Raw genomic sequence first — 57671 nt, 5'->3', positions numbered from 1 at the left:
TTAAGGTCGATGCCAGTGATTATTACTGTCACAGTGTACGTTCTTCAGAAGCTTTCGTTGATTTGGCCAAAAAAGGAGTCGCTTATTGCTTGATCCCGACCTTGCAAATTGAAGATGAGTTAGCGCGGGGCGAACTAATAAACTTATGTCCCGATAAACGGTTAATTGATATTTTATATTGGCATAGTTGGATCTTGGTGAGTGGCATTAATAAAACCTTGTCGCAAGAAATCGTCCGTTATGGCCAGCAAGTGTTAATGAACTAACCCTTTAACTTGCTAACAATAGCAGCTTACCTGTCAGGACATTCGCCAGCCAAAGCTGTTTGTTGAGGCTGGCGACTTTACTTAAAACTTACAGCTTAAAGCGGGCAACCTGAGTATTGAGATCACTGGCCAATGCCAACAGCTGTTGACTTATCTGCTCGCCGCGCAAGGTATCATCGCTTGATTGCTCTGCGACATTGCGAATGTCGATTACATTGTAGTTAATTTCTTCTGCCGCAATATTTTGCTGAGTAGCGGCATTAGATATTTGGGCATTTAACTGATCTAACTCTTTTATTTGGTCGGTTATGCTTGTTAACAGCTTGGCGACATCGGCGACATTGTGGGCCTTTTGGTTAGCTTGAGCGCTGACACTATGCATTGAAGCGACAGCTTTGACCGCGGTTTGCTGTAAATTAGTAATGGTCAGTTGAATCTCCTTGATTGAATCGCGAGTTCGGGTTGCCAGCAACCTTACTTCGTCGGCTACCACCGCAAAACCGCGCCCTTGCTCGCCAGCTCTGGCCGCTTCAATTGCCGCATTTAATGCCAGTAAGTTGGTTTGCTCGGCAATTTTAGTTATCACCTCCAAAATACTGCCGACTTCATTGGTTTTAGTGCTTAGGTCTTCAATTAATTGGCTATTGATTTGAATTTCGGATGCAAGATCATTTATGCCATCACGTGCCAGTAACGCCAACGATTGGCCTTGGCTAGCGTCATTATTAGCGGCAATCGATTTTTCAGCGGCGTATTTGGTATGTTGTTCAACTTCACTGGCTGAAGCGTCTAGCTCGTTGATCGCCGCTGCCACCGATTCTGTCGCGGTTTTTTGAGTTAACACGGCTTGCTTAGTTAGTTGTGCCATCTCGCTCACCTCTTGGGCTGTTTGAGTTAACGCAAGTGTGGCTTGGGCGACATGGCTAAAACTGTGTTTAAATTTTGCCATCATTGAATTTAATGCTTGGCTCACGGCGCCAAGTTCATCGGGATGGTGGACAGTAATTATTTTATTCAGGTCGAGATTTTGTTCAATATCGCTAATGGTTGCCCGTAATCGGCGCAGACGATTGAAAATTAAGCGTTGCAAAATAATCGCTAATAATACGAAACCAATCATAATAATGGCCAACTGTAGCAGGCTGCTTTTAATTAACGCATGCACAATCTCTTGATCGCTGTCTGACATATCATAGCTAACTTTTACCGCCCCTAAAATTTCACCTTCGGTTGCTTGATGGCAACCAAGGCAGTTGGTGCCAAGATAGTCTGCACTGGCTTTCATCGGCAAGATTATTTGCATCACTCGATGGCCATCTTGTTCAATAATTTCGATTGATCGGGTACCTGATAATCCGAGGCGGTCAAAGTCGCTCTGTGCTTTTTGATCTTCAAAACCAGGGCCGTATAACTCAATGACTTTGTCGGCTCGAATAATTTTTGCCCCGGTAATGTTGTCGTGACTTTGGACTTTTTGTTGGTAAATCTTGCGGTTGGCCATCGAGCCAGACAACATCATGGTGTTGACCGAGTCAAAATAATTTTTGGCCAAACTTTCGATATTGGCTTCGACAAACTTTTCGGCCATTTGTCGCTGCTGCTGATAAAAAAACAACACACTGGAAACTAAAATGCTCAAGCCGATCAGTGTCAGCGCTAATTTAATTTTGATCGACAGACTTGCCATTATTTTATTCATTGCTTAATCCATTGTTATGGTCAAAATTGCAGAAACTAGCTCTTTTGTACCATAGAAATAAAGCTGACTTTTTGACTTAAAATAAGAGAATGAGCAATAAAACTATCGAGTGAGTTGATGGGAAATCGTTTAAATATTGGGGAGGGTTCGGAATAGGGCATAAGCAAAGACATCCGTGTCCGTGCTTTTGTTTAGGGAAATGCTTCTTCACCAAATAGTTATTGACCAAATAATGGCGCACCAAAATATATTTGGGCGACAGTGTTAAGGAAAATAGCTAATAAGACCACCGGAATAAAGGTGCTAAGTGAAAAGTTAATATATTTTTGGGTCAGTGACCCCTGATATTTATCATTACCGATACTGAGCTCTTGGTTTAACGAATGCTTTTTCCAGCGGAAGCTGACAAATAAACACAGTAACAAACCGTTTAGCGGTAAAATGGTATCGTAGAACAGATCATAAACAAGATCGAAGAACGATTTAACATTGCCACCGTAGTTGGTTACTTCTGTTAACCAGCTCACCATGCCAAATGAAGCCGCGCACAATAACGTTAGCAAACCACCAAACACCGCAATGCTCGACAGCGCTTTTTTACGTGTTTGCTGCTTTTCATCGATAAGGTAAGCAACGGGCACTTCAATTAGCGACACCAACGAAGTGATCGCGGCAAAAAATACTAACAAGAAAAACAGCGTCGCAATTGCACTTGCTCCAACAAAGCCAATGCTGACTTGCAGCGTCAGGAAGATCTTTGGCAGCAATACAAAAATAAGACTAATCGATGAGTTGCTTAGTTCAGCGGTATTAACGTTAGGATCAAACGAGAAAATAGCCGGTAAAATCAGTAAACCTGCAATAAATGCGACGCTAGTATCAGCCAGCGCAACAAATTTTGCTGAGTTAACGATATTGGTGGTTTTGCTCAGGTATGAACCATAGGTAATTAACACACCCATGCCTAATGACAATGAAAAGAACGCCTGCGATAGGGCATTATTAATGACCGACGCGGTGATCTTGCTCATGTCAGGGATAACATAAAAAGCGACGCCAGCTAGTGCATTGTCTAGTGTTAAGACAAAGGCCACTAAAGCCAGTAGCATGATAAGTAATGCCGGCATCATTATTTTTGATACCTTCTCAATGCCTTGCTGAACCCCAAGTTTTAAAATGATATAAACAATCAACGCAACTAAGGCTAATGATATAAACACATAAGGGCTATTAACGAACGCGCCAAAGCTGCCATCGGCGGCTAAGTATTCAAGTTGGCCAAATATAGCCATCAGTAAATACCCTAAAATCCAGACACTGATTACGGTATAGAAAACGGCAATCATAAAGGGTGTAATTACCCCAATAACTCCGGTGATGCGCCATAACGGGTTTTGGTTTGACAATTGACCAAAGGCGCCAACCGGACCTTTATTGGTTTGGCGACCCATCGCCAGTTCTGCAGCCATAATTGGCAAGCAAATAGCGACCACGAAAATCGCATATATAATTAAAAATGCGCCACCACCATTTTTAGCGGCGTTGACAGGGAAACCGACCAAATTTCCAATCCCGACAGCTGATCCTGCAGCTGCTAAGATAAAACCTAATCGAGAACTAAAATGTTCTCTTTCTTTACTCATTTGTAACAGACCTTTTTGCTGGGTTAAATTTTTTGCGGCGCGATGCTAGCAAGCTTTTAAGCCGATGTCGCTCGTTAGATTGGTTAAGCACCTACCGATGTTTATATTTGTAAGCCAGCATACGTAATTGATTGAATTGTGCTTATTTTATATGCTGACAACGCCAGCGCTAGCCCGTAAAATAGCGCACTAATAATTAACAATAACGGCCAAACTATGCGCAGCATGCAACATGACGAGGTTCCCGAGACCATAAACTGGTCGGTTTTTAAAACCTTAGTACCTTATTTGACTGAATATAAAGGTCGGATGTTTTTAGCGTTACTGTGTTTAGTTTTTGCTAAAATAGCGACCGTTGGTTTGCCCTTTATTCTCAAGCATATTGTTGATTCTCTCGACGGTGATAAGTTGCAAGTTATGGTTGCCCCGGTGATGCTGGTGGTCGCTTATGGTGTGCTTAGATTAGCGCTGGTATTGTTTGGTGAATTGCGTGATACCCTCTTTGGCCGGGTTACCGAACGGGCGATGCGCCGACTTGGGCTTAGAGTGTTTAACCATTTACATCAGCTTGATCTCGATTTTCATTTAAACCGCCAAACCGGTGGTTTATCGCGCGACATGGATCGCGGCGTCTCGGGCATCAACTTTGTAATGCGTTTTATGATCTTTAATATTATCCCGACCCTAATCGAGTTTATATTTGTGGTGGCGATTTTATTATTCAATTACGGCATTAGTTTTGCGTTGGTGATCGTGCTGGCGGTAGTCAGTTACGCGATGTATTCAGTTAAGGCGACACAGTGGCGCACCCAGTATATTCGTGAGGCGAATTTGGCTGATTCGAGCAGTAATAGCCGGGCGATTGACAGCTTACTTAATTATGAAACGGTTAAATATTTCGGAAACGAGACTTATGAGGCCAATCGTTACGACGCCGAGCTGGCTAAGTGGGAGCTCGCCAAGCGCAAGAATCGGCTGTCGTTATTCACCCTTAATGGCGGACAGGCTTTTATTATTGCGCTCGCGATGACCGCCATGATGAGTTTGGCTGCTTTTGAAGTCGCGGCGGGCACAATGACTCTCGGCGATTTTGTGCTGATTAACGCCTTTACGATGCAAATTTTTATGCCGCTTAACTTCCTTGGTTTTGTCTACCGAGAAATTCGTGGTTCGCTGGCCAGTATCGAACAAATGTTCTTATTATTAGCCAAACAACCGCAAGTACAAGACAGCCCCAATGCCCAAGCATTAGTAACAACCCGTGGTGAAATTCGGTTTGAGCAGGTTGATTTTCATTACCAAGCGCAGCGACCCATCTTAAAGAACATCTCATTTTACATTGGCGCCGGCCAGAAAGTTGCGGTGGTTGGTGCAAGTGGCGGTGGTAAATCGACCCTAGTTAAATTACTATTCCGCTTTTACGATGTCTGTGGTGGAAAAATATTAATTGATGGCGTCAATATTAGCGAAGTGACCCAGCAATCACTGCGCCAAGCGATTGGCATTGTGCCACAAGATACGGTGTTATTTAATGACACTATTTTTGAAAATATTCGCTACGGTCGTCCCGCTGCCAGCAAGCAACAAATTAATGATGCGATTGATCTTGCTCATTTACGAGGTTTTATTGACAGCTTGCCTGATGGCGATTGCACCTTAGTCGGAGAGCGTGGCTTAAAACTCTCAGGTGGTGAAAAACAACGAGTGGCGATTGCGCGTACTATTTTGAAAAATCCGGCGATTTTAGTGTTCGACGAAGCAACGTCATCATTGGACAGCTACAGTGAGCAGCAGATTACAAATGCGATTAATGGTATTGCTAAAACCACCACCAGTTTAGTGATTGCCCATAGGTTGTCGACTATTGTCGATGCCGATACTATTTTAGTGATGAAAGCCGGCGAAATTGTCGAACAAGGCAATCATCATCAATTATTACAACAAGATGGAGAATATGCCGCTTTATGGCGACTTCAACAAAACAAAGAGTTAAGTTAATGAATATTTCAGCAATCCAAACCTATTCACGGCAGCTAAAAAACAACAAAGTATTTGAGCTGTTTGTGATTATGATTATTGTATTGTCCGCCTTATTAATCGGCGCTAAAACCTACGATATTCCGGCATATGCCCTCGGTGCCCTTAAATTGATGGACTGGTTTATTACTGGGATCTTCTTATTTGAAATTTTGATCCGTTTTATTGCTGATGAAGACAAAAAACGCTTTTTTACTAAGGGCTGGAATATTTTTGATAGCCTAGTGGTAATTGTCAGCTTAATCCCGGTCGAAGACAGTGAATTGGCGCTGGTGGGGCGACTTATCCGCATTTTCCGAGTGATGCGAATGGTTTCATTTGTGCCAGAACTTCGGTTGTTGCTTAACTCGTTATTAAGAGCCTTGCCGCAACTGGGTTATGTGGTGTTGTTAATGTTTATTATTTTTTATATTTACGCCGCGGTTGGCAGCAGTTTCTTTGGCGTGATTAACCCTGATTTGTGGGCTGATATTTCTATTTCAATGCTAACGTTGTTCCGGGTCATGACCTTTGAAGATTGGACCGACGTAATGTATGAAGTCATGGCGGTATATTCAATTGGTTGGGTCTACTTTTTGTCTTTCATTTTCTTAACGACTTTTGCTTTCCTTAATATGGTGATTGGCATTGTGGTTAACGTGCTTGAAGATGAACATGCCAAAGAACAAGCGATTCAAGACAAGATAGATGGCAAGTTAACGATTGACGATTTGTCGCGCCAAATTGAAGAACTTAAACAGTTAATTTCGGCAAAAAACTAGGGTTAATTAGTTTGGGCTAAATCCTCTTATCCGGTGCTCGGATTATTTGGCCCAAACTAAAAATAATACTTAATCTCAAGACTAATAAAGTCATCCTGACGTAGCATATACAACGTTGAGTCTTGGGGTTTGCTGTTAAAAGACCAAGCAGCTAGCGACAGTTTGAAATTTTCACCGACCCGTGTACTGGCTTCAACCAAAATGCTGTGGTTGCCGTTGGCCAAGTCAATATTAATGCCCGCCAAAACTTCAGACGAACTAAAATCATTAAAGGCTAAGCGAGCCGCGACAAACGTGGTGTCACTAAAGGCAGAATAGGGATGTTGATCGTAGTTATACTCCAGCAATAAGCCCAAATCGCTATTGCCCTGATTAAACCCGACCAATGTATACTCCAGCCCTGCTGTAACCGCGGCGTAGCTATCACTGGCTAAAATTCTGCCCGAGTTACGTAGCGCTGTTGGTAAAGACTTTTGCTTGAAATACCTTGCCTCAAACTTCCATAAAAAGTCGTCGATAGCCGCCTGCGCGTCGATGCTTACTTGGCTGATTTGACGATGGTACGGGGTGATATCTGTTGGGCTGGTTACAATATAGTCGGGTTCTCTAGAGGTGCCCTTAAAAGCGCTAAGAGCGACGTCCCAATCGCCGATGGTTTGGTTTAACCTTAACGCAAAGTCATGGTGATTTTGACCCGCTGACGACTGATATAATACTTGGTCGCTTACCGCAAGTTGCGTTCGTAGCCGGCCTTTGACACCAGCATACAAAGGCTGGCGAAAGTAAGGCAGTAGAAATAGATCAAGACTGCCCCAATCTTGAATCCAGCTCAATTGCGCCATCGGTTGACCCAGTTTGTCTTCACCATCGGGTGATTCGATTAAGTCGGTTTGGTTAATGATATCGACTAAATGACGCGACTCAGTAACGCCCCAAAATACTATTTTCGAACCCAGTGACAGCTCGAAGTCAGCGGTGAGGTGCTGCCAGTATGCTTGTTTTAATTCAAGATGGCTGCGCTGATCATCACTAAAATCTTTGCGGCCAAAGGTGGTGACAGTTAAACTATCGTTGCCCTGGGGCGCTTGCCAGTAAAGCTCAATGTCGCCAGTGATACTGGTTTGATTATTGGTTTGCCTGGGATCGAGCGCAGTTTGCCAAAAGTAACGCTGCTCAAGGCCAACCGAGCCACTAACACTTATTTCTGCTTGTGCCTCTGATAACACGGTTATGCTACTAACTATTAACACCAAGCTAGTAATAGCCAAAAATCGTTGCTTTATGGTCATTAACGCGCTCGCTTTAAGGTGTTTTTGTTAAAATCTTTGGCGGTTAAACCGGTATCAAACCTAATGTTCGAGCTGATTATTTCGGTAGTTTTTCCAGTTAAATGATTGGTCATCGTGGCTTGGTGAGCACGCCAAAACTGATCATTATATAATTTGAAATCACTGGCGATTAGAGTTTTTAAGTGCGATTTTTTACGATCATAAAATTCGACTTTATGAACCCGGTAATGAGCTTGGTCGATCCAGCTGATTAACTTGCTATAACCCGAATATTTGTCGGTGGGAATGCTTTGCACCACATAACAGGTTTGATCGCTGCAGGCTTGGTCTTTAAGGTATGTGAAACTAAACTTTTCAATTTCAAATGAGGCCATATCTTCATACGAAAACTCGCTGCCCATAAAGGGCCCCGATTTGTTGCGCGACGAAATACGTTTAACCCGTTTTAACGCCGGCAAATAAAGCCACTGATCATCGTTTTTACTGTTGTGTGAAAAACTTAAAAATGCGGTGCCCTTAATGTCTCTGGGCGTATCAAAAATGGTCAAGGCTTTGTCACCATCATCGCTGACTTCTAATGACTTGTTGCGCAGTTTTCGTTTGCTTTGGTCGCCTTGCTTGTTGCGTAAAATCATCAGTGAATCTGATTGTGAGCTAACCCAGCCACGATCGGCGGCTTTTCTGGCATTGGCTATTTCTAACCCTTGTTCAGCGGGTGTTTGGGCCCATAATGCTGCTGACAATGGCAGTGTGACGATCAATAGTGTGCTAAATTTAATGCTCATGTTGCACCTCCTTGGGATCGGTGGGCGAGATAGGATTATCAGAGGTTGTTTGGTTGTCAAAAATCAACAACATTGCCGGTAATAAAATGAAATCTACCAGTAACGCAATGACAATAATGATTGCTGTAAGCAAACCCATGTCGCTATTCAAGGTGAAATTAGACAGGGTTAAAATGGAAAAACCAATGGCCAGCACAATAGTCGTGATCAGCAATGCGCGACCAACCAATGAGAAAGAAGAACGAATGGCATCGCTGGTACTAAGGCCGCTATTTTTGGCGAGCTGATACTTACTGAGGAAGTGAATGGTGTCATCTACTACGATGCCAAGGGTAATGCTGGTGACGACTGACAGCGCTAAATTAATTTGGCCATCGAGCATACCCCAAATACCAAACCCAAGGGCGGCCGGCGCAATATTGGGCACCAGACTAATCAAGCCCAAGCGCACCGACTTTAATGATAAACCCACTAAGAATGAAATAAGTACTAATGCGACCGCCGAACCTATTAACATGCTAACCATGTTGCGATCGCCAATGTAGGCAAAAATCAGATTGGTGCTGGCAATGCTGACCGACAGTTGCGGCGCAAACTTGGCAAACCACGCGTAGCTGCGTTGCTCGATGGAAATAACCTCACTGCTGCCTAAGTTAGTAAAATTAGCACTGACTCTAGTGGCTGATTTGGAGACATTAAGCATATTGTTTAGATCTAAGCCATAAGGCAGGCTCATTTCATACATTAATAGATATTGAGCTGATAATTCACGAGACTCGGGCAGTTGGTAATACGTGGGGTCGTCGCCATGCATATTTTTATTAAGGCGTTTAACGATGGTGGTAATGGCTGATACATGATCTGTTTCTGGTTGGGACAATAACCATTGCTCAAACGCAGCAATGGTTTTAAGAAATTCGGGCTCATTGATGCCATTTTCCTCGCCGCTATCAATGGCGTAATCGAGCTGGGATAAACCGGAGAGGTGATCTGACATGTAATCGGTTGACTGTCTAAATTCGGTTTTAGTTGAAAAATAATCAATCGCGACATCGTTGATCACGTTGTTAAATAATTGCGAACTAATCGCGACAACTGCCAGGGTGGCAAGCAGGGCGACTTGTCGGTAACGACTAATGATGAAATTAGCTAAGCTGACAAATCCGCGGTTACTGCTTGATTGGTCTACTACCTTTAATGGAATTAGCGCTAGCAGCGCTGGGAATAGCGTGACCGAAAAAGCAAAAGCTAACATCACACCAATGGCGACTAAGTTGCCCAAGTCGTTCATCGCTGGCGAGTAAGAAAAATTAAGGGTTAAAAAACCAATGCTGGTGGTTATGCTAGTGAGTAAAATGGGGCTAAAGTTAAGCTGATAACTGTTAATAATACTCTGATACTTGGTTTGCCCTTGCGCAAGAAAATAAAGTACCCCTGCTACAATGTGCACACAGTCGGCGACAGCCAAGGTCATGACAATAGTCGGCACATTAACCGTGGTGGTGGTTATATCCATGCCAAGCCAACCGGCTAGGCCCATCGTACTGACAATGCTGGTAATAATAATGACTAAGGTCGCTAATGTTGCATTTAACGAGCGCAACAACAAGCCTAGTACGATGACAACCGTGGCAAACATCGCGGGGATTAAAGTGCTGGCGTCATGTTGTGCTTCAGATGCAAAGGCTCGATTCATTTCAATAACCCCTGAGGTGAAAATATCTATCTCGGGATACAGCAAACGATATTGTGCCACTAAGCTGTCAACGTAATCACCGGTTTGTGGCAGTTCCTTTATTAAATCTTGGCCGGGCAATTGAATAGTGACGTTAACGACGGTTGAGTCGCCGTTGGCGGCAACTAATTTGTGCAGCAACAGTGGCTCATTAAGGGCCACGGCTTTAATGTTCGCAATTTTTTCAGAATTAAGATCTTCAACCTCCAATAACAAGTCCTCGACTAACAAGTCATCATCTTCAGATTGGGTATGCTGATAGTTGCTAATAGAGTCGACTCGCAGCGAGTGCGGAATTTGCCAGGCTTGATCGGTCAGTTGCCACACTAGTGTTAGGGCTTTGGCGGTAAAAACAGTGCCGTTTTTGGGTGCGATAATAATCGCGACATTATCGCTTTTATTATACGTTGCCTGCATTTGATCAAAAGCAATCAATTTAGGATCTTCGGGACCAAAAAATACTCGGTGATTACCATTAAATTGTAATTGAGCTAAGCCAATCGCAGCGACAATTATCAGACACAGGCAACCAAGTACGATTAGCCATCTTGAAGTAATTAACCGTTGGGCAAACTGCGTGACCATTGTTTGGCTCCTATTTAAACCGTGTGCGTGCGTTGTTTAATTAACAACTGGACGGATATTTTGAAATTATAGTCGAGTTCACGCTAACTGATTTTTATTTTTAGCAATGAACACAAGCTTACTTGTAATAAATGCAACATATCTCGGGTTGTTTTGCTTGATATTGGTTCTTTTGTTAGGTAATGTTGTAATTAAACTACATTTGGTAGCTTGGACATAGCAACGGAGTTTCAATTATGGCGATTAGAATAGCAATAAACGGGTTTGGTCGAATTGGCCGCAATATCTTGCGTGCAATTTATGAAAGCAATCAACAGACTGAATTTAAGCTGGTCGCGATAAATGACTTAGCGGACACTGCAACCAATGTTCATTTAACTAAATATGACTCAGTTCATGGCACCTTTAATGCGCAAGTTAGCCACGAAGCTGATGTAATGACGGTTAATGGTGATAAAATTGCAATGTATAGTGAACGTAACCCTGGGCATTTACCTTGGGCTAAATTAGGCGTTGATATTGTTTTTGAATGCAGTGGTATTTTTACATCAAAAGAAGCTGTTCAGCCGCACTTAACTGCGGGCGCGAAGAAAGTAATTATTTCTGCCCCTGCTAAAAATGTTGATGCGACCGTGGTTTACGGCGTTAATCATGACACTTTAACCAGCGACATGACCGTAATCTCTAATGCCTCTTGTACCACCAACTGCTTGGCACCTTTTGCCAAAGTACTTAATGACGAAATTGGTATTGAGTCAGGTCTAATGACCACCATTCATGCTTATACTAATGATCAGGCATTGTCTGACAGTTGTCATAGTGATTTACGCCGTGCTCGAGCTGCGACCTTGTCGATGATCCCAACAAAAACCGGCGCTGCTGCCGCAGTTGGTCTAGTTGTTCCTGAACTTAAGGGCAAATTTGATGGCCTGGCCGTTCGTGTGCCAACATCGAATGTGTCATTGGTTGATTTAAACTTTATTGCTGCGCGTGAAACGAGTGTAGAAGAAATTAATCAATTAATTGAAACCGCAGCGAGTAGCGCTCCTTTATCTAAAGTACTGGGTGTTAACCACTTACCTTTAGTTTCTGTCGATTTTAATCATAATCCACTGTCGTCAATATTCGATGCAACGCAAACCCGCGTATCTGGTCGCTTAGTTAAAGTGATGGCTTGGTACGATAACGAGTGGGCCTTTAGTAACCGGATGCTCGACAATGCCAAAGCATTAATGGCGGCGCCTGCGGCCAAAGAAGTGAGCGCGAGCAACGAAGCGACGTTAATTAGTTAAGCAAACTGAAATTTAGGCTATTAGCATAAATTACGGTAATATCTAATGACTTAACATCAACTCGGCAATGTTCATGACTGAAAAATGGCTGCAAATTATTGCCGTGGTTAAACTAATTCCTGCGGGGAAAGTTGCCAGTTATGGTCAAGTTGCAGACTTGGCTGGTTTGCCACGGCGAGCTCGTTTAGTTAGCACTGCCTTAAAAGCGAATGATAACCCCGAGGTGCCTTGGCATCGAGTGGTTAACAGTCAAGGTAAAATAGCGATCCCAGCGAGTGAACCTAGCCATCAATTGCAATTGAGCTTATTACGTAGTGACGGTGTTATAGTGAGTGGTAGCCGAGTTGATTTTAAAAAGTATCGTTGGCAACCAAGCTTGGCCGCTTTGCTGTTTGAATTAAATTTTTGAAGACATTTTAGATGTGAGTAATATGAGACACAATAAAGAAACAGATCTCGTTATTTTTGGTTGCTTAGGTGACCTATCCCGCCGTAAATTATTACCTGCGTTATATCAATTGGAGTTGGCCGGTCTACTGGCACCAAGCAGTCGCATTGTTGGTGTTTCACGACAAGAGCATAGCCAACAAGAATTCCAACTGTTGGTCGAGCAAAGCTTAACAGAATTTGTCGGCCCAGCATTAAACCAAGATGTAGTGGCCCGCTTCGTCAGTAAAATTGACTATGTGAAATTAGACAGCCGCAACAGTGAAAATTTTGAATCTTTAGCGCAAACCTTAGGTTTCAAAGACCAGAAAACACCACGGATAGTGATTAACTATTTTGCGGTGCCCGCATCGATTTATGGCGAAATATGTCATGGTCTGGCTAGCGTTGGCCTAAACCATCCGCAATCACGCGTAGTCTTAGAAAAACCTATTGGTTCTAGTTTGTTTACTTCTAATGAAGTAAACGATCAGGTTGCTCAATACTTTACCGAACAACAGATTTACCGAATTGATCACTATCTTGGCAAAGAAACCGTGCTTAACTTGCTCGATTTACGCTTTGCCAATTCATTATTTGCCTCGCAATGGGACAACCGCAGCATTGATCATGTGCAAATTACCGTAGCAGAAGAAGTTGGCATTGAAGGGCGCTGGGGTTATTTTGACCAAGCGGGTCAAATGCGCGACATGCTGCAAAATCATTTAATCCAAATATTAAGTTTGGTTGCAATGGATCCGCCATTAAGTCTTGATGCTGATAATATTCGAGATGAAAAAGTTAAAGTACTTAAAGCGCTACGACCAATTAATATTGATAACGTTAATGAAAATACTGTGCGCGGCCAATATAAAAAAGGCTTTATTGATGGTGCTAAAGTACCGGGTTACCTCGAAGAAGAGGGCGCTAACCTGCATAGCACCACCGAATCTTTTGTTGCATTAAAAGTTGAAATTGATAATTGGCGTTGGGCCGGCGTGCCGTTTTATATTAGAACCGGCAAACGCATGACCTCGAAGGTTTCTGAAATAGTGGTTTATTTTAAAAACCCATCACATAATCTATTTAAAGAATATTACAAAGAGTTACCGCCAAACAAACTGACCATTCGACTGCAGCCCGAAGAAGGGGTTGAAGTGCAAATGCTTAATAAAGTACCTGGATTAGAAGAAACCCAGCGCTTGCAAACAACCAAACTCGATTTAAGTTTTAATGAAGCCTTCAAAAACACGCGCATAGCCGATGCATACGAGCGTTTATTACTGGAGATTATTAACGGCAATCAAGCGTTATTTGTGCGTCGTGACGAAGTTGAAGCGTCGTGGCAATGGTGTGACAGTATTCTGTCTGCATGGGCTACTACCGGACAGTCATTAAAACCTTACCCGGCCGGAACTTCTGGCCCCGTTGCATCAGTGGCATTAATTGCCCGTGATGGCCGTGCGTGGGACGAATAAAATGAATATTATTGAATTTGAACACAACGATGATGCGGTAATTCATTTAGCCAACAGCATCGGCCAAGATCTTGCAGCGGCGATAACACGTCAAGGTCATGCCAGCTTATTAGTGTCTGGCGGAAAATCACCCATCGCTTTATTTAACCGTTTAAGCCAGCTACCACTCGATTGGCACAAGGTTACTATATCCTTAGTTGACGATCGCTGGGTTGAGGCTAACCATAGTGATAGTAATGAGCTTTTAGTGTGTACTCACTTACTCATAAACCTAGCCAGTGCTGCGACCTTTATTCCTTTGGTTGGCGAGCAAAGCGATGCCCATGCTGGGCTTGACGATGCAATTTTGCGGGTTAAACCACTCGAAAATGGAGCCGATGTGATGGTGCTAGGCATGGGAGTAGACGGTCATACAGCGTCAATTTTCCCTTGCTCAGCTCAGGTCGCAACCGCGATGGCACCTGATAATAAGCAGCAGCTTATAGTGACCATCCCAACAACAGCACCTTATCAACGCATTAGTGTCACCCTTAATCAAATTATCGCAGCGAAAAAGCTCTATTTACCCTTAGTAGGATCAGCCAAAGTCGCTGTATTTGAACAGGCGTGTGAGATTGAAAATTATCAAACGATGCCGATTGGTGCCGTTATTGCGCAGCACGCAGCACTGGAAGTGTTGATCAGCCGAACGGCGTAAACCGACCAGATTAGAGAGTAGTTATGAATAACGTAATAGAAAAAGTCACTTTAAGAATTATTGAGCGTAGTCGGGCAACTCGACAAGCCTATTTAGAAAAAATTACCGCAGCTCGAAGCGAAGGGCCACTGCGCCAAGTATTATCTTGTGGCAACTTTGCCCACGCAGTTGCCGGCTGTGGTAAAGAAGTAAAAACGGATCTTGGTTCGTTAACCAAATCCAATATTGCGATCGTGTCGGCGTATAACGACATGCTTTCAGCGCATCAGCCTTACGAAGTATATCCACAACAAATCAAAGCAGCGCTAGCCCGCGAAGGCAGTGTTGCCCAGTTTGTGAGTGGCGTACCGGCGATGTGTGATGGCGTTACTCAAGGTCAGCCTGGCATGGAGCTAAGCTTATTAAGTCGCGATGTCATTGCAATGACAACCGCGGTTGGGCTGTCGCACAACATGTTTGATGGCACGTTAATGCTCGGAATTTGTGACAAAATTGTACCAGGATTATTGCTTGGCGCTTTAAGCTTTGGTCATTTACCTACAGTATTTGTACCTGCCGGCCCAATGCCATCTGGTATTCCAAACAAAGAGAAAGCCGCGGTTCGTCAAAGTTATGCCAAGGGCGAAGCTGATGAAAGCCAGTTATTGGCTGTTGAAATGGCGTCATACCACTCACCAGGTACTTGTACCTTTTATGGCACCGCAAACTCTAATCAATTAGTGATCGAAATGATGGGCTTGCAATTGCCGGGATCGTCGTTCGTTGCACCAGACACGGATTTACGTTTAGCCTTAACTGATTTTGCAGCAAAACAGGTTAGCCGGATCACGGACTTGGGTGGTAACTACGCACCGATTGGCGAAGTGATTGACGAAAAATCAATGGTTAATGGCATTGTTGGTTTGTTAGCAACCGGTGGTTCGACTAATTTAACCATGCATTTGGTTGCGGTAGCACTAGCTGCTGGCATTATTATTGACTGGGATGACTTTGCCGAATTGTCGAGTGTTATTCCTCTGTTGACCCGTATTTATCCTAATGGTCAAGCAGACATCAACCACTTCCAACAAGCCGGTGGCATGGCATTTTTGGTCAAGCAACTGCTCGACAATGGTTATTTGCATCCTGATGTTCAAACCATTGTTGGTAAAGGCTTAGATAAGTATACCTTAACTCCGGTAATGATCGATGGCCAACTCGATTGGATCGATGCGCCAGAGAAAAGTGGCGACGAAACGGTATTAACCACAGTAGAAAAGGCATTTCAAACACACGGCGGCTTGCAAGTCATGGCGGGTAACCTAGGACGAGGCGTGATCAAAACGTCATCGCTTGGCGACGAGCAGCTTTTTGTTGAAGCACCAGCGGTAATCTTTGAAAGTCAGCATGACTTAGACGGTGCTTTTAAAGCCGGTGAATTAAATAAAGATTGTGTCGTGGTGGTACGTTTTCAAGGACCACGAGCGATTGGTATGCCCGAGTTACATAAATTAACCCCACCGCTTAGCGTCTTGCAAGGTCAGGGTTATAAAGTGGCATTAGTAACAGACGGACGGATGTCTGGCGCGTCTGGCAATGTGCCTGCGGCTATTCACCTAACCCCAGAAGCGGTCGACGGTAGTCTGTTAGCTAAGGTTGTTGAGGGCGATATGATCCGCCTAGACGCCCGTACTGGCGAATTAACCCTGTTAGTCGATGCTGATGTGTTAGCAAAACGCGAAGCAGTGGTACCGAATCTTGACGCGAGTCGGATCGGCATGGGTCGAGAATTATTTGGCAGCATGCGCAGTCAGCTCTCAGGAGCAGAACAAGGTGCCTGCTCATTATTTGCGCCGGGTTAACGGCTAACTAGCCAATGTATAACAAACTGATTAATTAAGGAACGGTAATATGAGTCGTCAAAACTGGCAACTGACCCCACAACAAATTTTTGCTTCGGCGCCAATCATTCCGGTGATCGTAATAAGTAAAATCGAACAAGCACTTCCGCTAGCGAATGCCTTGTTGGCTGGCGGCATTAAAGTCATGGAAGTTACGTTACGTACAGACTGTGCTGTTGAGGCGATTGCGTTAATTGCTCAAAATTGCCCTGAAGCACTGATTGGTGCTGGCACGGTTATTAACGCTGAGCAGTTAGCACAAGTAGCAGCCGCTGGCGCTAAATTTGCTATTAGCCCTGGTTCAACAACTAGCTTGTTAGCGGCCGCTAATGAGGGAGATATTCCACTTATTCCTGGTGTTGTTAGCGCCTCTGAATTAATGAGTGGTATTGAGCAGGGTTACGATCACTTTAAGTTTTTCCCAGCTGAGTCTAACGGCGGCGCCCCAGCGTTAAAAGCATTAGGTGCACCTTTTGGCGATATTAAGTTTTGCCCAACTGGCGGTATTACTTTAGCCAATGCACCTGATTATTTAGCGCTTAATTCTGTCTGTTGCGTTGGTGGTAGCTGGATAGTACCACCAAAGCTAATTGAAGACGGCCAATGGCAACAAATCACCGACCTATGCACCGACTCTCTCCTCAGTTTGGGACAGGCATAAATTAGCGCCTATTCTGCCTCTCCTCTTTGACTCCTCTATTTTGGGACAGGCAGAATCTTTCAGTAATTTACGCTCGAAATTGGTCATAATTACATTTGTAACCTAAGCTTGGACATGTTTTTCCAAGCTTAGGTAGTGCAAAGATGACTCGAGCGAGAAATAGCCAAATTGACCTAGACTCAACTTCTTATTATCACGTCATTAATCGTTGTATTAAACGCAGTTTTTTGTGTGGTAAAGACCGATATAGCGGTAAAAATTACGAACACCGTCGGCAGTGGCTTATCGATAGAATAAAGAAGTTAGCCACCATCTACTCGATAGACATCGCAGCCTATGCGATTATGAGTAATCATTATCATCTGGTATTACATGTCGATAAAAAGTTGGCTGATAGTTGGACTATGGATCAGGTGATTGAGCGTTGGTACCGACTTTTCAAGGGTAATTTGTTGGTTGATAACTACCTGAACGGCGATAAATTATCGCCAGCTCATCTGCAAGCTGTAATAGATGTCTCACAAGTCTGGCGTAAACGATTACATGATATATCGTGGTTTATGAAATGCTTAAATGAGTACATTGCTAGAGCATCCAACAAAGAAGATAAATGCAGCGGAAAATTCTGGGAAGGCCGCTTTAAATCACAGGCACTGCTCGACGAAGTTGCACTGCTAAGTTGTATGGCCTATGTAGATTTAAATCCAATCAGAGCTGGAGTCTGTGATACTTTACGAACAAGTGAATTCACCTCGATCAGAGAGCGAATTATTCAGTACCATTCTCATCAGCAACACCGAAAAAGCAATAACACTGATGTAAAAGTTCAGGCCCAACCACCTTCGTTGTTACCCTTTGCGAACTCTGGTGGGATTAATGATATACCTTTTAAATTAGATGATTACTTAGAGTTAGTCAGCTGGAGCGGTCGGCATGTTGACCCGAACAAACTTGGCAGTATTGCAGGTTCCGAGCCTATTATTTTAAATAAGCTCGGGATAGAACAAGATACTTGGCTGGAAACCATAAAGAATTTCAGACGGAAATACGGTAGCTTTGCTGGTAGTGCAAATAATTTACGCAGTTGTGCCCATGCTCATGGACACGAGTGGTATAAAGGCGTTGGTTGACGCTCTATAATCAAAAACAAACTGAATTATAGCCTTTCTTGTGGGCATAATCGCTGCTGCATGAAATACGTAAATCAGCAGCCTAAGCCTTGAAATCATAAATTCTCATTGCGACAAACCTAAAGTTGAGCAATTTTAATTACAAAAAAATGCAAGAGACCGCTCAAATTACAGTTATAAATTTATGTCTGTCCTTATTTAAGAATCATAAATTTATGTCTGTCCTTATTTAAGAATCTGTCTGTCCCAATTTAAGAGCCCCAACTCCCGAATCAACAACCAAACCTCATTAGCTAATCGACGTATTCTTTACGTTCGATATGGTATTTTTTTATTTTGTCGTACAAGGTTTTTCTTGGCAACGATAGTTCGTGCATGCAATCTTTAATGCAGCCGTTGTTATTGCTTAATGACTCTTGAATCAGCGATTTTTCGAAAAAACCGACCCGTTGTTGCAGCGTCATGTTTGAGTGGATCGCGTGCTCATTTGCACCTAAATGCTGGTTAAACGCGGCGTCACCACCTAATAATACATATCGCTCAGCCAAATTGCGTAATTCTCGGACATTGCCAGGCCAGCTATGCTGGCGTAATTGCGCTAAATGCTGCTGGGTGATTGGAATTTGTTCTCGCTTGTAACGCGCTGATGCCACACGAGTAAAGTGAGAGAATAATAACGGAATGTCGTCACTGCGATCGCGCAACGCTGGAATATTTACCGCCAGCAGGTTTAGTCGATAATAGAGATCGAGTCGAAATTCGCCACTTTTAGACAGTTGCGGCAAATCAACCTTAGTTGCAGCAATCACTCGAATATCAAGATCAATCGAGTGGTTAGAGCCCAGTCGCACCACTTTGCGCTCTTCTAACACTCGTAACAGTTTTATTTGCAGCGGTAGCGGGGTGCTTTCAATTTCATCTAAAAACAAGGTGCCACCGTTAGCATATTCAAACTTGCCAATTCGGCGCTTATCAACGCCGGTATAGGCACCAGCTTCAGCGCCAAACAGCTCACTTTCAATTAAGTTTTCGGGAATGGCGCCACAATTGATTGCAACAAAATTACCATCACGTCTGTTGCCGTTATCATGCAGGTAACGGGCAACTAATTCTTTGCCTGTCCCAGTTTCACCATGGATTAAGACATCTGCTGGGGTGTCTAATATTTGATGGATCATAAACCGCATTTGTTCCATCACCGCAGAGTCACCTAAAATACGCGGTCCAATAGCCGAGATAGTCGCGAGCTGTACTTTTAAATGACGATTCTCAAGGGTTAAGCGGCGCTTTTCAATGGCACGGCGCACCACGTCGAGCAGCAGGTCGTTATCAAAAGGTTTTTCAATGAAATCGTAAGCGCCATCGCGCATCGCTTGCACCGCCATGGTTATATCGCCAAAACCAGTCAGTAAAATTATTGGCAAGTCGGCATCAATGACCCGTGCTTTGGACAGCAGCGTCAAGCCATCCATAATTGGCATGTTAATGTCCGATAAAATCACGCCAGTCCATTGTGGACTTAACAAAGGCAGCACTTGGCTGGCATCGCTAAAGGTCCGGACCTTGTAACCTTCTAAATCTAATAATTGCTCAATGGCGTGCGTTATATGGCGCTCGTCATCAATAACTACCACTTCGATATCATTTTCGATTGGCAGCGACGAAGGGGTATCAAGGTTTTTGATGTTTGTTGTCATACTTAAGCGTCCTTACAAGGCTGGTGCTCGGGCAAGTTTATGCTAAAAACAGCACCGCCTAGGGGATGATTGGTCACAGTGATCTGACCGTTCATCGATTCAATAATTCGTTTGCAGATAGATAAACCAAGCCCCAATCCTGGGCCTGAATCTGGCCGTTGGCCATCTGACGCACTGCGTCTGTTAGTGTAAAATGGTTCAAACAGTTCGCTAAATTCGGTTTCTAAAATGCCGGGGCCAGAATCTCTTAACTCAATCGTAATTGACGCGTTAACCACGGTCACCGTTAACCACAACGACTTATCGCTGCTGGCAATCATTGCCTCACTGGCGTTGGTAATCAGGTTAACTAATACTTGCTCTAGCCTAATATGATCGCCCACGGCGTAAATAGTGGCACTGGGTAGTTCAAAATTAATATTGATCCGGTGCTGATTAAGCAGCGGCGTCACAATGGTGTGCGCTTGCTCGATACAGTGCTGTATTTCAAGCGCGTTATTAGATTGCACGCTTTTGCGGGTGAAATTTTTAAACTGACCAACAATCGACGCAAGCCGGTCAACCAGCTCTAAAATAATATCAAGGTTTACCGCCGCTTTGTCCGGCATGTTACGATCCAACATGGTTTTAGCATTTTGACTATAACTGCGAATGGCCGTTAAAGGTTGGTTAATTTCATGATTAATACTGGCCGACATTTCGCCAATTAAGGCTAATTTAGCGGCTTGAATCAGCTGCTCTTGAGTGGCTTTTAATTGTTGGCGTGCAAGTTTCTTTTTGTCTATTTCATCGCGCAGCAGTTTATTACTGGCACTTAGCGCACTAGTACGTTCATCAACTCGCTGCTCTAGTTCTGCTCTGGCTTTGCGCAGGTGAATTATATTGCGCCAGCGCTCGAGGCCAAAAAATAGTGCCATCACCACCAGTAAATAAAAGGCAGCGCTGAGCACTATCGTATACAAACTAATTTTTTGAATTTTATCCAGTGGTAACCAAATATGCACTAACCAGTTTGCGTCGTTCATTTTACGTTGTTGCGACAACATTTTATGCGGAGGGTATTGGTCATCTTGTAATTCTATGACCTTGAACTGTGCTTGAGGCGGATAATCGAAAGGGTCTGCCTCTAGCAGGGGTAACTTTGATAAGCGGCGTGTGGCATAGCGCTGTTCACGCTTTATTAGTTGACGCTGCGCTGGCGATATTGGGCCCAGGGTTTTCATCCGCCACTGTGCTTGGTCGCTAACAAAAATAACACCGTCGTCGGCGGTAATTAAAAAGTGGCTATCACTTCCAGCAAATACTTCGCCGTGGTATTGCTCAATTTGCGCAACATCGACCTTTACCACCACTACACCACGAATTTTACCGTCAATGCTTACAGGATAAGAGAAGTAATAACCTCGACGATTCGAACGGGTACCCACTGCAAAATAACGGCCTTGCTTGCCAGCTATAGCTTGGGTGAAGTAGGGCCTAAAACCATAAAAACTATTAACGAATGTATGTGATAGCTGCCAGTTACTCGCGGCTAGTACAAAACCTTGTTCATTAATTAAATAAATATCGGAAGCATGAATAGAACGATTAACCTGTTCTAAATAACGGTTAAGCGCCAAGGTGGCTTGTTGATTATCTGGCTCGGCCAGAGATTTTCGAATACTAATATTTTGCGATAATAATTGCGGCATGCTTTCAAAGCGCTGAAGCATGCCGTCTAAAAAGGTCACTAAGCCACTTAATTGCCGTTGCGATTGTTGCTGCAACTGCTGATAAGCATTGTTAATGACCAGGTAGTGAGTGAATCTTATCGTTAGCAGTAACCCGACAATGACCAAAATAGTTACTTGGATCCTGCGGATTAGCTTAGGCGACATTGCGCTTACTCATAAAACTCACTCACTGTGTTATTTAATATCCGTTTAGTTTATCAATATATTCGGGTAAAAATAACGATATTTGTGGTACATAGGTAATTAACATTAAGAATATCAATAGCAACGACAACCAAGGTAAACAAGCTTTAATAACCCAGCCCATGCTTTTACCCGTTATACCTGCGGTCACAAAGAGATTGAGCCCAACCGGAGGGGTTAACATGCCTATTTCCATATTGACCACCATGATAATGCCAAGGTGAATTGGATCTATGCCTAACTGGGTAGCGATAGGGAACAAGATTGGTGCCATGATAAGCAAAATTGCTGTCGGCTCCATAAAGTTACCAGCCACTAACAGTAAAATGTTAACGATGATCAAGAAGCCCCAAGGCGGTAAGCCCCAGCCCACAATTACTTCCGCAATTTCGTGCGGAATACGCTCAGTAGTTAATACATGCGCAAACAACATCGCGTTAGCAATAATAAATAACAACATGATACTAACTTTGGAGCCGTCTAACAGCACCGACCGCACTTCTTTGTCAACCACACTGCGCGGTAACGCCAAGCCCATTTGACCAAGGTTACGGACAATAGCTTTGCCTAAGTTTTCATCTTTATATTTCCATGGCACGCCTTTAATAGGGCCCATGTCACGGTAACCAATGATAGCAACCAGGTAAGCATAAACGGCAGCTACTGCAGCTGCTTCTGTTGGGCTAGCAATGCCTCCGTAGATAGAGCCCATCACGATGACAATTAGCATCAAGCCGCCCATCGCAATAAAACAACTACGCGCTAGTTGGCCAATGCCAGGGAATGGCCGTGACGGTAAACCTTTAACGCGTGCTACTACATAGATGGCGATCATTAAGATGCCGCCCATCATTAAGCCAGGAATTAAACCAGCCATAAACATTTTAGACGCAGACACTTCAGTGGCTGCTGAATAAACCAACATCACGATTGAAGGTGGAATTAAAATACCTAAAGTACCGGCGTTGGCGATAACACCAGCAGCCATGCTTTCGGGGTAACCCGCACGCACCATGCCAGCGATAACAATTGAACCAATCGCAGCTACCGTAGCAGGTGATGAACCAGACACAGCGGCAAACAACATACAAGCCATAACCGAAGCCATCGCAAGGCCACCTCTAACATGGCCAACAGCATCTGTTGCAAAGTCGATAATACGCTTAGCAACGCCGCCAGTTGATAAAAAGGCCGACGACAAAATGAAAAACGGAATAGCCATTAAGGTGTAGTGCTCTGACGTTGCTTCGTATAACTTTAATGCAACAGAGGCGAGCGAGTCGTTCGAAAAAACTAAAATAGTCATCATGCTTGAAAAACCAAGCGCAATGGCAATTGGCATGCCTAATAGCATGCACGCGAATAGGGTGATAAACAGCGCGGCAATAGTCATTATTTGTTGTCCTCATCATGCTGGGCTAGGTGCATACTTTCTTTTGCTTCGTCAGCAAGCTTAAATCCAACGGCTTTGCCTTGCAGCACTTTAATAAACAGCTCAACAAAACGTAACATCAGTAATCCGAAGCCAAACAACAAAATGCTTTGTGCCATCCAGGTAGGAATTAAACGCTCTTCAACATCAATCTTTAAGATATCCCAAGCGACATCGTCAGACAGCATTGAGGTAAAAAATTCAGGTAAGTACAAATCTTCCATTGTCATGCCAAAGGTGTACATCTTGGCTAGGTAAACCCAGCTGCCGTACAAAAACATCATGCAATAGACCATGCAAATGCTGATCGCAGCAAGCGAGCTAATTTTACGTGCGGTCGGTGGCAGCATATTTACAAAGGCGTCAACACCAATGTGAGCGCCTACTTTAACGCCGTAAGACATGCCAAACAGCACGAACCAGCCGGCAATGGTGAGTGTGAGTTCGGCCATCCAATGGAAGCCCATTGAAAAACCAAAGCGTAGCACTACATCTAGCACTACCAATAAGGTCATCGACACCAAGAGCAGACAGATAATGTCTTCTTCGAGTCGGCCTAATAATTTTTTTAACATGATAATTATCCGGTTGGGATGGGTAATATAATTGTGCGCGGTGCCTATTCAGCACCGCGTTGGTGGCAATCCATGCCCAATATCGATGACATAACATCACCGACTAACCACTGCTGGTTATTTGTTTGAAGCAATAGCCGCTTCAATCATGTCCTTGCCAACTTTAGATTCAAACTTTTTCCATACTGGCTTCATCGCATCAACCCATTCCTGACGTTGCTCGTCAGTTAGGGTTAAAATTTCAGTGCGACGAGAGTCAACAATCAATTGACGATCAGACTGTGCTTTTTCTGCGGCAATCGCATTGCCATAAGCAATAGCTTCGTTCAATGCTAGCTGAATCTCTTTTTGAACATTGGCGTCTAGCCCTTGCCAAAACTCTTGTGAAGTAACAATCATGTAATCAAGCAAACCGTGGTTTGACTCGGTAATGTAACGATTAACTTCGAAGAATTTCTTTGAGTAAATGTTCGACCAAGTGTTTTCCTGACCGTCGATAGCTCGGGTTTGCAACAAGGTGAACACTTCTGAAAATGGCTTCTTAATCGGCAGGGCACCAACAGCTTCAAATTGCGCTGCTAATACATCTGAACTCATAATACGGAATTTTTTGCCTTGAGCGTCGCCAGGTGTAACCAACTTGCTCGACGCAGAAAACTGCTTAAGACCATTGTGTAAATAACCCAAACCAACTAAACCACGACGGTTAATTGACTGTAATAACTTTTGACCAGCAGGGCCTTGCTGAAAACGCTCAACCGCCGCCATGTCTTTAAACAAAAATGGTAGATCAAAAATTTGTAATTTTTTAGTATATTTTTTAAACTTTGATAACGACGGTGCGGCTAATTGCACATCGCCTAATAACATGGCTTCAAGTACCTTGTTATCGCCAAACAACTGCGAGTTAGGGAACACATCAACTTTAATTTGACCTGGCAGGCGTTGCTCAATGAGAGTTTTAAACTTAATCGCCATTTTACCTTTTGGCGTATTCTCAGCAACTACGTGCGAAAACTTAATTTCAATCGGCTGAGCCTGAACCGTAGTCGCAAGACTGCTAAATAGTAAAGTACTGGCGGCCAAAATTGGACCGGTGACTAACAGTTTTTTTGTAAAAGACATTTGGTGCTTCCTTATAATTATTAAAATTAGTAACGCTATTACAAAGCAACAGTCGTGCCAGTAGTTGCTAACATGAACGTATTGTTAATGACTCGTAAAATCAGTGTGTTACAAATGGTGTTGTCGTTAGTGAAATGTTGTCGTAGGCGAGGAGTTACCCATGGCAGTAAAAGCTATGGGTGGAAAGTGACCCAGATTCATGGTTTTCAACGAATATAAGTGACCAAATCATTGTTAAAATAGCGTAAAAAAGACAGCCAACAACGCGACCGGCTAATTTGTCGGCAAGCCACACTCAAGTGACGATCTTGATAAACTAGTGTAATAGCTCGACTTTATTTTATGTTATTTGATTGATCTTGGTTCTACAGCCTGTTAATTGAGCGACATTTGCTTGTCAGCCTTACATTAGCGGTGATACAATCGAAACGCTTTTAAATACTGCAGTTGGTGCCATGACAAGAGAAACATGTAGCTGGTTCCTGCTTTATTGCAAGCCGCGCGAGGAAGCGCGGGGACTTACAAATCTACAAAACCAGGGAATTGAGGCTTTTTACCCCACTATAGCAGTGGAAAAAGTTCGTAAAGGTGTCCGCAACGTTAAAAACGAAGCGTTATTTCCTAATTACCTCTTTGTAAAATTAAATCCTGCTACTGCCAACTTTAATGCCATTCGGTCAACCCGTGGCATTGCTAGCTTTGTGCGTTTTGGATTAAACCATGCACAAGTGCCAGCCGCGGTGATCGACAGCTTAAAAGAACAATTAGCTGCTATGCCAATGCAAGTTAGTACCACAGCGTTACCAAAAACTGGTGACAAAGTGGTAATACAACAAGGCATATACCAAGGTCTTGAAGCAATATACCAAGCCAGTGATGGCCTAGAACGATCTATATTGCTAATAAAGATGCTAGAGCAGCAAGCCAAGTTGGTGGTGAACAATAACGAGTTTGCGTTAGCTAATAGTTAACTTGAGCTTATTAACTTAATTAAATACAGCACAATTAAAATTTAAAAAGGCAAATGGGGAGCCACCACCCTAGGGCGGTAGCGTGTCTAAAGGCATACTGTTAGTCTTATTTTAAACTTAAGTTGTAAATTATAAAGTCATTTTCTAATCCTAAAATGACCTTGTCGCCTTAAAAAACGGAGAAAACATACGTGTTGCAAACATATTTTTACAAATTAAAAATAGCAAGTGTTAGCGGTGTGATTATGGCTGCGCTAGCCTTATTTGCAGCAAATGCTACTGCCATTACGCCGTCGCCAGCAATGTTAGAGCAATTTAAGCAAATACCTAAATCTGAACAACAGCGCTTAATGAAGCAATATGGCATTTCTCCACCAAGTGGCACTCAGCAGCAGCAACAATCCATTAGTAACCCGACCGTGGTGACCGAGCGTAGTGCGAACCAACAACAAACATCACAGCAGGTCAAAGAAGGGATAGCCCCAGTAGTTACAGCTATCACGACTGCCGACGGCCCAGAAAAAGTAATAGCACTCAAGCGATTTGGCTATGACATGTTTGCAGGTGAGCCAACGACCTTTGCACCAGTTAGTGATGTGCCTGTGCCGTCTGATTACCTAATGGGACCAGGCGACGTCATAAAAATACAAATATATGGCAAAGACAATAAACAGTACAGCTTGGTTGTGGCGCGTAGTGGTAACATCCAGCTGCCAGAGCTAGGGCCCGTTAGTGTCATGGGGTTAAGTTTCGAAGAGCTTAAAAGAATCCTTACGCGAAAAATTAAAGAACGATATATCGGGGTAGAATCGAGCATTAGCCTAGGTGAATTACGCTCTATTCGAATTATTATTGCTGGTGAGTCTTACAAACCAGGCACTTATTCAGTAAGTGCCTTGTCAACCATCACCCAAGCGTTGTTCCTTTCTGGTGGCATCAATGGCATTGGCTCATTACGCAATATTCAGTTAAATCGCGGCGGCAAACTAGTTGGTCGCTTTGATTTGTATGAGTTGTTAACGAAAGGGGTTGCCAAAAACGATCTCAGACTGCAATCGGGTGACATTATATTTATCCCACCGGTTGGCACTTCCGTTGCGATTAAAGGTGAGGTACGTCGTCCGGCAATTTACGAAATGAAAGCCGGCGAAAACATCAGTGACTTAATCGGCCTTGCCGCCGGATTAAAAGCCAATTCTTATCCTCAGGCTAGCCTATTACAAACATTTGATAAAAACCATTTGCCTAAATTAGTCAGTGTCGACTTAATGACACGCCAAGGGCGAAAATTAAAATTAAAAGATGGCGATGTACTAACCGTCAAATCGACCACTAATAGAGTGCAGCAACAAGTAACTTTAGTCGGTGCGGTTAATCGTCCTGGTGTCTATCAATGGCGTAAAGGCATGGCAATTAGTGATGTAATAGAGTCGACTTGGAAAGACCTAACAACCAATACCGATCTTAATTACGCCTTGCTTATTCGCAAACTTAACCTGCAAGGTGATATCGAGCTTTATAAATTTAGCCTAGAGACGTTGTTAAAGACTCCAAACTCACCAGATAACTATGTCTTACAACCGCAAGACAAACTCGTGATATTTGAGCAAAAAAATAGCGAGTCTCGACGCGCATTGCTCAACCCTATTGTTGAGCAACTAAAACGTCAAGTAACTCATCAAGGGGCATCTGGCGTGGCAACGATTTCAGGTGAGGTCTATTTCCCAGGTGAATACCCAATTACAATAAATAACCGTTTAAGTGATTTGTTAATAGCAGCTGGCGGCTTAAAAGAAAGCGCTCATCTTAAGCGAGCTGAATTAATCAGCCTTAATACCGATCCCGACCAAGGGGCCAAAGTTAGCCATTATGATGTAAATTTGCAGGCTGTGATGCAAAATGAAGATGTAGCCAATAGCTTTTTGGTGAATAACGATCGCTTAAAAGTGTTTAAAATACCGGCGTGGCAAGAAAATTTATCGATAAGGATTAATGGTGAAGTTAAATTTCCAGGTACCTACTCTGTTCACCGTGGTGAATCACTTAACAGCGTAATTAAACGGGCCGGTGGTTATACCGAAAATGCATTTTTAGCTGGTGCGGTTTTTACTCGCGAAGCAATTAAAGCTAATGAGCGCAAACAAATAGCGAAATTGGCCGATCAACTGCGGTTAGACATCGCATCAAAAGGTTTAAGCAGTCAAGGCCCAACCACTTCTTTTGCTGAGTCATCGAAGATGTTAAACGAGCTAGAAAACCTTAACACGGTTGGTCGTGTGGTGATTGATCTAGCAACTAATAATTTGACAGTTGAAGATGGAGACATGTTATACATTCCATCACCACAACGAATTATAACGGTGGTTGGCGAAGTACAACATAATTCAACCCACATGTTTAATAATGACTTAGAACTCACGCAATATTTGAGTTTGTCTGGTGGGCTAAAACGACGAGCAGACGATGACCGAATTTATGTGATTCGTGCTAACGGCGCAGTGATGATCCCAAGCTGGTTCGGGCAGGATAAAACAATGCAACCAGGCGATACTATTGTGGTGCCACTTGATACTGAGCATAAAGATAACTTGACTCTATGGGCACAAATCACCAAAATTTTATATAACACAGCGGTTGCTTATGCCGCAATTAGTGGGATTTAATCATGAATAACCCACTCAGCAGTCAGAATCAAGCCCTTAGCGCTAAACAGAAAAAACTTAGCGATAAACAGAAAAAGCTTAGCGAACCAGCCATCCTCAGCGAAAGCAAAATAGACAGCACCTTGTTATTGCAACAAATAGCACAGGCAGCAGCCCTGAACCAACAACATCAACAGCAGGACGACGAAATTGACCTCGCCGAACTATGGCGCGCTATTTGGTCAGGAAAATGGCTAATTATTGCAATAACTAGCTTATTTGCAGCAGCCGCGGTTGCTTACGCATTGTCACTGCCAAACATCTACAAATCAGAAGCCTTACTTGCCCCTGCTCAAGAGCAAAGTGGCGGCGGTATGGCCTCGCAATTAGGTGGCTTAGCTAGCCTTGCCGGCATTAGTTTAGGCGGTGGTGGCAGCCTCGACAGTACAGCACTCGCAATTGAAATTATGAAGTCGCGAATATTTGTCACAAAATTTATTAACGACCATGACCTGTTAGTGCCATTAATGGCCACCAAGGGCTGGGATCAAAACAGCAATCAATTAATATATAACGAACAGGCTTACGATGTTAGCGATCAAAAATGGCTAAGAGAAGTTAAAGCGCCATTTACTCCGCAGCCGTCTGCTCAAGAAGCCTATAAAGCATTATCTGCTATCGTAAACATAAGCCAAGACAAAATCAGCTCTATGGTTACTATTTCAGTTAAACATTATTCACCAGCAGTGGCTAAACAATGGGTCGATTGGTTAATCGACGCGATTAACCTTGAAATGAAAACCCGTGATTTAACAGAGGCGCATAAAAGTATTAGCTACCTTGAGCAACAGTTAGGCAAAACTCGGTTAAGTGATTTACAGAACGTGCTCTATGAAATTATTGAAGAGCAAACAAAAACTATTATGTTTGCCGAAGTGCGCGAACAATACGCGTTCAAAACCATTGATCCTGCCTTAGTGCCAGAGCTAAAAGACGGCCCAAAGCGCGCACTAATTTGTGTGTTGGGTGTGTTGCTTGGTGGCATGCTAGCTGTTATGTTCGTGTTGATTAGATACTTTTCTAAAAAGTAGATTAAAAAGTAGATTAAAAAATAGATTTAAACAAAAGAGTTAATTATGGATTTTATAGTACCGCTAGTTTTTACTTTTTTGACCTCATATGTTTGCATTCGTTGTTCTAAGCCCATTGCCATAAAATTGGGCTTAGTTGACAATCCTAATGCCCGCAAAGTCCACACTGGGTCTATTCCGTTAGTCGGTGGCATTGGCATTTTCCTAGGGGTGTTAATGGCCGCAATGGTCTTTTTGCCGCAAAGCCAAGCACTTAATTTATATTTAATTGCTGCAGCCTTAATCGTGTTCATTGGCGTGCTTGACGACTATCAAGACTTACCCGTTAAACCACGAATGGTGGCGCAGGTATTAATCGCTAGCATGATGATCTTTGGCGCAGAGCTTTACCTTGAAAATCTTGGTAACATATTTGGTTTTGGCGATGTTCATTTAGGCGTGTTTGGTACGTTATTAACTGTTATTGCAGTTGTCGGCGCTATTAATGCCTTTAATATGGTCGACGGCATCGACGGCCTTGCTGGCATGTTATCAATGATCACCTTTTGTTCATTAGCCTTCCTACTAAGCCAAACTCGCAATGAATGGTTTTTATTACCAGTATTGTTTATTGCCGCCACCTTGGCTTATCTAATGTTTAACCTCGAATGGCCAAGCTCAAAATTTAAGAAAATATTTATGGGTGACGCGGGCAGTATGTTAATTGGTTTAACCGTAGTTTGGTTACTGGTGGTGGGCACTCAATCAGAACAGCAAGCATTTAAACCAGTAACGGCATTGTGGTTAATTGCGGTGCCGTTAATGGACATGGCTGCAATTATGGTACGTCGAATACGTAAAGGGCAGTCACCATTCAAACCAGACCGTGACCATTTACATCACATCTTTCTAAGAGCAGGATTTTCATCAAGGCAAACATTAGCATTGATAAGCTGTATCTCTGTTGCATTGACTTTGGTCGGAATATCACTGGAAGCGTTACATGCGCCTGAGTGGCTTACGCTATCGTTATTTGTCTGCGTGTTTGTTATTTATGCCTATGCAATAAATCATGTATGGCGTTTGCTAACATTATTTAGAAAGTTATCTAAAGCCAAATAAATTCAAGTATACGAGTTTAAGACCTATTGGGGCCTGTGAGTCAAAGTAAGTAAAACCCAGTGATTACAAGGGATAGCTGATGGTAGGCTGTCTCAAAATAGATTAAATATGTCTCAGTGGTATAAATATAGCTGAGATATAAAAATGAATTAAATCAGTTAGCCTTCAATTATATGCTCACTCCCGTGAGTTAATTTTAGTATTTAATACAAGAGAAAAGTATGAAAATCCTCGTTACTGGCGGTGCTGGTTTTATCGGCTCTGCTGTTATTCGTCATGTTATCAAAAACACAAACGATAGTATCATCAATGTAGATAAATTAACCTACGCGGGCAACTTGGAGTCATTAGTTGATATTGAAAACAATGACCGCTATGCGTTTGAACAAGTCGATATTTGCAACCGCGAAGATCTTGACCGAGTATTTTCGGAATATCAGCCTGATGCGGTAATGCACTTAGCAGCTGAGTCACATGTAGACCGTTCAATTGATGGCCCCGCAGCATTTATTGAAACTAATATTGTTGGTACCTATACGTTACTTGAAGCGACCCGATCTTACTGGAATAAGCTTGAAAAAAATCGAAATGATGCATTTCGCTTCCACCATATCTCTACCGATGAGGTATACGGTGATTTAGAAGGAACGGATGGCTTATTTACAGAAACAACGTCATATGAACCAAGTAGCCCCTATTCAGCATCAAAAGCGTCAAGCGACCATTTAGTCCGCGCATGGCAACGTACCTATGGTCTACCAACCTTGGTAACTAATTGCTCTAATAACTACGGCCCTTACCATTTTCCTGAAAAATTGATCCCGCTAGTTATTTTAAATGCACTAGAGGGTAAACCTTTGCCGGTTTATGGTAATGGCATGCAAATTCGTGATTGGCTATTTGTTGAAGACCATGCTCGTGCGCTTTATAAAGTAGTGACAGAAGGCGAAGTCGGCGAAACTTACAATATTGGTGGGAATAATGAAAAAGCCAATATCGACGTGGTAAAAACCATTTGTTCGTTACTTGAAAAATTGGTACCGAATAAACCTGTAGGCGTTGCGTATTACCTAGATTTAATTATGTACGTCACAGACCGTCCGGGTCATGATATTCGTTACGCTATTGATACCTCTAAAATTGAGCGTGAATTGGATTGGAAGCCAGAAGAAACATTCGAATCAGGCATTCGGAAAACCGTTGAATGGTATTTAGATAACAAAGCATGGTGGTCACGTGTGCTTGATGGTTCTTATGCCGGTGAGCGTTTAGGTGTCTCAAATCAGGAGGTGAAATAATGAAAGGGATTGTTCTAGCCGGAGGCACTGGTACACGTTTATATCCATTAACTCGAGGTGTGTCTAAACAGCTATTGCCTATCTATGATAAGCCAATGGTATTTTACCCAATATCAACCTTAATGCTTGCGGGCATTAAGGATATTCTAATAATCACTACCCCTGAAGATAATACGGGATTTAAGCGTTTACTTGGAGATGGCTCTGATTTTGGTATTAACCTCGAATACGCCATTCAGCCAAGCCCAGATGGTTTAGCTCAGGCTTTTATCATTGGTGAAGAGTTTATTGGCGATGATTCAGTGTGCCTCGTATTGGGTGATAATGTTTTTTATGGTCAGTCTTTCTCACAAACACTAAAAAGTGCCGCTTCTCGTGAGAGTGGTGCAACGGTATTTGGTTATCAAGTCAAAGACCCAGAGCGCTTTGGTGTGGTTGAGTTTGATGACAACATGAAAGCTATCTCTATTGAAGAGAAGCCAGAAATACCAAAATCGAATTATGCAGTAACGGGGTTGTATTTTTACGATAACCGCGTGGTTGATTTGGCTAAGCAAGTCAAACCATCACATCGTGGTGAGCTTGAAATTACCACGTTGAATGAAATGTACCTTCATGATGGCTCATTGAATGTTGAGTTATTAGGTCGTGGTTTTGCATGGCTTGATACGGGAACGCATGAAAGCTTGCATGAAGCGTCTTCTTTTGTACAAACCATTGAAAACGTGCAAGGGCTTAAAGTGGCGTGTTTAGAAGAGATAGCGTGGCGAAATTGCTGGTTGTCTGATGAACAAGTAGTCACGATTGCTAAACCAATGATGAAAAATGAATACGGTCAATATTTAATGCGCTTGGTCACTGAAAGCCAAAAAAAGAAGGTAGCACGTTAATGCGTGTTTTAATTACAGGATGCCGTGGTCAAGTTGGTCATAGTCTAACAGATAAATTGAGCAAACAAGATAATGTTGAAGTACTTGCTCTAGGCAGAGAAGACTTAGACATTACCGTTAAAAGGGCTGTGATTCAAACGGTTCAAAAATTTAAGCCAAATATCATTATTAATGCCGCAGCGTACACCGCAGTCGATAGAGCTGAAGATGAGGTTGCTCTGTCTTATGCCATTAACCGTGATGGCCCTCGTTATTTGGCGCAAGCTGCTCAACAGGTAAATGCTGCAATGTTGCATATATCAACTGATTACGTCTTTGAGGGCAATAAAAAAGGCGAATATGAAGAAAGAGATGTAACTAACCCACAAGGCATTTACGGTGAAAGTAAATTGGCGGGGGAAATAGCCGTAGCATACGCGTGTGAGAAACACATTATTCTTCGTACCGCCTGGGTGTTTGGTGTAAATGGCAATAACTTCGTAAAAACGATGCTTCGTTTAGGCACTTGTCGAGATGAGTTGAGTGTCGTGGGTGATCAAATCGGTGGGCCTACCTATGCAGGTGATATTGCTAATGCATTAATTGGTATCGCTGAAAAAATTACAACAGGTATGCCAGTCGAGTACGGTATTTATCATTATTCAGGCTTGCCTCATGTTAGCTGGTATGAGTTTGCACACGCTATCTTTGATGTGGCTGAAGAAAATAAAGTGATTAGTAAGAAGCCAATATTACACAGTATTACTACAGAGCAATACCCGACACTGGCGAAACGCCCAGCTAATTCCAAATTGAGCACAAAAAAAATCACACAGACTTTTTCAATTGAAGCGAGTGATTGGAAGGCCGCATTACAACACATTAAAGCCTATACGGAATAATCCAATGAAAGTAATTGATACAAAAATTTCCGATGTCAAAATCATTGAACCAAGCGTATTCGGTGATGAGCGTGGTTTTTTTATGGAAACCTGGAGTCAAAAACAATTTGAAGCGCTCGTGACAGGTGAAGCCACTCAGTTTGTGCAAGATAATCACTCAAAATCCAGAAAAGGCATTTTGCGTGGTTTGCATTACCAAACTGAAAATACACAGGGAAAGCTTGTGCGCGTGATCTCAGGAGAAGTATTTGATGTTGCTGTGGACATTCGTAAAAACTCTCCCACGTTTGGTCAATGGGTTGGGGAGTACCTTTCTGCAGAGAATAAACGACAATTATGGGTGCCAAAGGGTTTTGCTCATGGTTTCTACGTGACTAGTGATGAAGCTGAATTTGTATATAAGTGTACAGATTATTATAACCCAAACGCTGAAGTTACTTTGTTATGGAATGAACCAAGTTTGAATATTGAGTGGCCATTAATTGATGAACTGACGTTATCCCCAAAAGATATCGATGGTAAATTGTTGAATAAAATAACATTGCTTTAATCTTTTATATGTTAGCTCTTTAGTTAATTAGAATAAGTTACTTGACTTTAAATTTATGCTTGGAGTGTTTTTCGATGTTGTATATGTATATTTTTAAGTTTTTTAGAAAATTGATAAATGCCTATAATAAGAAAAAAATAAAGGTTTTTTTAAGGAATGACAATATTTCAGTTTTTGGTAATCAAGATGTTTTATTTGAAGATCGAATAGAAATTGGAGACGGGTGTTCATTAAATCATAATGTATATTTAAATGGTATGGGTGGCATTAAAATTGGAAATAATGTGACAATATCAGCTGGAGTTTCGTTAATATCGACCGGATTAGATCCTGATAAGAGAAATAAAACACATATAAATTCTTCTATATTTATAGGTGATGGGGTTTGGGTCGGGGCAAATGCAACGATTTTACAGGGAATTACTATTGGGGAAAATAGTATAATTGCTGCAGGCTCTATGGTTACAAAAAATATTAAGAAAAATGAAATATGGGCAGGAGTACCTGCAATAAAATTGAGAGATAGATTTTAATATGAAAATTGCATTATCAGTATTTGGACGATTTCATATATTTAATACTGCTGAAGAGTTGTCGAAAAAAAATATAATAAATCAATTCTACACCACTTATCCTGAATTTTTTGTCAGTAAATATCAGATTCAGGAGGGGAGTCTGACTTGTTATCCCACTCTAGAAATATTAAACAGACTGAGAAGAAAGTTTTTTAAAAAATTATTTCCTGATAGTATTTTCTTAAAGAAAATATATGACAAAAAAATTGCCAAGAGTCTATCTAGTGACAACGATATATATATATCATGGGGTGGTTATGCGTATGACTCAATGAGAAAATCAAAATCGTACGGACAAACAATTATTTTAGAGATTGGGTCTACCCATCCCAGGTATGTACAGAAGATATTACAAGACGAATATACTGCACAAGGGCTTATTCCTAAATTGGACTCAGAGGAAAATATAAGCTGGCAACTAAAATCGATTGAGATGGCAGATTATATAGCGATACCTTCATCTTTTGTTAAGCGCTCCTTTTTAGAGAATGGTGTTCCTGAGTGTAAGTTGATCGTTAATCCGTATGGTGTGGATTTGAGTGCTTTTAGGCCTGTAAAAAAAACTGATGATGTTTTTAGAGTGATATTTTGCGGTGCTTTGTCTCTCCAAAAAGGCAGCCACTATTTATTAAAAGCTATTCATGAATTAAATTTAGATAATCTAGAATTCTGGCATATTGGAAATGTACTTGATGAAATGGATGTGTTTATCAAAAAGTATGAATCTGAAAAAATTATCTATAAGGGAAGCTATCCCCAGAATGAATTGTATGAGCTTTACTCTCAAGGTAGCGTATTTGTTATGCCTTCCATTCAAGACGGTCTTGCCTTAGTTCAGTTACAAGCAATGGCTTGTGGTCTGCCGTTAATTTGTACAACGAATACGGGAGGGGATGATTTAATAACGGAACAAGGCAAAGAGGGTTTTGTTATTCCGATAAGGGATGTGAACGCGATAAAGGATAAGATAACGTATTTGTATAAAAACCCTATAATCCGAGACGAAATGGGTAATAACGCTAAAGAAAGAGTTAAAGCGGGTTATACATGGGCGGATTATGGAGAACGGTATTACGAAAATCTAAGAATGATTATTGATAAAAATTAAGAGTGATATTGTGAAAGTTTTTACTAAATCGTTCCAAATAACAGTTCTTACTGTTATTTTTCCGATGGTTATGCAGTTGATTTATATACGTTATGTATCTTACTCAATTGACAAGATGATATATGGTGAATTCGTATTATTGCAGAGTTTAATCGTTGCCTTATCATATGTCTTATTACAAATTCCTACACAAGCGTATAAAAGATTCTATAACTCAGCGGAAAATAAACACGAATTTATTAGTGAATTTCAAACATTAGTTATCTTTATTAATCTATTTAGCGTGGTGCTTGTCGCTTTATATGGGTTCTTTTTTACTAGATTTGATTTTAATGTAATGGCGTCGGTTGTAGTGTATTTCTGGCTTCTAAGTTATTTTTCTTTAAACCGGCAACTATTTCTTTTAAATATGGAAAGGCTACGCTATCTGACACTGCAAATCTTAGAGGCAGCAGCGAAATTTATAATTCCAATTATTGTTTACAGCATTTATGGAAGCCTCGAATCGTTACTATTTGGGATTGTACTTGGATATATTCTATCGGTAGTGGTTTTGAGGAGGTTTCTTCGAGGAGTGAACTTTAAGTTTTATATTAATCTGGGTAATTTGAGGCGTTACTTAGTTTTTGCATATCCAATGCTATTTGTTAGTTTCTTTAGTTGGGGAATTACATTTTCGGATCGATATTTTATAGATTATTATTTGACGTCTCGTGAAGTAGCTATTTACTCTATATTAGCGACAGTAGCTGGCCTAGGTACTGTTATCGGGCAGATATATAGCACTTATGTAAATCCACAAGTATTACGAGATTATGAGGAAAATAAGTACAAGGCATTGCGTTATTTAAAGCAATCGTTAATTATTTTAACTGTTACATTTATTGTGTTCGGTTTAATTGCGGTGATAATGCCACAATTTATCTGGACCATATTTATCGAATCGGAAGTACTGGATAATCAAACGAATTTGTTAACATTATATATTTTGATGGCGTCAGTTTTTTTAACTGTTTTACAAACAGCTTTGTCAATGTATTTGACTCTTTTGAAAAAATTGAAGGTTTTAGTGATGATTTATGCAATAGCATTCGTAACTAATTTGATTGGTAATATATTTATACAGGACTACGGCATAATTGCCGCTGCAGTATCAACAATAACTGCGTATTTGATTATTCTAGTAATACAATTTATCTACATAAAAAGAAGTCTTTCATGTACTTAACAATGCTCGGATTCGGATTTTTGTTATATTTCTTTTTGTTGTTCGTTGAACTACGTACAACAAAATTCCTATCTCCATTTATATTAATCGCCAGCGCTTATTTCTTTTATTACATATTCCGCTCCAGCATGATTTATTTAAATATTGATTTAATGAAACCTTCGTTCGATGCTCACCATTTTAATGAATATTACGTAGCGTATGCGTTAGGAGTTTTTAATGTTGGATTTGTGGCGATGTTTTGCGGCTATAAGTTATTAAGATTAAGAACCAATGTTGCCTATAAAATCGGTGTCCGACTAGATAGTATTGCACCTCAAAAACTATTTTCGATTAATTTTATTATGTATGCAGTTTGGCTCTCTATTACATTTTACAAATTGCTTAATGGGATGACTCATTACGCGGGTGAGTTTTCTGTTGGCGAGAGAACATCTTTTGGTCTGCCCTATATTGTAAGCCTCATCAAAACTGTATTTGAATTCTCTTTTTTTTTCATAGTTTACCTCTATTTCCAATACTCGATATACACTAAACTTTTTGTTTTCACTGTTGTATCTAAAGTAGCTATAGCAGTTATATCTGGTGGAGCTCTTGGCTTGATTAATATATTTCTGGCTTTTCTTGTTGTTTATTTTTGGTCGGAATTTTTCGGCCTGATAAAAATTAAAAGGTTTCGAATATCACCAAGCCGAATAGTTCTCTTTGGGGTTACCGCTACTTTGTTTTTGTTTGTAAGTTATTTCATTAAAGAGTTCGCGCGTGCAGCTATTACATTAGGGCTTTCCTTTTCAGATGTGCTAGCAAATCTGCATGTCTTTAGTGAAATTTTATCTCGCCTTGATATTTATCATGTACTTATAAGGCTATCTGATAGATTCCATGGTATCGACTCTCTAGCCGTTATAATTAGTGCTATTGATAATGAGAAAATAGAATATTCATACGGTTATATGTTTTATTTGTTGTTATCTGGCCTTGTTCCAAGGTTTATTTTGCACGACAAACCAGATACATCTATGGGACAGTGGTTTACAGAAACATTATGGAATCCGGACCTAGCTTTAACGGGGTATCAAAGCACTGCGCTATTTATACCCGGTGACCTCTATCTGAACTATGGAGTATTAGGAGTGGTAATAGGAATGTTTTTCTATGGATTATTTCTTAAGCTTCTATATCGTTCTTTTTTTAATAGTTCATATAAGGCGTTTGCATTCGTTTTTGTTTCTTCATCACTTTTTTATTTTATAGTTTATGAGTATACGTTTGCATCATGGATTCTTCAGTTACTTAGAACATTTTTGTTGCTTGTTCTGTACTCGCTTGTAGTTAAGTTTATTTGTAGAATTAGGTTGATTAGCTGACTCTTTGGAAGGTAGACATTTATGTGTGATCGTAATTTTTCAATCTTGGCGCCGAATGTAAATTCATATCAACATTTAAATTACTAGTAATAAATCATGCATCAAGTATCCTCCCCTCTCTTGCTGCAATGAAAATTCAATCGTATTTAGTCATTGAAGAGCAATCAGTTTGTTTAATTTTTGGTTTTTAGATAAAATCCAGCTTCTTTTGAAAGTATAATTTGACGATCAGTATTGGATTTGATCATATTCTTCTCTTTAAGTTGAAGATAAGCATATGAACAGATTAACCTTAGTGGACCATATATTAATCATTAAGGACCCTCGGCAGAACTGGAAAGTAGCGCATAAACTATCAGACATTATCTTTTTAGCCATCGCTGAAAGCTGGGAATAAATTGAAGATTTTGGTCGTGATAAATTAGAATGGCTGAAACAGTACGGTGACTTTGAGAATGGTGTTCCAGTTCATGATACTATTGCTCGAATGATTAGTATGATTAACCCTAAACAGTTTCAAACGTGTTTCATTGCATAGATGAAAGATTACCATACAGCAACAAAAGGCGATGCTTTTAATGCTAAAACGGGGGTTCATATGATAAGAGTAAAAAGCGTGGTGCAATTCATATGGTCAGTGCGTTCTCGGCAGCAAATGAAGCTGTATTAGGACAAATAAAAACACAAGAGAAGTCAAATGAGATCACGGCTATCCCAGAACTATTAAAGCTATTGGATATACGGGGATGCTTAGTTACCATTGATGCAATGGGTTGCCAGAAGAAAATAGCGACCAAGATATTAGAATGTGAAGCTGATTATTTGTTAACGGTAAAAGGTAACCAAAAGCGCTTAGAACAAGACTTTGATAATATTTTTGACCTAAAGGATCTGCAAGATTCGCTAGATAATACCTACGCGACGCAAGAAATATCTCGCGGTCGTTTAGAGACAAGATTACACAAAGTCAACCATGACATTGATGGGCTTGGTGATTTAGCGTTTGAGTGGCCGAGTTTAAAGACGCTGGGTTATGCCGTATTATTTCGTCAAGAAGATGGTAAACCCGCAGTCAGCGCGTCAATTCGGTATTACATTAGTTCAGCGAAGCTCAGTGCAAAAGACTTTGCTCATGCGATACGAGAGCACTGGTCGATTGAAGTAAAACTTCATTGGAAATTAGATACAGCATTCCGAGAGAATGCATGCAGAATTAGACGAGGCGATGCGGCGGAAAACTTCGCGAAAGTTCGACACGTCGCATTGAATCTACTAAATGCAGAAAAGTTTTAGTGGCGGCATCAAAAGAAAACAGAAACGAGCGAACCGGAGTGAAAGTTACTTATCTCAAGTTCTTACCGGGCAAGGGGCTTCGTAATCTTTCCATGAATATTCGGCGGTAATTGGATTAAATAGGCTCGGTTTATTGGTGTTGGTTCCACACTTAATATTAATTTATAAGCCAAGGATGATTAGTTTTCTAATTTATTTTTGTACGGCTTTTATTATTTTCTTAAATTAGTACTTTAGGAATAATTTACTTGATTTTGAGGTTTTTTTTAAATGAACATTATTAATATAATTGCTCCAAATATTAAAAATGGAGGAGGAAAAGAGTTACTAGAGTATCTAGTTGATTATTTACTTTTACATAGAAAAAATATAAAAGTTAATCTTTTTATAGATCATTCATTAGAACATTTTGTAGATAAAGAAAACCTAAAAGTTGTTTATTTTTCTTCTGTAATAAAGAAAATTTTACTTTTTGGTAAAAAGATCGATAATGCCATATATTTTGGAAATCTTCCCCCTTTAGTGAAGTCAAGAAAATCTCTTGTTTATATGCATAATCCCTATTTGGTTTTAAATCTTAGTAAATTATATAAATCAGGATTTAAGATGTTTATTAAATATAGTCTTCAGCAACTATATATTCACACTTTTCTTAGGAATGTTGATTTTTTCGTTTGTCAGAATCAGTTAATGAAAAATAATTTCCAAAAACTCTATGGTAATGTAAATGCTAAAGTAACTCCATTTTTTAGACGTTGTGAAGGTAAAGATACTAACAAAAAGTACGATTTTTGTTATATTTCACTTGCTCATGCTCATAAGAATCACGAACTTCTCTTAGATGCACTAGATATAATGTCCCGTAAAGGAGTTTATTGCTCTATTGCTCTTACCATCGAAAAAACCCGGGATGATCTTGTTTCAAAGATTAATACTATAAACTCTCAAGGCTCACTTGAAATTGTTAATTATGGTATATTGCCTAAGAGCAAAGTTTGTGATCTTTATAATAAATCTGAAGTTCTTGTGTTTCCTTCAGAGAAAGAGACATTTGGGTTGCCTCTTATAGAAGCCGCACAAGTTGGATTGAAGATATTAGCCCCAAACATCGCTTATGTATACCAGGTTGTTGAACCTTCTATGGTTTTCGATCATCTAGATAAATACGACCTAGCTGAAAAAATGATTGATATGATACAGAATGCAGATAATTATATTGCAGCTAAGTCATTAGTTGAAGATCAGGTTTCTGAATTGGTGGATTTTGTAACTGATTAAATTATAGCAATAGTCGAATAAATGTTAAAAGATAAATTATCATCGAATTAAATAGACTTAACTTGAATCACAAATAGTAAGTGGTACGCCAGGAGTTTACTAGATACTTCTAGGTTCTCGTAATACTGCTTTTTCGAACTCCATTGGAGACAGTCCGTTATTAGTACCATGATGACGCTGAGGGTTGTAGAAGTTTTCAATATAATTAAATATCTCTGATCGAGCATCATCCCTAGTCTTATAGATTTTACGTTTAACCCGATCCTTTTTTAGTAGTGAGAATAAGCTCTCAGCAACGGCATTGTCATGGCAATTACCATGATGGCTCATGCTAGCTTCTAAATTATGTTCCTTAAAGAAACAGCGGTAATCTGAGCTGGTATATTGCACACCTTGATCAGAATGCACTATGACCTTTTCTGTCGGCTGACGCCGCCAAACAACCATTAAAAGTGCATCAATCACAAGATCAGCTTTAGGTGTGTTTTTCATTGACCAACCAACAACTTTGCGTGAAAACAAATCAATGACTACAGTCAGGTACAGCCAATTTTGATGCGTGCACACTGTAGGTAAAGTCAGTCACCCAAACTTTACTGGGGTAGTTCACATTAAATTGACAGTTTAGTGTGTGTGGTGCTGTAAAATTAACAGAACTGCCACCAAAACTAGCTCTGCGTTTGTAGCCTTTAATTGCCCTCATTTTAGCGGCTTTCATGATTTTGTATATTCAATTTTTACTACAGTTTTCGCCATTATCACGCAAATCGAGCATTAAATTGCGGTAACAAAAAAACAGCCGTTTTCTAACCTGAAATACTTGATTCGACCAATAAGTTGATTGTCTTCCCTAGTTCGCATTATTTCTGGGATGTGAACTGAAGTTGAACAATGAATTTTCTTACTATTTTAGAACGAAAATTAGTTTTTTAATCGTGACGTATGCATGACAAGATCAGTCTCAGTAGCAAGCCTTGCTTTATCAAAACCATTCAGGTGTGCTAACGAGTGTCGCAGACAATGATAAAGAGTTTTCTTAGTAAGAAAACATTACTGGTAGTTTGAAATGCGTGGGCTATTACAAATCCTTATTGTTTGTGGCAACTAGATCTATATATAAACGCCAATGGCCTGTTACGATAATATTGGTCGAAATCCGCAGACTTCATAAAAAGTTACGCGTTCAGAAGTGTAAGGTGCAATTGTGCAGTTCAATGGTCGATCAATAAAGAAACTAAATTTAAACACCAGCTCAATTAATACTGAAGATATAGCAACTCTGTTATGCACTTCAAAGTTGAATTTGCCTAACATGACATTTTAAATTAATAATATAACATTAGAGAAAATACTATGGCTACTTGCATTCTAGATTGTACCTTACGAGATGGCGGTTATTATAATAATTGGGATTTTGACACAATAGTTGTTAAAGAGTATTTAAATAGTGTAGCTAAATCAAACATTGATTATGTGGAGTTAGGGCTTAGGAATTTCCCTCAAAAGGTTTTTTTGGGGGCTTTTGCTTATACAACGGAAGACTTTCTTAATACGTTAGCTTTGCCTGAAGGTCCTACTTATGGTGTTATGGTAGATGCTAAAACTATTTTAGAGTCTGGTTTATCTGTAGAAGAGGCTATTAATATATTATTTGTACCTGCAGATAAAAGTAAAGTTAGTTTAGTTCGAGTTGCTGGACATTTTAAGGAAGTCGAGGAGTGTGGGCCTATCGTCGCATGTCTTAAAAAACTCGGGTATATAGTTGGTTTTAATTTAATGCAGGCAGGGGGGAAAGCAACAAGTGAAATTAAAGATAAAGCAAATCACATAGCAAATTGGATAGAACTTGATGTTCTGTATTTTGCAGATTCCTTGGGGAATATGGAAGCAAAAGAAGTTGGCCGGATTGTTGATGCTTTACGTTCAAATTGGAATGGGCCGCTAGGTATTCATACTCATAATAATATGGGAAGAGGACTTGATAATACGCTGTATGCGATGGAGGCAGGGGTTGAGTGGTTGGATTCAACAATAACAGGTATGGGGCGAGGTGCCGGCAATACTGCAACGGAAAGTTTACTTGCGTCTTTGTGTATGCAGCCAACTAAATACAATCCAAAACCTATTTATGAACTTGTAATTCGCTTTTTCGAAGGGATGCAAAAAAAGCATGGTTGGGGCAGTAATTTATTATATTTTCTAGGCGCGCAAAACGATGTTCACCCTACGTATATCCAGAATCTACTATCTAACGCTCATTATGGAACGGATGAAATTATTGGTGCGATAGATTATTTAAGTAAATTAGAAGGAACAACGTCATATAATGGTGCTGTTCTTAATAATGCATTGAGCTTCTCTGATAATAAGCTGAAAGCTCCAAGTGGCTCTACAGCCATTAATAATCTATTTGATGGTAAAGAAGTTTTAATTGTAGCTAATGCTCCAAGTACGGAGAAGTACGCGCAAGATATTGAGTTGTATATTAAAAAAAATAGACCAGTGGTGGTTTCAATCAATATTGCAACATGGCTTTCTGAAGATTTCATTGATTACTATGTTATTTCTCATAATTCTAAATTTCTTTCAGACTTCAAATATTACAAGGAATTAGATAAGCCTATCATTTTACCTAAATGTCGCTTCTCTGATTTAGAACTTAGTGAATTAAAAAATCTCAAGCTTATTGATTACGGCTTGGAGGTAACTCCAAATAAGTTATCTATGAATGGAACTCATACCGTGACACCTTATGATATCACTAGCGCTTATATTTTAGGGGGATTGCTAGAATCGAATGTTAATTCAATTTCCGTTGTGGGTTTTGATGGATATGGGGAAAATGATACCCGGCAGCAAGAAATGGTTGATATCTTTAATTTATATTATTTATCAGAAGGCAGCAAAAAAATCACATCATTAACACCAACATCTTACCCAATAGACAAGGGCTCTATCTATGCACCCAAGTTTTGAACTCTATGATACAATTATTTTTGATTGCGATGGAGTAATCCTAGATTCAAATAATCTCAAAGTTCAAGCTATGCGTGAATCTTTGAGTCTCACCAACGTTGATTGTCAAGAAATAGAGCAATGTTGTGCCTATTTTAAAGGGAATTTCGGTAAGTCTCGATTTCATCATATACAATATTTTATTGAGAATATCATCAGTAAAATGGATAAAAATTTATATGAAAATGTGTTAGGTCATTATTCTATGCGGTGTGAAGCTTTGTATTTAACCGCTAATTTAACTCCTGGTTTCATACAAGTAATCGAAGATTGCTCAGCCAAGCTATATATTGCCAGTGGGTCTGCCCAAGAGGAGTTACGGCAGGTATTCAAACATCGTAATCTAAAGCAATATTTTGAAGATATTTTTGGATCACCTGTTGCGAAATCAGAGAATGTGGCTAAGATTCTTCAGCAAAGTTCAGGAAGAGCCGTGATGATTGGAGATTCTTTATCTGATTATGAAGCAGCAAATGAAAATGCTATTGATTTTATTGGTTTTATCCCTTTCTCCAATGAGAAAAAAAAGCTTGAGTCTTTAGCGCAGAGCGAAGGCTTTACCTTATTAAGGAGTTGGTAACATGTTGATGACTGTTTTCCTCCCATGCCGAAGAGGCAGTGAACGTATCCCTAATAAAAATACGAAAGACTTTGCTGGTGTTAAAGGTGGTTTATTGAAAATAAAATTGGATCAATTAACCCGCTTGTCGACTGTTGATTCAATAGTTGTCTCATCTAATGATGAAATTGTACTAGATTTTGCAACTACTTATACCGATTCTAGGATTTTCATCGACGAAAGACCTGAACATTTAGGCTCTAGCAGCACTAGTACTGATGAGCTAATTAAATATGTTCCTAGCATAATTACTACTGGTCATGTTCTTTGGACGCATGTGACGTCTCCATTTTTGGATGAGTTTGGCTATGAGGCGATTATTCAGCAATATATCGAAGCTTTAACCCAAGGCTTCGACTCTCTAATGACAGTCAAAGAGTTAAAAGGTTTTATTTGGAATAAAGATAAGCCGTTAAGCTATGACCGTAATATTGAAAAATGGCCAAGAACACAATCAATTCAACCACTTTACGAAATTGATAGTTCGGTATTTTTGAGTAGCATTGAGCAGTATATTTCGTTAAATGATCGAATAGGTTTAAAACCATCGATGTTTATTCAAGATGCAGAGAGTTCTATAGATATTGATTGGCCACATGACTTTACTTATGCAGAGAGTACATGGAAAGCTAAATTAGCCAGGGAAAGTTAACATTTCTAGTTGTTCAGGAATAACAAACAATGATAGAGAGTAATTATAATGAATAAGAAAACAAAAACTGACAAAATATCAGATATGTTGTTTGATTTACTTTATTCGATAAATAATACGATCAGATATACGAAGTATTTAGTTGAAAGGTATTTGTTAAATCAACACTCACATTTATCGTTAAATACTGAAATTAAAGATATCCATAAAGGAAAAAATTGCTTTGTACTAGGTAATGGACCGTCATTAAAACAACAAGATATTACGAGGCTTAAAGATCAATGTGTTTTTATGGTTAATCGAGCATTCTTGGATGAGAATTATGCTGTAATAAAACCTTGTTACCATATAATTGTTGATAATAAATTAGCAACAGGTCAATGGCCAATCACATACCTTGATGATATTGCGAAAATAAATCCAGATGTGACATTTATTTTGAATAGTAAATGGTTTAATGATTCAAAGTTCGTCGAATATAAAGTGAAATATAAAATTATTTGGATAGATCTTAGTCTGGAGTTAACACGTTTTAATACTAAAGCTAAAATAGATCTTACTAAGCGCAGTTTAGGTAAAAATGTAGTTGAAAACGGAATCATTACAGCAGTATATATGGGCTTTAAACAAATTTATATTACTGGCGTTGATGGCGACGGCTTTGCAAATTTACTCTTAGGTGTTGACTCTCACTCGTACGGTGTAAATAAAGATGATCTTGAGAAATTTCAAAGCTGGGTAGGAGTTAGGGAAGCTTTGAACAGCGTGTGCCGTTGGATGTTGTCGTGGCATTATCTGGATAAATATACATTGAGAAATGGTTCTAAAATTATAAATCTTACCGGTCGTGGCATTATAACTATGGTAGAGATGGACAGTTATTCTCGGGTAATAGGAGAAATTAATGATTAAACTTTTGGTAAGTATTGTTAATTACAATTCGTATGATGATACCATTTCCCTTGTAAATAACATTATTCGGACAATAGATCGTTTAGGTTATAGTATTGATTTTTTTATCGTAGATAATAGTAGTAATACTGAAGGTCTTGAAAATTTTAGAGAAAAGCTTAGTCAATTATTAAATTTCAACTACGTAAATGATAATTCTGATCTTAATATTGGAAGTAATCATATTTATGCAAGTACTAATGATGGCTTTGGTGCGGCTAATAATATTGTTTTAGATTATGCGGAGTCAAGTGATTATTATGATGTCATTTGGCTTCTTAATAATGATTTAAGTCTAGATATTAATGTATTAAGCGCATTGTTACCCTACATGGCAAATGATGATTTAAAAATCCTCGGTTCAACTATTTATGAGGACCATGGTACTGTGACCGGAACGGTTAATATGTCTGGCTTTAAAGGCTATGGTTCCCCAAAAAATATCGAATTATTAGGCGAGGCTTATCCTGTAGATGCTGTAATTGGTACTAGTATGTTTATTAAAACAAAATTTATTAAAGGACATAGATTTGATGAGCGTTTATTTATGTATGTTGAAGAAAATGATTTTTGTTATAGGTTGAAGTCTGAAGGTATTACCTCATATATGGTTAAGAGTTCAAAGGTTTTTCATGAAGGTGGAAAAACTTTTGGTAATCATCAAGCTGTTAGGTGGTATTACAAAACGAGGAATTTGTTATTTTTTAAGAGTAAAAATAATGATGGTGTTGTTTTGTTGTCATTATATCTTTTTTTTGTCACGGTTAAAAATTACTCGTTTCATTTTGGGTTTATTAAAGCGTACTTATTTGGAGTTTGGGACTTTTTTGGTGGGCGTCTCGGTCGAACTAAGCGAGAGTTTAAATGAATTTCCTGATTGTTTCGGATCGCCATGAAGCTAAATCTTCGACAGATTATCTGGTCAATGCTTTAGTAAGAAATTTTAAAGCTTCTGTCATTTGGAGTAAAAAATCTTCTGAGCGAATTACATTTCTTGATCGTGTTGCAAATAAGCTAAACCTTGAATTTGATAAATCAGGTATTAACCGCAGGTTGTTGAATGAACTTTCTAGTAATTCATACGATGTTGTTTTTATATTCAAAGGTAATAGGCTTTACCCATCTACTCTGCGAGAAATAAAACGAGCCTATCCAAATACAAAATTAATTTCTTGGAGTGGTGATAATATGTCAAAATGGCATAATAAATCATATTTTTACCACTTCGGTATAAACTATTATGATGCATTATTTAGTGTAAATATACCAAGTTATAGATCTATAGAAAAGACTTGCAGTAAACCTGTTTTTTATATTGACAAGCGGGCAGATAAATATTTTCATATACCACGAAATCCGGAGAGGTTGATTTTTAACTATGATGTTCTTTTCATTGGAAGTTATGAGAAGGACCGTTTTAGTACTTTAAATTATTTAGCTTTAAATGGAGTTAAGATAAATATTTTTGGTGCTATGTGGGATAGGCATAAAGGAGGATTTCATTCTAATTTAAACATCCATTTCCGAGAGCTTACCGGGCATGATTATACTGCTGCTATTTCTGAATCAAAGATCACGTTAGGATTTTTGAGAAAGGTAAATAGTGATACTCAGACTTCTCGTACATTCGAGATACCAGCATGTGGTGGTTTTATGTTGATGGAGCGAACGCAAGAACATCTGCGATTATTTAAAGAAGGAGTTGAGGCTGAATTTTTCGAAAATGATGATGAACTTCTAAAAAAACTTCAATATTATTTATTGAACGATCAAGGCAGGGAAAATATTGCAGCTAAAGGTTATGAGAGAGTGGTTCAAAGTGGTTATTACTTTGATGATCTTGCTGTTGAAATGGTGTACAAACTAAGCAAACTAACGAACTAATTTTATTGGATTTTTATATGTTTTGTGCTGTTTTTCTAAAAATAATGATAACTGGTCCTAATTCTATGGCGAATAATAATGTTTGAAAATAAAGTTTTAATGATCACTGGCGGAACAGGCTCTTTCGGTAATGCTGTTCTTCGCCGTTTTTTAGATACTGACATTAAAGAGATACGCATTTTTTCTCGTGATGAGAAAAAACAAGATGATATGCGTAAAGCCTTTAATCATGAGAAATTAAAGTTTTATATTGGAGATGTGCGTGATCCGCAAAGTATCTCAACTGCAATGCGTGGAGTAGATTATGTGTTTCATGCCGCAGCATTAAAACAGGTTCCTTCTTGTGAATTTTATCCTTTAGAGGCGGTTAAAACTAATGTATTAGGCACTGAAAACGTTTTAGAGTCTGCTGTTTTTCATGGTGTAAGTCGTGTAGTTTGTTTAAGTACTGATAAGGCCGTTTACCCAATAAATGCAATGGGTATCTCTAAAGCCATGATGGAAAAAGTGATTGTTGCTAAAAGCCGTAACTTAGAAGGCACAAACACGGTTATTTGTGGAACACGTTACGGCAATGTGATGGCTTCTCGCGGGAGTGTTATTCCCCTATTTATTCGCCAAATTATCGAAAATACGCCGCTGACTATTACTGATCCGTCGATGACTCGCTTTATGATGACACTGGATGATGCTGTTGACCTTGTATTGCATGCATTTACTTATGGTGAAAATGGTGACATTTTTGTACAAAAAGCACCTGCTGCAACCATTGAGGTATTAACCAAAGCTATTCTTGAGATGATTGATAAACCGGATCATCAAGTTAATATAATTGGCACTCGACATGGTGAAAAGTTGTTTGAAGCATTATGCAGTCGTGAGGAGATGTTTGTGGCACAAGACCAAGGTGAATACTACCGGGTTCCTGCCGATAACCGTGATTTAAATTATGCGCAATATACAGAGGAAGGTGAAAAAGATCTTTCTAAAGTAGAAGATTATAATTCACATAATACACAACGTTTAGATGTAGAAGGGATGAAAACGTTACTTCGTAAACTTGATTTTATGCGTGAGATTGAGGCTGGTAACGTAAGTGTGCCAGAAGGAGTGTAAATGAATATTTTAGTAACAGGTGCCACAGGGTTTATTGGGCGTAACTTAATGGTATTCCTAGCTGAAGCTGGCTATGAGAATATTTCAACAATAATTTTAGATAACTCTGAGCAAGAAATTGTAAGCAAAGTTTCTCGAGCTGATTTTATTTTTCATTTAGCTGGCGTTAACCGGCCTAAAGATAATTCAAATTTTAAGAAAGGCAATACTGATTTTACTCAGTTAATTCTTGATCTGTTAATTAAAGCTAAGAAGAAAACTCCCATTGTATTTACCTCATCTATTCAAGCTGATTTAGATAATGCTTATGGTGTCAGTAAAGCAGGTGCTGAAGAGGCTTTACTCAAATATCAGCAGTTGACAGGGGCTGCAGTATATATTTATCGCTTACCCAATGTGTTTGGTAAATGGTGCCGCCCGAACTATAATTCAGTCGTGGCAACTTTTTGTTTTAATACTCTCAACGGCTTGCCTATCACCATAAACAGCTCCGCAGCAGAGCTTAACCTTGTTTACATAGATGATGTGTGTAAAAGTTTCATTAGTCAGTTAACTTCTCCAAGTGTTGTGGATGGTTACAGTACAGTTTCTCCCGTTTATCAAACAACTGTAGGTGAAGTTGCTGCATTATTAACAGAGTTTAAAGAAAGTCGCAATTCGTTAATCACTGCTAAAGTTGGTGTGGGCTTTGTACGTGCTTTATATTCTACATATATTAGCTATTTAGCTCCTGAGCAGTTCTGTTATCCCGTGACTCGCCATAGTGATCAGCGTGGTACATTTGTTGAGATGCTTAAAACCAAAGATTCTGGGCAACTTTCTTTTTTCACTGCGCACCCAGGGATAACCAGAGGTGGTCATTATCATCATTCTAAAACTGAAAAGTTTTTGGTTATTAATGGCAAAGCCTCTTTTAAATTTAAGCATATTACAACTGGTGAATCATACGAGTTGATTGTAGACGGTGTCGATTCACAAGTTGTAGAAACAGCCCCAGGTTGGTCGCATGACGTAACAAATATTGGCGATAATGAGTTGGTCGTGATGTTATGGGCAAATGAAATATTTGATCGTGAAAATCCAGATACGGTTACATTTAAGGTTTAATAATGAAAAAGTTACATATTGTTAGTGTAGTCGGCACCCGTCCTGAAATTATCCGTTTATCACGTGTTTTGGCTAAGTTAGACGAGCATTGTAAGCATACATTAATTCATACTGGTCAAAATTATGATTACGAATTAAATCAAATATTTTTTGATGATCTTGGTGTTCGTAAACCTGATTATTTCTTAAATGCAGCAGGAAAAAACGCATCAGAAACAATTGGTAAAATCATCATTGCAGTTGATGAAGTTTTAGAAAAAGAACAGCCAGAAGCGCTGCTTGTTTTAGGTGATACTAATAGTTGCTTGGCTGCAATTCCAGCCAAGCGTCGTAAGATACCAATCTTCCATATGGAAGCGGGTAATCGTTGTTTTGATATGCGTGTACCAGAAGAAATTAATCGTCGTATCGTTGATCACACTGCAGATGTAAACCTTACTTATAGTGATATCGCTCGTGAATATTTACTTGCTGAAGGCTTACCTGCAGATCGCACGATTAAGACGGGCAGCCCAATGTTTGAAGTTTTGAATTATTACGGCAAGGGTATTGATGCTTCAGATGTTTTATCTAGATTAGCGTTAACGTCTGGAAAATACTTCGTTGTCAGCGCTCATCGTGAAGAAAATATTGATTCAGATGTTAATTTAGAAAAATTAGTTTTAACCTTAAATTCAGTTGCAGAAAACTATAACGAGCCTGTGATAGTTTCAACGCATCCAAGAACACAGAAGCGAATTGATGCTAAAAACATTAAATTTCATCCACTGATTCAGCTGTTAAAACCACTTGGCTTTAAAGATTATGTGAAGCTGCAAAAAGAAGCTAGAGCGGTACTTTCTGATAGTGGAACAATCAATGAAGAGTCATCCATTTTGAATTTTCCTGCACTTAATATACGTGAAGCTCATGAGCGACCAGAAGGTATGGAAGAAGCTGCAGTTATGATGGTTGGTTTAGAGCCTGAAAGGGTTATGCAAGCACTACAAATTTTGGAAACTCAAAGTCGTGGTGAAGAAAGAATATTACGCCAAGTAGCCGATTACTCTATGCCTAATGTGTCGGATAAAGTTGTACGAATAATACATTCATACACTGATTATATTAATCGAGTTGTTTGGAAAAAATATTAAATGCGTTTAGCTTTATTGATTGATGATTACCTTCCTGGTAGTACTCGTGTAGGGGCTAAAATGTTTCATGAGTTGGCCGGTGAGCTTGTGAAATGCGGTCATGATGTTGTTGTTATTACTCCAGAGGTTAATCAAACAAAATCTCTAGAAAAAAGTATGTTCGATGGTGTCACTGTTTGGAAATTTAAAAGCGGACAAATAAAAGATATTGGTAAAGTAAAGCGGGCGATAAATGAAACATTACTTTCTACCCGTGCATGGAGTGCTATTAAAGCAGAGGTAACGCCTGGTTACTTTGATGGGATTGTGTATTATTCGCCGTCAATCTTCTTTTCCCATCTTGTTACAAAACTTAAAAAGGTTTGCAGTTGTAAATCTTACCTAGTGTTACGGGACCTATTTCCACAATGGGCTGTTGATGAGGGGTTAATAAAGCAAGGCTCTTTTATTGAAAAGTACTTTCGATTTTTTGAGACTTTAAATTATAATTCCGCTGACTATATTGGCTTGATGTCTCAGAATAATCTTACCTTGTTTAATAATATGAGAGATGAAGTTTATCTAACAACCGTTTTAAGAAACTGGGCTGAATTTTCCCCATTTGACTCTAAGGCAGCGAGTTTTAACTATAGGGATAAATTAAATCTTAATAATAAAGTGATATATTTTTATGGTGGAAATATAGGGCATGCTCAAGATATGGAAAATTTAATGCGTTTAGCGCGTGACATGCAATTATATCCACAGGCGCATTTCTTATTTGTTGGTCAGGGCGATGAAGTTGAGTTAATTAATAAACTTGCTGCAGATTGGGAGCTAGATAACTTTACTTATTTACCTTCAGTATCTCAGGTTGAATTCAAACATTTATTATCGGAAGTCGATGTGGGTTTATTTTCTTTAGCGCATAGTCACACCTCTCATAATTTTCCAGGTAAATTACTTGGTTATATGGTTGAATCTTTACCAATATTAGGTAGTGTTAATCTAGGTAATGACCTGCTAGATATTGTTATGAAACATGATGCTGGGGATATATTCATTAATGGTGATGATGCAAATTTATTGAATGCGTCAATTGCCTATTTAGATAATGAACACCGTAATAACAAAGGCAGAAATGCAACTACATTATTACATAAAGAGTTTACAGTTAAGTCTGCGGTACAAGATGTAGTTAATGCATTGCAATGAGTTAAATAAATCATAATTATAGCTAAATATTAAAATGATACTACGGCTTATATCTAATAGTCTCTTCTATTAACATTCAACAACTTTTCGGCACTTACTTCGATTAGTGCCTTTTTGTAGGAATTATTCAATAATGAAAATAACCATCGCTGGTACAGGCTATGTAGGTCTATCTAATGCAGTACTTTTAGCGCAATATAATGAAGTTTTTTCGATTGATATTGTGCCTGAAAAGGTTGATATGCTAAATAACAAGCAGTCTCCAATTGCCGATGCTGAAATTGAAGACTTCTTAATCAATAAATCACTGAACTTAACCGCTACATTGGATAAACAGCTGGCATATAAAGATGCTGAATTCGTTATAATAGCAACGCCAACCGACTATGATCCTGAAAATAACTACTTTAATACATCATCTGTTGAAGCTGTCATTAAAAATGTTATCTCTATTAATCCTGCTGCAGTGATGATTATTAAATCAACTGTTCCTGTTGGTTATACAGAGCGGATTAAAAAAGAATTCAATTGTGACAATATAATATTTTCACCCGAGTTTTTGCGTGAAGGTAAGGCACTTTATGACAACTTGCACCCTTCAAGAATTATTGTCGGTGAGCAGTCTGAGCGAGCTAAAGTATTTGCCAATTTATTGGCTCAGGGTGCTATTAAACAAGATATTGATATTTTGTTTACTGATTCAACTGAAGCCGAGGCTGTTAAGCTATTCTCGAATACTTATTTAGCGATGCGGGTTGCTTATTTTAATGAGCTTGATACTTATGCTGAAACACATGGTTTAGACACCAAACATATTATTGAAGGTGTTGGTTTAGATCCTCGCATTGGCTCTCATTATAACAACCCATCATTTGGCTACGGTGGCTATTGTTTACCAAAAGATACCAAGCAGCTTCGTGCTAACTATAAAGATGTGCCTAATTCGCTAATTAGCGCAATTGTTGATGCGAATAGCACCCGTAAAGATCATATCGCTGACTCTATCATTAAACGTAATCCGAAAATTGTCGGTGTGTATCGCTTAATTATGAAGACAGGTTCTGATAATTTTAGAGCCTCTTCAATTCAAGGTATAATGAAACGGATTAAGGCGAAAGGCATTGAGGTGGTTGTTTTTGAGCCTGAATTAAATGAGGCTGAGTTTTTCCATTCACGAGTGCTCACTGATTTAGCGCAATTTAAGGCAATGTCTGATGTGATAGTGTCTAACCGAATGGATGTTGTGTTAAGTGATGTTAGTGAAAAAGTTTATACTCGCGACTTATTTGGGTCAGATTAGTACCCATCGTAATGGTAAGTCGTTATGAAAACTCATTGTTAAGTGATTTAAAGGAATAAAATGAAATTTTTAGTCACCGGTGCGGCCGGTTTTATTGGTTTTCATGTTGCTACTCGTCTTAGCGAGATGGGACATGAAGTTGTTGGTCTTGATAATTTAAATGATTATTACGATGTCAGCTTAAAGCTGGCGCGCTTAGATACATTAGCTGACAGCGCTGAGCGCTCACCAGGTTCTTTTCGGTTTGTGAAGCTTGATTTAGCTGATCGTGCTGGGGTGGCTAAGTTGTTTGCTGATGAACAATTTAACCGAGTGATTCACTTGGCTGCGCAAGCAGGTGTTCGTTATTCAATTGATAACCCGTTAGCTTACGCCGATTCTAACTTGATTGGTCACTTAACCGTGTTAGAAGGCTGTCGCCATAATAAGGTTGAGCACTTAGTTTATGCCTCTTCAAGCTCTGTGTATGGTTTAAACAATAAAACACCATTTTCGACCCAAGACAGTATCGACCATCCCATTTCGCTCTATGCAGCGACTAAGAAGTCGAATGAGCTAATGTCGCACACCTATTCTCATTTGTATGGGTTACCAACCACCGGGTTACGGTTCTTTACTGTTTATGGCCCATGGGGCCGACCTGACATGGCCTTGTTTAAATTCACTAAAGCTATGGTAGCTGGCGAAGAAATTGATGTGTATAACCATGGTGATATGCGCCGTGACTTTACCTACATTGACGATATTGTCGAAGGTATTATTCGGGTGCAAGATACTGTACCGGTTGTTGATGCTTCTTGGAAAGTTGAGTCAGGCTCACCAGCGCAAAGCTCAGCACCTTATCGCATATTTAACATTGGCAATGGTAACCCCGTTAAACTAATGGAGTTTATAGATTCATTAGAAAGCTCATTAGGCATGTCGGCGATTAAAAACTTTATGCCGATGCAAGCGGGAGATGTTTACCAGACTTATGCTGAAGTTGAAGACTTGTTTGCTGTTACTGGGCACAAGCCGGCGATTAGTGTTAGCCAAGGTGTCGAAAACTTTGTGCAGTGGTACCGTAAGTTTTATAACATTGCCAAATAAAGAGTTAAATAAAATTTAAGTGTAAATAGATATTTAGTCAGTAAGAGTGAAGGATTCATTAATGACAGTTAAAAAAATAACAAAAGCCGTTATCCCAGTTGCAGGGCTTGGCACGCGGATGTTGCCAGCGACTAAAGCTATTCCTAAAGAAATGCTCCCGATAGTCGATAAGCCGCTTATTCAATACATTGTTAATGAATGTGTGGCGGCGGGTATTACTGAAATTGTGTTAGTGACCCATTCATCTAAAAATGCGATTGAAAACCACTTTGATAAGTCGTTTGAGCTAGAAACAACCCTAGAAAACCGCGTTAAACGCCAGTTGCTTGAAGAAATTCAAGCGATTTGCCCTAAAGGCGTAACTATTATGCATGTGCGCCAAGGCGAGGCGAAAGGGCTTGGCCATGCTGTTCTAAAAGCGCGGCCGATTATTGGTGAAGCACCGTTTGTAGTGGTATTGCCTGATGTGATTTTAGACGATGCGACCGCTAATTTAAAAACTGAGAATTTAGCTGCAATGCTCAAGCGTTTTGATGAGTCTGGCGCTAGCCAAATTATGGTTGAGCCAGTGCCAATGGAGCTGGTTAGCAATTATGGTGTTGCAGATTGTAGTGGTCATGCGTTAGAGCCTGGTGAGTCGAAAGTAATGACGGCAGTCGTTGAAAAGCCACCGGTAGATGAAGCGCCGTCTAATTTAGCGGTTGTTGGTCGTTATGTATTGTCAGCCCAAATTTGGGACTTGCTTGAGTTTACCCCGCCAGGTGCTGGTGATGAAATTCAGTTAACCGATGCTATTGCTAGCTTGATGAAAGTGGAAACGGTTGAAGCGTTCCACATGACAGGTAAGTCACATGACTGTGGCAGCAAACTAGGTTACATGAATGCGTTTGTTGAATATGGCTTGCGCGATCCTAATTTAGGCAAAGACTTTATAGAATCAGTTGCTCAGTTACTTAAACAATATCAGTAGGCTGTTATTACCACTCTGAAGCTGAGGGCCTGACACTAAAGGCCTGATACTGGGCATGACAGTAATAAAATTTGTGATGGTTTTAAAATGGTAGCTTCGGCTGCCATTTTTCGTTTTGAGGGTAAGACTAAATATATCTGATGCTAATTTGGCATTAGGGGGTGATAATGTGTCGAATGAGTTTATGGCAACGCTGTTAATGATGTTGATTCATAATAAGCAACGCATTGATTAAGGCTGGTCAATATAAATAGGATAGGTCACCGTGACAAACCAAACACAAATATTAGCGTTGATTAAACAGTTAGCAGTAGGAAATAGTGATATTGATGTCGTGTGGCTTTATGGTTCTAGGGCGCAAGGCACTGATGTTGAGGGCAGTGATTTTGACTTAGCGATTGCTTTTAAAGACTTTGACTTATCGCCGACAAATGCAATGTTACGGCCAAATGAACTAGCGATGGATTGGGCACTAGCATTGGGTATTAGCGAAAATATACTAAGTATTGTTGATATTAATCGTTGCCCAGTTTACTTAGCTTTTAATGTGGTTGAGTTTGGACAAGTTGTGTTTGAAACGAGCGCCACGCGTGTGTATAAAGAGCACAATAGAATATATAGCCAATACGAATTCCAAATGATAGAGATGAAACAAAATGGTTTAGCTCTTTATTTAGTCGAGGCCGATAAACTGCATATTAACATCCATGGAGATCACCTAATAACATCGATGGAGATCATTCAATAACATCCATCAAGATCAGCTAATAACATTCATGGAGATCACTATCGCTCTAAATGTTATTTAATATCACGCTTGATATTGTTGGTTGTTTTTTAATCTTTTCTCTGTTCTGTAGGTATATTTAACCGTTATTCTTTTTCATTTGATGATGAGAATAACTATGTCTACGGTACCAATTTCTATGCGTAAATTAAAAGAAATACTGCGACTAAAATATGGCTGTTTACTTAGTCATCGTCAGGTTGCAAAAAGCTTATCTATTTCACCCTCAGTTGTTTCTCGTTATGCCAATAGAGCGGCACAAATGGGGATCACCAGCTGGCCTCTATCTCAAGAATGGGATGATGCAAAACTCAATCGAGAGTTCCTTAAAACTAAAGTCAAAACTAAATTAACGATCCCAGTGCCAGACTGGTCGGTAATTTATCAAGAGTTGAAGCATAAAACCCTAACGTTACAACTGCTGTGGGAAGAGCACTCACAGCGAAACCTTGATAATCACTACAGTTACAAT

At 39.9% G+C, this 57671-nt stretch carries 48 protein-coding genes and 2 pseudogenes (1 of these 50 running past the window's edge); 39 read left to right on the top strand and 11 right to left on the bottom strand.

Annotated elements, in window-relative coordinates:
* Window positions 1-266, top strand: partial view of a LysR family transcriptional regulator ArgP gene (locus HRU23_08565; protein ID NRA54181.1) — the 3' end only. The gene continues 661 nt to the left of window position 1, outside the view; only the last 266 of its 927 coding nucleotides appear in the window; its start codon lies off the left edge, out of view; the stop codon is at window positions 264-266.
* A gap of 88 nt (window positions 267-354) precedes the next feature.
* Here HRU23_08565 and HRU23_08560 read toward each other — a convergent pair whose 3' ends face one another.
* A complete protein-coding gene (locus tag HRU23_08560) occupies window positions 355-1965 on the bottom strand; it encodes a HAMP domain-containing protein (GenBank protein NRA54180.1) in 1611 nt (536 codons plus the stop codon).
* Window positions 1966-2183: 218 nt separating this feature from the next.
* Window positions 2184-3608, bottom strand: a complete 1425-nt coding sequence (locus HRU23_08555) for a sodium-dependent transporter (protein ID NRA54179.1) — start codon at window positions 3606-3608, stop codon at window positions 2184-2186.
* A gap of 216 nt (window positions 3609-3824) precedes the next feature.
* Here HRU23_08555 and HRU23_08550 point away from each other — a divergent pair, with 216 nt between their 5' ends.
* Entirely contained in the window at window positions 3825-5606 is a 1782-nt protein-coding gene (locus HRU23_08550; GenBank protein ID NRA54178.1) for an ABC transporter ATP-binding protein/permease, read from the top strand.
* Window positions 5606-6406: an ion transporter gene (locus tag HRU23_08545; GenBank protein NRA54177.1), complete on the top strand. Its 801-nt coding sequence runs from the start codon at window positions 5606-5608 to the stop codon at window positions 6404-6406. The genes HRU23_08550 and HRU23_08545 overlap by 1 nt, the downstream gene beginning before the upstream one ends.
* A gap of 56 nt (window positions 6407-6462) precedes the next feature.
* Here the strand turns inward: HRU23_08545 and HRU23_08540 are convergent, their stop codons facing one another.
* From HRU23_08540 to HRU23_08530, 3 genes are read right to left on the bottom strand one after another with little or no spacing between them, the layout of a single operon-like run.
* Window positions 6463-7695, bottom strand: coding sequence for a hypothetical protein (locus HRU23_08540; GenBank protein ID NRA54176.1), 1233 nt, complete (start codon window positions 7693-7695; stop codon window positions 6463-6465).
* Window positions 7695-8480 carry an outer membrane lipoprotein-sorting protein gene (locus HRU23_08535; GenBank protein NRA54175.1) on the bottom strand — a complete coding sequence of 262 codons (786 nt, stop codon included), beginning with the start codon at window positions 8478-8480 and terminating at the stop codon, window positions 7695-7697. The genes HRU23_08540 and HRU23_08535 overlap by 1 nt, the downstream gene beginning before the upstream one ends.
* Window positions 8470-10800, bottom strand: a complete 2331-nt coding sequence (locus HRU23_08530; GenBank protein ID NRA54174.1) for an MMPL family transporter — start codon at window positions 10798-10800, stop codon at window positions 8470-8472. Before HRU23_08530 ends, HRU23_08535 begins: the two co-directional genes overlap by 11 nt.
* A 236-nt stretch (window positions 10801-11036) precedes the next feature.
* Between HRU23_08530 and gap the strand changes: the two genes are divergently transcribed.
* The 7 genes from gap (at window position 11037) to HRU23_08495 (ending at window position 18364) form a co-directional block, all read left to right on the top strand.
* On the top strand, window positions 11037-12092 hold the full coding sequence (gap, locus tag HRU23_08525; GenBank protein ID NRA54173.1) for a type I glyceraldehyde-3-phosphate dehydrogenase: 1056 nt from the start codon (window positions 11037-11039) through the stop codon (window positions 12090-12092).
* 73 nt (window positions 12093-12165) lie between these two features.
* On the top strand, window positions 12166-12501 hold the full coding sequence (locus HRU23_08520) for an MGMT family protein (protein ID NRA54172.1): 336 nt from the start codon (window positions 12166-12168) through the stop codon (window positions 12499-12501).
* 4 nt (window positions 12502-12505) lie between these two features.
* Window positions 12506-13996: a glucose-6-phosphate dehydrogenase gene (zwf, locus tag HRU23_08515; protein NRA54171.1), complete on the top strand. Its 1491-nt coding sequence runs from the start codon at window positions 12506-12508 to the stop codon at window positions 13994-13996.
* A 1-nt stretch (window position 13997) separates the two neighbouring features.
* Window positions 13998-14693 (top strand): 6-phosphogluconolactonase, encoded by a 696-nt coding sequence (pgl, locus tag HRU23_08510; protein NRA54170.1) that lies wholly within the window; start codon window positions 13998-14000, stop codon window positions 14691-14693.
* Between the two features lie 23 nt (window positions 14694-14716).
* Window positions 14717-16534: a phosphogluconate dehydratase gene (locus HRU23_08505; GenBank protein NRA54169.1), complete on the top strand. Its 1818-nt coding sequence runs from the start codon at window positions 14717-14719 to the stop codon at window positions 16532-16534.
* Between the two features lie 49 nt (window positions 16535-16583).
* Window positions 16584-17234, top strand: coding sequence for a bifunctional 4-hydroxy-2-oxoglutarate aldolase/2-dehydro-3-deoxy-phosphogluconate aldolase (locus tag HRU23_08500; GenBank protein ID NRA54168.1), 651 nt, complete (start codon window positions 16584-16586; stop codon window positions 17232-17234).
* Between the two features lie 143 nt (window positions 17235-17377).
* On the top strand, window positions 17378-18364 hold the full coding sequence (locus tag HRU23_08495) for a transposase (GenBank protein NRA54167.1): 987 nt from the start codon (window positions 17378-17380) through the stop codon (window positions 18362-18364).
* A gap of 293 nt (window positions 18365-18657) precedes the next feature.
* Here HRU23_08495 and HRU23_08490 read toward each other — a convergent pair whose 3' ends face one another.
* The 5 genes from HRU23_08490 to HRU23_08470 form a co-directional block, all read right to left on the bottom strand.
* A complete protein-coding gene (locus HRU23_08490; protein ID NRA54166.1) occupies window positions 18658-20061 on the bottom strand; it encodes a sigma-54-dependent Fis family transcriptional regulator in 1404 nt (467 codons plus the stop codon).
* Between the two features lie 2 nt (window positions 20062-20063).
* The gene (locus tag HRU23_08485; protein NRA54165.1) at window positions 20064-21938 is read right to left on the bottom strand and encodes a sensor histidine kinase; all 1875 of its coding nucleotides are present in this window, start codon (window positions 21936-21938) and stop codon (window positions 20064-20066) included.
* A 34-nt stretch (window positions 21939-21972) separates the two neighbouring features.
* On the bottom strand, window positions 21973-23370 hold the full coding sequence (locus tag HRU23_08480) for a TRAP transporter large permease subunit (GenBank protein ID NRA54164.1): 1398 nt from the start codon (window positions 23368-23370) through the stop codon (window positions 21973-21975).
* Window positions 23370-23984, bottom strand: coding sequence for a TRAP transporter small permease (locus HRU23_08475; protein NRA54163.1), 615 nt, complete (start codon window positions 23982-23984; stop codon window positions 23370-23372). The genes HRU23_08480 and HRU23_08475 overlap by 1 nt, the downstream gene beginning before the upstream one ends.
* 117 nt (window positions 23985-24101) lie before the next feature.
* On the bottom strand, window positions 24102-25109 hold the full coding sequence (locus HRU23_08470) for a TRAP transporter substrate-binding protein (protein ID NRA54162.1): 1008 nt from the start codon (window positions 25107-25109) through the stop codon (window positions 24102-24104).
* A gap of 455 nt (window positions 25110-25564) precedes the next feature.
* Between HRU23_08470 and rfaH the strand changes: the two genes are divergently transcribed.
* From rfaH to HRU23_08400, 14 genes and pseudogenes are all read left to right on the top strand, one after another.
* Window positions 25565-26080, top strand: coding sequence for a transcription/translation regulatory transformer protein RfaH (gene rfaH / locus HRU23_08465; GenBank protein ID NRA54161.1), 516 nt, complete (start codon window positions 25565-25567; stop codon window positions 26078-26080).
* Between the two features lie 245 nt (window positions 26081-26325).
* A complete protein-coding gene (locus HRU23_08460; GenBank protein NRA54160.1) occupies window positions 26326-28743 on the top strand; it encodes an SLBB domain-containing protein in 2418 nt (805 codons plus the stop codon).
* Window positions 28744-28745: 2 nt separating this feature from the next.
* Window positions 28746-29813, top strand: coding sequence for an LPS O-antigen length regulator (locus tag HRU23_08455; protein ID NRA54159.1), 1068 nt, complete (start codon window positions 28746-28748; stop codon window positions 29811-29813).
* Between the two features lie 45 nt (window positions 29814-29858).
* Window positions 29859-30914: a UDP-N-acetylglucosamine--undecaprenyl-phosphate N-acetylglucosaminephosphotransferase gene (gene wecA / locus HRU23_08450; GenBank protein NRA54158.1), complete on the top strand. Its 1056-nt coding sequence runs from the start codon at window positions 29859-29861 to the stop codon at window positions 30912-30914.
* 221 nt (window positions 30915-31135) lie between these two features.
* Complete coding sequence (rfbB, locus tag HRU23_08445) at window positions 31136-32212, top strand: dTDP-glucose 4,6-dehydratase (protein ID NRA54157.1); 1077 nt, start codon at window positions 31136-31138, stop codon at window positions 32210-32212.
* Window positions 32212-33102, top strand: a complete 891-nt coding sequence (gene rfbA / locus HRU23_08440; GenBank protein ID NRA54156.1) for a glucose-1-phosphate thymidylyltransferase RfbA — start codon at window positions 32212-32214, stop codon at window positions 33100-33102. The genes rfbB and rfbA overlap by 1 nt, the downstream gene beginning before the upstream one ends.
* Window positions 33102-33983, top strand: a complete 882-nt coding sequence (gene rfbD, locus HRU23_08435) for a dTDP-4-dehydrorhamnose reductase (GenBank protein ID NRA54155.1) — start codon at window positions 33102-33104, stop codon at window positions 33981-33983. Before rfbA ends, rfbD begins: the two co-directional genes overlap by 1 nt.
* A gap of 4 nt (window positions 33984-33987) precedes the next feature.
* Window positions 33988-34533 carry a dTDP-4-dehydrorhamnose 3,5-epimerase gene (gene rfbC / locus HRU23_08430; protein NRA54154.1) on the top strand — a complete coding sequence of 182 codons (546 nt, stop codon included), beginning with the start codon at window positions 33988-33990 and terminating at the stop codon, window positions 34531-34533.
* A gap of 74 nt (window positions 34534-34607) precedes the next feature.
* Window positions 34608-35066, top strand: a complete 459-nt coding sequence (locus HRU23_08425; GenBank protein ID NRA54153.1) for an acyltransferase — start codon at window positions 34608-34610, stop codon at window positions 35064-35066.
* Between the two features lies 1 nt (window position 35067).
* The gene (locus tag HRU23_08420) at window positions 35068-36216 is read left to right on the top strand and encodes a glycosyltransferase family 4 protein (GenBank protein ID NRA54152.1); all 1149 of its coding nucleotides are present in this window, start codon (window positions 35068-35070) and stop codon (window positions 36214-36216) included.
* Window positions 36217-36226: 10 nt separating this feature from the next.
* Window positions 36227-37444: a polysaccharide biosynthesis C-terminal domain-containing protein gene (locus HRU23_08415; protein ID NRA54151.1), complete on the top strand. Its 1218-nt coding sequence runs from the start codon at window positions 36227-36229 to the stop codon at window positions 37442-37444.
* Window positions 37435-38811: an oligosaccharide repeat unit polymerase gene (locus HRU23_08410; protein ID NRA54150.1), complete on the top strand. Its 1377-nt coding sequence runs from the start codon at window positions 37435-37437 to the stop codon at window positions 38809-38811. The genes HRU23_08415 and HRU23_08410 overlap by 10 nt, the downstream gene beginning before the upstream one ends.
* Window positions 38812-39088: 277 nt before the next feature.
* Window positions 39089-40189: pseudogene (locus tag HRU23_08405) on the top strand (ISAs1 family transposase).
* 185 nt (window positions 40190-40374) lie between these two features.
* Window positions 40375-41382 carry a glycosyltransferase gene (locus HRU23_08400; GenBank protein ID NRA54149.1) on the top strand — a complete coding sequence of 336 codons (1008 nt, stop codon included), beginning with the start codon at window positions 40375-40377 and terminating at the stop codon, window positions 41380-41382.
* 47 nt (window positions 41383-41429) lie between these two features.
* Here HRU23_08400 and HRU23_08395 read toward each other — a convergent pair.
* Window positions 41430-42231: pseudogene (locus HRU23_08395) on the bottom strand (IS3 family transposase).
* A 504-nt stretch (window positions 42232-42735) separates the two neighbouring features.
* Between HRU23_08395 and HRU23_08390 the strand changes: the two are divergent.
* The 15 genes from HRU23_08390 to HRU23_08320 form a co-directional block, all read left to right on the top strand.
* Window positions 42736-44358 carry a pyruvate carboxyltransferase gene (locus HRU23_08390; protein ID NRA54148.1) on the top strand — a complete coding sequence of 541 codons (1623 nt, stop codon included), beginning with the start codon at window positions 42736-42738 and terminating at the stop codon, window positions 44356-44358.
* On the top strand, window positions 44342-44977 hold the full coding sequence (locus HRU23_08385; GenBank protein ID NRA54147.1) for an HAD family hydrolase: 636 nt from the start codon (window positions 44342-44344) through the stop codon (window positions 44975-44977). The genes HRU23_08390 and HRU23_08385 overlap by 17 nt, the downstream gene beginning before the upstream one ends.
* 1 nt (window position 44978) lies before the next feature.
* On the top strand, window positions 44979-45668 hold the full coding sequence (locus tag HRU23_08380; protein ID NRA54146.1) for an acylneuraminate cytidylyltransferase family protein: 690 nt from the start codon (window positions 44979-44981) through the stop codon (window positions 45666-45668).
* 48 nt (window positions 45669-45716) lie between these two features.
* Window positions 45717-46580: a DUF115 domain-containing protein gene (locus tag HRU23_08375; protein ID NRA54145.1), complete on the top strand. Its 864-nt coding sequence runs from the start codon at window positions 45717-45719 to the stop codon at window positions 46578-46580.
* Window positions 46573-47487 carry a glycosyltransferase family 2 protein gene (locus tag HRU23_08370; protein ID NRA54144.1) on the top strand — a complete coding sequence of 305 codons (915 nt, stop codon included), beginning with the start codon at window positions 46573-46575 and terminating at the stop codon, window positions 47485-47487. The genes HRU23_08375 and HRU23_08370 overlap by 8 nt, the downstream gene beginning before the upstream one ends.
* Window positions 47484-48503, top strand: coding sequence for a glycosyltransferase (locus tag HRU23_08365; GenBank protein ID NRA54143.1), 1020 nt, complete (start codon window positions 47484-47486; stop codon window positions 48501-48503). Before HRU23_08370 ends, HRU23_08365 begins: the two co-directional genes overlap by 4 nt.
* Window positions 48504-48581: 78 nt before the next feature.
* Window positions 48582-49619, top strand: a complete 1038-nt coding sequence (locus HRU23_08360) for a polysaccharide biosynthesis protein (protein ID NRA54142.1) — start codon at window positions 48582-48584, stop codon at window positions 49617-49619.
* Window positions 49620-50726 (top strand): SDR family oxidoreductase, encoded by a 1107-nt coding sequence (locus tag HRU23_08355; GenBank protein NRA54141.1) that lies wholly within the window; start codon window positions 49620-49622, stop codon window positions 50724-50726.
* A gap of 2 nt (window positions 50727-50728) precedes the next feature.
* Window positions 50729-51859, top strand: a complete 1131-nt coding sequence (gene wecB, locus HRU23_08350; protein NRA54140.1) for a UDP-N-acetylglucosamine 2-epimerase (non-hydrolyzing) — start codon at window positions 50729-50731, stop codon at window positions 51857-51859.
* Complete coding sequence (locus HRU23_08345) at window positions 51860-53053, top strand: glycosyltransferase family 4 protein (protein NRA54139.1); 1194 nt, start codon at window positions 51860-51862, stop codon at window positions 53051-53053.
* Window positions 53054-53186: 133 nt separating this feature from the next.
* Complete coding sequence (locus HRU23_08340) at window positions 53187-54353, top strand: nucleotide sugar dehydrogenase (protein ID NRA54138.1); 1167 nt, start codon at window positions 53187-53189, stop codon at window positions 54351-54353.
* Window positions 54354-54413: 60 nt separating this feature from the next.
* A complete protein-coding gene (locus tag HRU23_08335; protein ID NRA54137.1) occupies window positions 54414-55442 on the top strand; it encodes an NAD-dependent epimerase in 1029 nt (342 codons plus the stop codon).
* Window positions 55443-55503: 61 nt separating this feature from the next.
* Window positions 55504-56412, top strand: a complete 909-nt coding sequence (gene galU, locus HRU23_08330) for a UTP--glucose-1-phosphate uridylyltransferase GalU (GenBank protein NRA54136.1) — start codon at window positions 55504-55506, stop codon at window positions 56410-56412.
* 265 nt (window positions 56413-56677) lie between these two features.
* Window positions 56678-57160, top strand: coding sequence for a nucleotidyltransferase domain-containing protein (locus HRU23_08325; protein ID NRA54135.1), 483 nt, complete (start codon window positions 56678-56680; stop codon window positions 57158-57160).
* A 157-nt stretch (window positions 57161-57317) separates the two neighbouring features.
* The coding region (locus HRU23_08320; protein NRA54134.1) for an IS21 family transposase at window positions 57318-57671 on the top strand (354 nt) is incomplete at its 3' end.

The organism is Gammaproteobacteria bacterium (assembly GCA_013214945.1).
GTDB lineage: Bacteria > Pseudomonadota > Gammaproteobacteria > Enterobacterales > Psychrobiaceae > Psychrobium.
This window is presented reverse-complemented; position numbering and strand designations above follow the sequence as displayed.

What these genes read in the sequence shown, in the direction of transcription:
- HRU23_08560 (NRA54180.1), bottom strand. Translation starts at nt 1,965, where the DNA reads ATGAATAAAATAATGGCAAGTCTGTCGATCAAAATTAAATTAGCGCTG.
- HRU23_08555 (NRA54179.1), bottom strand. Translation starts at nt 3,608, where the DNA reads ATGAGTAAAGAAAGAGAACATTTTAGTTCTCGATTAGGTTTTATCTTA.
- HRU23_08550 (NRA54178.1), top strand. Translation starts at nt 3,825, where the DNA reads ATGCGCAGCATGCAACATGACGAGGTTCCCGAGACCATAAACTGGTCG.
- HRU23_08545 (NRA54177.1), top strand. Translation starts at nt 5,606, where the DNA reads ATGAATATTTCAGCAATCCAAACCTATTCACGGCAGCTAAAAAACAAC.
- HRU23_08540 (NRA54176.1), bottom strand. Translation starts at nt 7,695, where the DNA reads ATGACCATAAAGCAACGATTTTTGGCTATTACTAGCTTGGTGTTAATA.
- HRU23_08535 (NRA54175.1), bottom strand. Translation starts at nt 8,480, where the DNA reads ATGAGCATTAAATTTAGCACACTATTGATCGTCACACTGCCATTGTCA.
- HRU23_08530 (NRA54174.1), bottom strand. Translation starts at nt 10,800, where the DNA reads ATGGTCACGCAGTTTGCCCAACGGTTAATTACTTCAAGATGGCTAATC.
- gap (NRA54173.1), top strand. Translation starts at nt 11,037, where the DNA reads ATGGCGATTAGAATAGCAATAAACGGGTTTGGTCGAATTGGCCGCAAT.
- HRU23_08520 (NRA54172.1), top strand. Translation starts at nt 12,166, where the DNA reads ATGACTGAAAAATGGCTGCAAATTATTGCCGTGGTTAAACTAATTCCT.
- pgl (NRA54170.1), top strand. Translation starts at nt 13,998, where the DNA reads ATGAATATTATTGAATTTGAACACAACGATGATGCGGTAATTCATTTA.
- HRU23_08505 (NRA54169.1), top strand. Translation starts at nt 14,717, where the DNA reads ATGAATAACGTAATAGAAAAAGTCACTTTAAGAATTATTGAGCGTAGT.
- HRU23_08500 (NRA54168.1), top strand. Translation starts at nt 16,584, where the DNA reads ATGAGTCGTCAAAACTGGCAACTGACCCCACAACAAATTTTTGCTTCG.
- HRU23_08495 (NRA54167.1), top strand. Translation starts at nt 17,378, where the DNA reads ATGACTCGAGCGAGAAATAGCCAAATTGACCTAGACTCAACTTCTTAT.
- HRU23_08490 (NRA54166.1), bottom strand. Translation starts at nt 20,061, where the DNA reads ATGACAACAAACATCAAAAACCTTGATACCCCTTCGTCGCTGCCAATC.
- HRU23_08485 (NRA54165.1), bottom strand. Translation starts at nt 21,938, where the DNA reads ATGTCGCCTAAGCTAATCCGCAGGATCCAAGTAACTATTTTGGTCATT.
- HRU23_08480 (NRA54164.1), bottom strand. Translation starts at nt 23,370, where the DNA reads ATGACTATTGCCGCGCTGTTTATCACCCTATTCGCGTGCATGCTATTA.
- HRU23_08475 (NRA54163.1), bottom strand. Translation starts at nt 23,984, where the DNA reads ATGTTAAAAAAATTATTAGGCCGACTCGAAGAAGACATTATCTGTCTG.
- HRU23_08470 (NRA54162.1), bottom strand. Translation starts at nt 25,109, where the DNA reads ATGTCTTTTACAAAAAAACTGTTAGTCACCGGTCCAATTTTGGCCGCC.
- rfaH (NRA54161.1), top strand. Translation starts at nt 25,565, where the DNA reads ATGACAAGAGAAACATGTAGCTGGTTCCTGCTTTATTGCAAGCCGCGC.
- HRU23_08460 (NRA54160.1), top strand. Translation starts at nt 26,326, where the DNA reads ATGGCTGCGCTAGCCTTATTTGCAGCAAATGCTACTGCCATTACGCCG.
- HRU23_08455 (NRA54159.1), top strand. Translation starts at nt 28,746, where the DNA reads ATGAATAACCCACTCAGCAGTCAGAATCAAGCCCTTAGCGCTAAACAG.
- wecA (NRA54158.1), top strand. Translation starts at nt 29,859, where the DNA reads ATGGATTTTATAGTACCGCTAGTTTTTACTTTTTTGACCTCATATGTT.
- rfbB (NRA54157.1), top strand. Translation starts at nt 31,136, where the DNA reads ATGAAAATCCTCGTTACTGGCGGTGCTGGTTTTATCGGCTCTGCTGTT.
- rfbA (NRA54156.1), top strand. Translation starts at nt 32,212, where the DNA reads ATGAAAGGGATTGTTCTAGCCGGAGGCACTGGTACACGTTTATATCCA.
- rfbD (NRA54155.1), top strand. Translation starts at nt 33,102, where the DNA reads ATGCGTGTTTTAATTACAGGATGCCGTGGTCAAGTTGGTCATAGTCTA.
- rfbC (NRA54154.1), top strand. Translation starts at nt 33,988, where the DNA reads ATGAAAGTAATTGATACAAAAATTTCCGATGTCAAAATCATTGAACCA.
- HRU23_08425 (NRA54153.1), top strand. Translation starts at nt 34,608, where the DNA reads ATGTTGTATATGTATATTTTTAAGTTTTTTAGAAAATTGATAAATGCC.
- HRU23_08420 (NRA54152.1), top strand. Translation starts at nt 35,068, where the DNA reads ATGAAAATTGCATTATCAGTATTTGGACGATTTCATATATTTAATACT.
- HRU23_08410 (NRA54150.1), top strand. Translation starts at nt 37,435, where the DNA reads ATGTACTTAACAATGCTCGGATTCGGATTTTTGTTATATTTCTTTTTG.
- HRU23_08400 (NRA54149.1), top strand. Translation starts at nt 40,375, where the DNA reads ATGAACATTATTAATATAATTGCTCCAAATATTAAAAATGGAGGAGGA.
- HRU23_08390 (NRA54148.1), top strand. Translation starts at nt 42,736, where the DNA reads ATGGCTACTTGCATTCTAGATTGTACCTTACGAGATGGCGGTTATTAT.
- HRU23_08385 (NRA54147.1), top strand. Translation starts at nt 44,342, where the DNA reads ATGCACCCAAGTTTTGAACTCTATGATACAATTATTTTTGATTGCGAT.
- HRU23_08380 (NRA54146.1), top strand. Translation starts at nt 44,979, where the DNA reads ATGTTGATGACTGTTTTCCTCCCATGCCGAAGAGGCAGTGAACGTATC.
- HRU23_08375 (NRA54145.1), top strand. Translation starts at nt 45,717, where the DNA reads ATGAATAAGAAAACAAAAACTGACAAAATATCAGATATGTTGTTTGAT.
- HRU23_08370 (NRA54144.1), top strand. Translation starts at nt 46,573, where the DNA reads ATGATTAAACTTTTGGTAAGTATTGTTAATTACAATTCGTATGATGAT.
- HRU23_08365 (NRA54143.1), top strand. Translation starts at nt 47,484, where the DNA reads ATGAATTTCCTGATTGTTTCGGATCGCCATGAAGCTAAATCTTCGACA.
- HRU23_08360 (NRA54142.1), top strand. Translation starts at nt 48,582, where the DNA reads ATGTTTGAAAATAAAGTTTTAATGATCACTGGCGGAACAGGCTCTTTC.
- HRU23_08355 (NRA54141.1), top strand. Translation starts at nt 49,620, where the DNA reads ATGAATATTTTAGTAACAGGTGCCACAGGGTTTATTGGGCGTAACTTA.
- wecB (NRA54140.1), top strand. Translation starts at nt 50,729, where the DNA reads ATGAAAAAGTTACATATTGTTAGTGTAGTCGGCACCCGTCCTGAAATT.
- HRU23_08345 (NRA54139.1), top strand. Translation starts at nt 51,860, where the DNA reads ATGCGTTTAGCTTTATTGATTGATGATTACCTTCCTGGTAGTACTCGT.
- HRU23_08340 (NRA54138.1), top strand. Translation starts at nt 53,187, where the DNA reads ATGAAAATAACCATCGCTGGTACAGGCTATGTAGGTCTATCTAATGCA.
- HRU23_08335 (NRA54137.1), top strand. Translation starts at nt 54,414, where the DNA reads ATGAAATTTTTAGTCACCGGTGCGGCCGGTTTTATTGGTTTTCATGTT.
- galU (NRA54136.1), top strand. Translation starts at nt 55,504, where the DNA reads ATGACAGTTAAAAAAATAACAAAAGCCGTTATCCCAGTTGCAGGGCTT.